Raw genomic sequence first — 57,671 nt, 5'->3', positions numbered from 1 at the left:
GCAGCCACGCTTGCACTCGAAATTCTGCATCGTTCCGGCAGGCTCTGCGAGTTTCCTCAGCAGGGGTTGGCCATCCTGGTGAACGGTTTCAGCAAGTGGCCGGAAGAGCTGGCGTGTGGTCAAGTCACGATTGCGATCGCAGGCGAAGTTCTTCGTCGGGGCGCCCGGTTTCATGAGTTTAGCGAGCAGGATCTGGCAAATTTGGTGAATGGCTTTAGCAAATGGCCGGATGAGGCAGTCTCTCGTCAAGCCACAATCGCGATCGCAAGTGAGCTTCTGCACCGTGCTAGCCAGCTTCCTCACTATAGCCAACAAGGACTGGCAAACTTGGTGAACGGGTTTTGCAAATGGCCTGAAGATGCGACCTGTCGTAAGGCTGCAATTGCGATCGCTGGTGAGGTACTTTGGCGTGCTGCCCAGCTCCCCGATCTCACCCAACAGGGCTTGGCGAACCTGGTGAATGGCTTTAGCAAGTGGCCGGAAGAGCCGGCGTTTCGCCGAGCAGCGGTCGCACTCGCTCGTGAGGTTCTGCGGCGTGCCACTCAGCTCTACGATTTTTCACAGCAGGGACTCGCGAACTTAGTGAACGGCTTCAGCAATTGGCCGGAGGAGGTGCCGTGTGGTCAAGTGACCGTTGTGCTCGCGGACGAGGTCCTTCGCCGTGCCGGCCGCAGGACGGGACTCTCAGACTTCACTGCCCAGGATCTCAGGGGCCTGGTGATCGGTTTCAACAGATGGCCGCAGGAGAGCGCCGCTCGCCAAGCCACGATCGCGATCGTCAATGAGGTCCTAGGCCGCGGTGTCCGGTTCTTTGACTTTACCAAACCGGAATCGGAGAGTCTGATGAATGGCTTCAATAGATGGCCGCAAGGCGAAGCAGGGCATGAGGCGATAGCGAAGATCATCGGGGAACTGCAACTCATACAAAGTGGAGCCACTCAGCTCCGATCAGGAGAGAAGTGGTCCCACCAAACATGGCAATCGGCCAAAGAAATCTCTTCCTAGCGGTGTTCATGCGTATGATGCGGCGAGGTCACAATACGAAAATCCCACGCAGCGACCCTCTTAGGATGCGGTCTGAGGCGTGCACAGGCACAGAATTGAGTAAACAATCGGAAGGACGTAGTTATTGATCCAGGCTGAGAAGGATGTCGTCGAGCAGATGCTCTCATCATTGGCGATCAGCTTGTTGCAGAATCGTGTTGCTCCCTCCTACGAACAGGTGATGCATCATTTCGGATTAGCCTGCGAGAGAGCGGGGCTGATCGCGACGGAAGAGGTGGCAGTTCGGATATTGAAGCGCGTTTCAAGCGAAATCAACGAGGCGCAGTCGGTGCTCGAGTTTATCGGTCGCGGGGCGGATCTACTGCATTGATCTCGAAGTTAAGAAATTTCCATCGAAGCAGTGTCAGATGCAGCTGGGCGCGCGTTGTTCGACTGAGAAAGCGCCCCCGCAAGGGCCGAGTCGTCCGCTTTTGCTGGCCGAAACCTGCGGCAGTTTGAACCGATCTGGCAGGATTGATCCTTGGCGCCGATGTCAGAATAGATGGGAACTCGCTATCCAGGAGGATATCAGCCAGCCTTTGCCGATTGCGCCGGGGCGTACCGCCTCGCGGTGAAGCGGGAGCGGTGCTACATAGGATTGCGGGCTTTCAAGCTAGGGTCCCAACGTGGCCATCTGAATGAGCAGGGGGCGGTTTGTTGCTTCGGGAGTAAAGAGCCGCAACTCGCCGGCTATCAGCGCCGCGCCGCGGTAAACAGCGAGCATTTTGCCAAGCTAAAAACTCGGTTGATCCTCGTCTGCTTTTTCGTCGGTCCGCTATCTACACCTAAGCTTCGAGAGAGGCTGATAGCCAGCCGTCCGCCCATTGTTCGTCGCTCCGAACCCGTCAGCTTATCGACAGCTACGTCTCGTAGCATAAACGTCTTTACTGGCTGGCTGGTCCGGCTTGATGTGCTCAGATCTGGCAAGAGAATTGGATGGTATCCATCAAGCGATCTAGCACCGAGGCTTTGGCTGTGCTGCGGTGAGCTGCAATTGCTCGCCTGCAGGCCGGCAGGTGTTCGCGCCAGCCGTGGGCGGTGATTGCGCGGTATGACCGCCAGCTTTGTCATCAGCCGATCAGCGCGCCAACCCTGGTGAGGTCTGACGGCTTAAAGGTGCGGCTGCGGACGCGCTTGGTTTGGATACGGAGAGACGGCGATGAATACAGAGCAGCTTGGATCAGGCACTCCTTCCGGAACTTCCGATTCGGAAGCCTCCGAGCCGGCATCTCCGGCTGCAACGCAGTGGGGCGAAGCCCTGACGGATGCGCTGGCGTCCGCGGGCGAGGCGTCCAGCTCGCAGCTCGAAATCTTGACCAACTGGGCTGCCGAAGACGGGCAGGGGCAACACGAGGACCGTCGAGAAGCGGTAAGTCGTGCGAGGGCTTGGCAGGACACAGGCGATGTCAATGAGGCCCTAGATCTGTCGTCCCTGTCCCTGACCGGCTTGCCTGTGCCGACCCTGGCCGGGCTGCGTCGCCTGAATGTCGACGACAATCAGCTGAACAGCCTTCCTGGGGACCTTCCGGCCAGTCTCCAGCGCCTCTATGCCAGTAATAACCGGCTGACCGGCCTGCCCGAGCTTCCAAATGGCCTGCGGCGGCTCTATGTCGTCAGTAACGGGCTCACCAACCTGCCCGCACAGCTACCGACCGGCTTGCGGCGCCTGAGGGTCGATAGCAATCAGCTAACCAGTCTGCCTGATCGCCTTCCGGCGACGCTTGAGGAGCTGGACGCCAGCGGCAACCGCTTGACCAATCTGCCCGACCTTCCAGCCCGGCTCCAGCGCTTGAACGTCGACTACAATCAGCTGACGGCCTTGCCCGAGCCTCTTCCGGGCGGGCTCGAATGGCTCAGCGCTAGCCATAACGAACTAACCAGTCTGCCCGAAACGGTACCCGACCTGCTATGGCTCGACGCCAGCAACAACCAGCTGACCAGCGTACCCGAGACCCTGCTGACACATCTAGGTCGTGATTCTAGCGTTAATCTGGAGAATAATCCGCTCCCCGATTTGGCGCAGGCCGGCCTGGCGGCAGCGATACAAGCAGCAGACTATGCAGGCCCGCAGGTCTTCTTCTCGACCGCCGAAGGCGCGCCGGAAGTCCAGCCGCGGTCCCTGCAAGAGGTTGTGGCGGACTGGCTCGAGGCCGAGCCCTCGATAACGGCCACCTGGCAGGGCTTCGCCCAAGAACCGGGTGCGCGGGACTACGCACGCTTCCTCGACAGGCTCCGGGGTACCGTGAACTATGGCAACGACGGGTTCCGGCAGGCGGTCGTCGAGGATCTGCGGCAGGCAGCCGTCAGGCCGCGTTTGCGTGACCAGTTTTTCCAGCTGGCCTCGGGAGCGAGCGAGCGCTGCGAAGATCGGCTTACCTTGACCTGGAACGGCATGCAGAGCGCACGGCTGACCGCTGACGTTGAAGACGGCGTCTATGACGGGCGGTTGGCCGAGCTGCTCCAGCAGGGCCGTGTCCTGTTTCGGCTGGAGGCGCTGGACGGGATCGCACGCGAGACGGTCAACTCGCTTCGTCGTGCCGATCCTGACGCCTACGTCGACGAGATCGAGGTCTACCTTGCCTACCAGACCCAGCTGCGCGACCCGCTGCAGCTGTTGCACATCGCTCCGGACATGCGCTTCTTGAATGTCTCTAACGTAACCGAGGACGATATTGCCAGGGCCGAGGCGTCGGTGCGCAATCAGGAGGCAGCGGAATTTCCGGACTATCTAGCAACGCGCTGGCACCCATGGGAGAGCGTGTTGAGGCGCATCGCACCCGAAGACTATGCTGCAATGGAGAGGCGGCTCGTCGACGCGATGGGCGATGAATTCCAAACCCGCTTGGATCGGCGGCTGGCCGAGAATGCTCTGACGGGCGATGCCGATGCAGAGCGAGTGCTTGGCGCCCAGATTCGCAAAGAGATCGCCCTCGAGATCAAAGGCCCTGTTATGCACCAGGTCCTCGAAAGATTCGGCCTTGAGCTATGAAGCGCCTCGAGCGGGAGCCGTCGATCCGTCCAGCCGCGCGCAATCTCAGCGGCAATCGTCCTAACGAGGACGAGCGAGTGTGGAAGAGCCATTGGGCAAATGAGTTCCCTTAAGTCTTGGTCACTTTGTGAGTGAAAAAACTACTCTCGATTGCCCGAGCAGCTGAGCATTCTATATCGCACACGACTCATTCAACTTTGATGGCGGAACGGATAGTGAGCCGGTCCTTTAGTCGCCCTTGTGCCACGTAGGCTCTCGATATTCGTTGCGCGAGATCGATAGGGCCCTCGCTGTATCACGCTCGCCTCCAAATCACGAAACATGGTGTAGTTTTGTCGGATCCACTGATGCAGTTCGGTGGTCCAGTCCTTTTCGTTGCGCAGATAGCCGGTGAAGGAGAAACTCAGTCGATCGACATATCTCTTTAGAAACAACGGCAGCGCAGAAATCCGGAGCACTCGCTCACAATCCATCGCTTCAGGTAGTCCTCCGCGCAGCACGAATTCATTGTGGACGGTGACCAGCGCCGCCGGTGGAATCTGTCGCCGCAGCATTTCATAACCACGGAAGGAATGGCGATCAGCGCCCGCGACGAATAGGATGACAGGCGCGACATAGCAGCGTGCGGTTTCCTTCATGAAGCCGATCTCCTCGCACATCTTGAAGAACTCGTCGAAAGCATGGAAGCCGAGGTCGATCACCTTGGCTACCCGATCGTGGATGATCAGCGGGTCCATCAGTTGCATCTTACCGTAAGTGTCAATTACATCTGCGGTCTCCGTGATGTTGGGAAGATAATCGAGCAATGAGGGTTCCTTCAGATTTACATCGAAGGAGAGCGCCGTGCCATTTTTCAGCAGCAAGTACTCGCTCACGAGGCGAGCGACGAGAGTTTTGCCGACCTGCGGGCTAGGGGAGCAGATGATGTAGATGGGGGTCGCTAACATAGCCAGCAGATCAATCTCGCTTCGTCCCTGGGCTCAACCTGTCGCTCGCCGATAATGCGACTACTTCTCGCCGCTCCGAGTCGCTGACTTGGCGCCGGCTAATTCCGTCAAGCTGATGCGATCAAACTCGCTCCAGACATTTGCCAGCCAGTGCCGTACATAGCCGCGCAGAACAAAGGAATTATTCGCCGGTTCATCGTTCCGCCCCTTGTTTGCGACGAAATCCACGAATGGGACAGAAGCGACCTCGACCTGCTCATAGGCCATCTCGTTGAGCTTCGGGATGGTCAACTCGGTCGCATGCTTGATGCGGTGAAAATATGAACTATAGGTCGACTGGTCCCACTGGAAGAATTGAGTGTCGTTGATGAAGTTCTTGACCAGATAATACTTTGCGCCGGCCATGAAGGTCGCGGTCTCGGCGATTTCGTCCAGCGAAGCGATGGACGATCCCAGAATATGGAATACGGCAAAAGTTATCTGGCCAGACCGCGCCGAATCCAAAAAGCCGATGTCGCGCAAGGAGGCCAGTGCTGTGGATAGTAAGCCCGCGCGAGCATCGATGACGGTGACGGATAGTCCTGAGTTCAGGGTATCGAAAATCTTCATCTGGTCCGCCGTCGTCGTCATATCGACGATCTCGGTGATCGCGGGATAGAAGCGCTTCAGCGTTCCCCGCGGCGACTCCGTGTCGAATGCACGTGTTTGCACGTTATTGACGTTGAAGTAGTCCAAAAGCGTTCGTGACACGGTCGTCTTGCCGACGCCTCCTTTGTCTGCGCCCACCACAATTACAACCGGCTTCACCATGGAATTCTCCTGAGACACTCGCTGTTGCCGAGCGCGAAGTGCGCAATCGGCGAGTCTCTGCTTTGGGTGCGAACATGGCGGAAAGAAGGGGCAATAGTATCTTCGATACAGGAGCGGCACAATCAATGAGGTTTTCCACGTCGCGTCATCAAAGCTCTTTGATTGTAACGACGACGGAAGTCGGTAGCAGGTAGCTAATCACTCGTAATTGCAGTTCACGTCAGGTTTATGCGGTGATGAAGGACAAATTCGTCGAGCAGTCGGCCGTACGCGGTGATGATCATTCGCGATCACTATCATTCATATTTTCTGCTGATCTTTGATCAGCGTGAAATAACTCGAATCTCACGTAGCGTCAGGAAAGTTGGGCTTGGTACGAGCATGACCGAGGTGGTGCCGCGCCGGTGCTCAAGGCGCGTTTCGCGCGTTGGGTCACGGCCGTGGCGACCCAGTCGATCGTCAACGTCTAGCTCGACAATCACGACGGCCGCCTTGTCCAGCAGGCGAAGTGGCGAGCGAGCACAACAAGAAAAGTATCGAGCATCGGCCTGCTTAAAGCCTTGCTGCACATTCGAATGTCAGAGTGCCAAGTGAGAGCTCGGCCCGGAACCTCGACTCTGTTGACTTGTTCGACGGCGGGAATCGGTGTCCGAGGGCCTTCTGCAGTTGCTTGATCGGCGAGCCTAATGACCATCTCAATTAGGGATCCTCACTTTGCGCACGGGCGTCACCGACTACCCGGCGTGCCTGCGTCTAGCGAGATGGAGGTTGGTCGCTTGGAGAGTAACCCGTTCGCCCCGCGACACGTCGAAAGTGATAATTCGCTTGTGCATACAATCGATCGAGATGGGCCCGCCACAATGCGGCCGATCAGGTGGCCATCCCAGGCAGCCTTTTATTGTGGTCTGCCAATGCCACGATGGGCCGCTGCTGATCATCGCCACAGGTATTCAGGATCGGGCCGCGTGACACCACAGAACATAACGTCAGTTCGCCACGGTAACGCGCAAGGCAGCTAAAAGGAGATATTCGCTAGCGAATGGGGTAACGAGCGGAACAAGAACCATCGACTTCATAGCTCCTGCTTCTCTGCCTCGGAGTCCGCCGACAGGAGCAAACTCAAGCTCTGCGAAGACCCCAGGGCCAAGAATCGCCGCTCGGGCCAGCAGTCAGAGATTAGCAACGATCGGCAAGCGGTTAATGTGTGATTACGCCGCTAGCGCGAGAATTTGAGCGCAATTGTTCTGCTCGGCCGCAACCAACTGTCGGTTCTCTACGGGAGGAAATGGAGAGCGAGCCTCGTGCCTGCGGCGGCTGGGGTTGCCTGAGAGTTAATTGGGTTTCCTCGGTAAAGCGGGTGATGGTGTGGTGCCTAGTTACTCGGCGTGTGACGGGGCTTCGTGGCCGATGGGACAGGTGCCGACTCGGCCGCGACCGGTGGAGAGCGGCCGACGATAACGGTGAGCAGACCCTGGCCCCACAGCCGCTGCGCGACCCTCCTGGCGTCTTCCAACGTCACCGCATCGACGATGGCATTGTAGTTTTCGATATAGTCGATAGGTCGCTTGTCAAGCTGATGCTGCAGCAGCGTTCGCGCTAGCTTTGATGAAGAATTGAGAGCCAGCATTTTCGAGCCCTTCAGGTAAGATTTTGCATCGTCGAGTTCTTGCCGGGTCGGCCCCTCGTCGGCGATATGGCGGACCTGCTTCTCAATCTCTTCGAGCGTCTCGCCGGCACGATTGGCACGGGTGCCGCTATTGCCCACGAACACGGCGGAATGATTCATCCAGACCAGCTGCTGATGGACGGAATAGGCCAGCCCGCGCTTCTCGCGAAGTTCGCGAAACAGCCGTGACGACAGACCGCCGCCGCCGAGAATGTGGTTGACGATATTGGCGGCCATGAAATCGGGCTTACTGCGGCGGACGCCGGGACCACCGAAAGTCACAGCCGTCTGGGCCACATCGAGCGGAATGAAGACGCGCTGCGGCGGCTTTGCTGCGACGACGTCGCGAATCGGCACCGAGTCCGCCTTGGCCGGCAGGCCGCCAAAGGCCTTGTCGAGCAGTCCGCAGAGGACGTCTGGCTGAATGTCACCGACCACAGCGATCTTGAGGGTGTCTTTTGCGATCACGCGCCGGACATAGCCCTTGAGATCGGTGACGCCAATCTTCGGGACGCTCTCGAGCGTGCCTCCGGCCGGCCGAGCATAGGGATGATCGCTAAAGGCGACTTCGAGGAACTTGCGATTGGCGAGCGATGAAGGATTGTTTGAATCATTCCTAAGATTCGCAAGCAGGCTGGCACGGATCCGTTCGACATCCGCCGCGTCGAAACGGGGTAAGGTTAGTGCCATCCGTAAAAGGTCGAAGGCCTCATCCGCGTTTTCCTCGAGCGTGCGTAAGGCACCGCGGAAGTGATCGCGGGTCGATCCAAAACGCAGTTCAATGGTGCGACGGTCGAGCCGCTCGTGAAAGCTCTTGGAGTCGAGATCGCCGGAGCCTTCATCGAGCAAGTCAGCGACCATGTAGCCGACGCCGGCTTTGTCGGCAGGGTCCTGTGTCGCGCCGCCGTCGAAAGCGAATTCCATCGCAATAAACGGGACAGTTGCGTCCCTGACGAACCAGGCTTCTACGCCACAGGGCGAGACCAAGCGCTGGATCTTGGTCGCGGCAACGGTCGTGGCGGCGGCGAGCGAATCTGGCGGAACAAGCATCCCAACTGACAATGAAGCTCCGCGGAAGAGGAAGGCACGCCGTGTAAAGGAACAGGTCATGATGGTTTCTCCGTGTGCTTTGGCGTCGCTTTGATGAGATAGCCGGTCACCGAGCGCTTCTTGTCGAGCCATTTGCGCGAGGCCTCGAGTACCTGCTCCGCCCGTACGGCGCGGATGCGGTCCGACCAGCCTCGGACGTCGTCGATGCTTAATCCGGTTGTCAGCCCGCCGCCATACCAGGTCGCGAGCTCTTCCAGGTTGTCGTGGGCATAGATTGCTTGCGCGATCAGCTGTGTCTTGACCCGCTCGAGATCCTCTGCCTGCGGAGAATTGTGCGCAATACTGGCAACTATCTCGTCAATGGCGCAGTCGAGCTGCCCGAGCTTAACGCCCGGCCTCGGCATGGCAGAAATCTCGAACTGCGAGGGATCGAGCGCGGTGGCGCGGTAGTGCGTCCGGGCGCTGATCGCGAGCCGCTTGTCGATTACGAGCGCGCGATAGAGATATGAGTTGATGCCACTACCCATCAATTTGTCGAGCACCTCCAGCGCTGGACTCTCCCCGGCAGCCCCGGTGCGAGCCGAGGGTACGAGATAGCGGCGGCGCAAGGCTGGCTGCTCGACGCGGGGATCTGCCAACGTCACGGTGCGCGCCGCTGCCGGCGTTGGCTCCTGCGGTCGCAGGCGTTCCGCAGGAATCGATGGTTGCGGGGGGATGCCGCCAAAATTCCTCTCCACCATCGGTCGGACCTCGCTGACCTTGACGTCACCCGCGATGATCAGGATGGCGTTGTTCGGCGCGTAGAAACGCTTGTAGAAAGCGAGCGCGTCCTCGCGGTCGAGATTTTCGATCTCCTGCTGCCAGCCGAGCACAGGGTGGCCGTAGGGATGGTTGAGGTAGAGCGTCGCCATCATCTGCTCGACAAGCCGCGCATCCGGCCTATTGGCGATGCGCATACTAAATTCCTCCAGCACCACGTCGCGCTCCGACAATAGGTCCCGGTCCTTGAAAATAAGACCGGTCATGCGGTCGGCCTCAAATTCCATCATTTTGCCGAGCTGTTCGCGCGGCACGTGCTGGAAATAACTGGTATAGTCCCTCCCCGTGAAGGCGTTCTCTTTGCCGCCGACACGCAGCACGGTCTGGGAGAATTCGCTCGCCGGATGTTTGGTTGTGCCCTTGAACATCAGGTGTTCAAGGAAATGCGCTAGCCCCGATTTGCCTGCCGGCTCATCGGCGGAGCCGACCTTGTACCAGATCATCTGAGTCACAACGGGTGCGCGATGATTCGGAATCATTACCGCTTGCAGGCCGTTTGGAAGCGTGAGGGTAGCCGGTCGATCCGATCTGGTCTTATCCTCAGCAAAGATGCTCTCCTCCTCAGAAGAGTATAGGTTACGATCGGTGCTATCAGCCATCCTGTGCTCGACCGTCGGGGAGGTGTGTGTCACTAAATCGATAGCGCCGGTAGCGATGCCCGCCCCCATGGCGCTGACGGAACTCTGGTCCTTCATGGCCTTGCCCTCGCTCCATAGGGATCCATGGTTTGTGGTCAGATAGACCGACAAAACAGGAAGCTGTACACGGTTTGGCAAGGAGCAAAGGTCGGGCCAATTGCCCGATGCGCGGCACAGCCGCACGGCGTGCCAACCGGACGCAAAATCGATCCGGCGCGCGTGTTCTGGTCAAAGGTCAACGGCCGGCAGGTCGTGAGCACGACATTGCGCAAGAAGGCGCACGACAATCTGGCGCAAACCGTAGAATGACAACAGGGAAAGGCGAATTGAGCCGCGATATAACGCCGGATCAAATCCCTCTCGCTTGTTACTGTCTCGTTCTACGCCGGGAGTGGCTTGGCGATGTTTCTCATGGTCGCGAGGCGAGAGTTGGCGAGAAGCTCCTTGGAATACGCTGTGCCGAAGTAGTCGAGGACGAAGGTGCCAGAATAGCGTAGATTATCGCACGCGCGGATTAGGCTATCGAGCATTGCGCCGACTTGCCCAATGCGGTCGCGATAGCGCGCGCGAATGACATTAACAGCGTTCATCGAATGAACCGCCTCGTCGGCAATTACCTCTCGCAACCAATGATGAAACGTGTTGTTCCCAAGAGCGTCGTAAAACGGCTTTTCTTCCGCGTAGGCGCGGCAAGTGCACATTTCGTCAAACGCAATCATAACCAACAAGGAGAATTCGTCCTTCAGGTATTCGGTGATCGGACCAAAGTCATGCGATCGAGCGCCCAATCTCTCGCGAAGATCCTTTTCGGATCCATTGGCGACAAGTTCAATGATGCGGATGAAGCCATTGGTGTGGCGCTCTTCATCAATTGCCCAGGCGCTGAGAAATGCCGCAGCTTCATCGGTCGCGATGAGATGTCTGGCGGCAAGTTCTTGTTTCAAATACCGGGCGTCATATTCCGTGTATAGGTCAGGCCACAATTTATCCCAACGTGCGCGTATGGCTGACGGTTCGGCGCAGAACATCGCAGGTGTAAGAGCGCTGAACAATTCGTTTGGATTCCAGTCCCGTCGAACCGGCGTGATCATCCCTGTCCCCTAGCCGCGAGCGCTCGGGCGAACGTTTTTGTCTTCCCGAACCCCGGCAAATATTAGCTGCATACGAAACGCCCGTCGCCTCTTAGTTTTGGTGGGGCAATTCCGGGTCGTACTGTTCTCGGCCCAATCCAAGGTCCCGGTCAATGGCCAGCGAAAGTTTATCGCGGTGAGAAGCAAGCCAAGAATAAGCGGAATACGCGCGATTACCGCTCCTTGGGTCGAACGTCGCCTTCGTGAAGCCGACTGGTTCCGTCGCGCTGATCGACACGCATAGCATCGTCAGTCTATCATCGATCGGTTGCTCGGACTGCACGACACCTTTGCCGCTACTATCTGCTGCCGAGCTTCGAGCGATGGGACATACGCCAAGCAACGTGCTGTGCGAGAATGCGAGTTGAGCAGACCCAGAGCATTGGAGCGGTTGGCAATGCTCCCCGATCCACGCCATTACCTTTATTCATGTCGCGCTCTGCCCTGTCCGGTGTGATACTTACATGTCCAGAGTCCGACGCCGCGGATCGGAGCTGCGGGAGCGCTGTATCAAACACATGATTTTCCTGTTCGTGGACGGCAACCCTTCACGATCGTTTGTGGCACGTCGCTTGCTCGGTCGAGAAGCGACAATATTGGCCTCACAATCGTAAGCTGGTGTGCAGACGCGCCAATTAGTGATCATGGCAGACATGCGGGAGCTCTGCTCAGGCGTCGTCTCGTCCATATACAACCACACAGGAGATGGTGATGACGAAAGAAACTGGGATCAACGATGACATCGGCATTGCAGCCGGCGCATTTCAAGACTTCACGAAGCGAGCCATCGGAGCTCAAAACGAGTTTGTGAAAAAGTACTCAGAGGCCTATTGGCACTGGCAGGAGCGCATTCAAATCGAATCGACACAGTTGACGGAGTTCTTCAAGGATGTCTCCTCGACGTCTTCAGCGCCCGACCAGATCGGCATTCTTCAGGGGTGGATGAAAGGCGCCAAGCAGCGGTTCACGGAGGATGTTGTCTATTCTATCGAAACCGCGAAAGCCCTCACGAATGTCGGACTGCAGGCTTGATTTGCTCTCTGCCGGTGCAAGGTGGCGGTGTCGTAAGCATATGCAAGGTAAGTGACGGATAAATTGCAATGTTACTACACGTGGCGATTCGTAAAATTATCGACCACATCTCTTATCACTCTTGAGGTTTGGCGGCGGCGTATAGTGCGGCCGCTCAAGCGGAACCTAGTTATCGGCAAGCCGGCCACTCAGGAGTCAAGCTCTGCACGCTATTGTTCGCTGCGCCGTCTTGCTCGGGCCAAGGCGCCATCCATCTGCGGTTGTGGCCCGGCATCCTCGGTCTCCGTCTTACTTTCTAGCGCAAGCGACAGTTTGAGATTGTTGCGCAACATCGCATTTGAGGGTTCTCTTTCGAGAGCGTTGCGGTATAGCCCTTGCGCCTCTTGATGGCGGCCCTTCTGATCGAGGACAACGCCCTTGGCGTTCAGCGTGCGCAGATCGCCGGGAGCCGTCAAGAGGACATTATCGAGAACCTCAAGCGCTTGATCGGGCGATTTGCGGGCCAGCAGGACCCGCGCAAGAGAGATCGCCGCATCGACATTGTTTGGTTGTTGCTTCAACGTATCGCGCAGAGTTTGCTCATCCGCATCCCGACCGAGGCTGTATGGAATTCGTTCGCGCACGCCAGGATCGATCGCTTTGGCGTCAGCTAGGTCTGACGAGGGCGTTTGCCGCGATGAAAGGGCCGACCTATCGGGGTTAGCGCAGCCTGCGAGCAGAACGATAGCGAGCGAGCCTGAACACAAGGCTGGGCGAAAGAAGCATGTGTGTCGCCAGCGGCTTATCTCATAGGAATTCATAGGCTATCTCACGACGAGCTGCTGTGCTCTGTTAACTTGCGGCGGGAAGCAGCCCGCCACGCTCCGAGGAAGGAGCCCTTTCCTTGGTAGCCGGAAGTTTCACGGACCCAATCGGCTGGACTGTGAAATCCGAGGCGAGATCCTGATAAGACAGAACGGGCAGATCGATTCCGTTGCGGGTGAGAAAGCCGCGTACGAAGCGCCGGATATCCATCGAGCCGAGAATGACGGGCTGGCTTTGGCTTTGTGCGATGGTCGAATGGATTTGACGGAATTGTGAAAGCAGCTTCTCGCTCTGCCAATCGTCCAGAACGAGATATGGTCCGACAGCGGTTTCGCGTACCGAACCGCGCACTATCTCTTCAGTCTCACGCTCGATGATAAAGGCGGCCACTACGCGGTGGGCATTGGCATAGCGAAAGCAGATCTGCCGCTTCAGCGCGGCACGAACATATTCAGTGAGCAGGACGGCGTTCTGCTCGCGTTCACTCCATTCTGCAAGGGCCTCCAGGAGGAGCCGAGTGTTGCGAATGGGTATCCCCTCATCGAGCAGGCGGCGCAGGACCTCTGCGATCCGCGGAATGGTCGCCGTACGAAGCACTTCCTTCACCAGATCGGCGTACTCCTGCTCCATTCGGGCAAGCAGTTGACGGGTCTCTTGAATGCCTACCAGGCGCTGCGCGTAGCGTGTCAATGTGGAATGGAGACGTAAAGCAAGAATTTCGACCGGACGGTGGTGTCCGATCCCGGCGGCTTTGAGCGCAGCTGCATGGCGTTCTTCGATCCATACGCGAGCCGTCTCCGGATCTTGCCGAAATGGGATGCCGCTTAGTTCAATGTTCGCAATATCATCGTTGAGTGCGAGTTGCGTCGGATCGATCAAATCCCGTTCAACCGGCACGCTATCGACATCTATCCTGAACTGCGACTTGGATAGGTTCTGGTCAATCTGGGCCGGGATACGCGGAACCGTGATTCCAAGGTCTGCCGATACCGACGTTGAAACGCGCGCGATGCTTCGTTCCAACTCGTCTTTGTCGATTGAATGTGTCAGGTTCGGCGCAAGGAATAACGCAATCGGAAGTGCTTCCGCATAAGTAGCTTGCTTCTGTGCCTGTGCTGGAGCCGGTGCCGAAGCAGTGACATTTGCGCCTGTCTTCGCGGCAGGCTTGTCGCCTTTCGCGCCGACCTTGACATAGCTTGCGGCAGCGAAGAGCACGGCCAAGATGACGAACGGGGACAAAGGGAAGCCAGGAACGAGTCCCATTAACAACAAGACGCAGGCCGCCAGCCGAAGCGCTTGTGTGCTCGCCGTAAGTTGGCTGACAATATCGGCTCCAAGCTTGAGCTTGGAAGGCCCGTTGACCCGTGTGACGATGGTCGCGGCCGTAATCGACAACAACAGTGCCGGAATCTGTGAAATGAGCGCATCACCTATTGTCAGCAGCGTATAGTGATGCATCGCGGCATCGAGCGACATGCCCTTGGAGAGCAGGCCGATGCTGATTCCGCCCAGCATATTGATGCAGATGACGATCAGCCCGGCGATCGCGTCGCCTTTCACGAATTTCATGGCGCCATCCATTGCACCATGAAGTTGGCTTTCTTGCTCAAGTGCCGCGCGCCGGCGACGTGCTTCATGTTGATCGATATGGTTGTTGCGCAGCTCCGCATCTATCGCCATCTGCTTGCCGGGAAGTGCATCGAGCGTGAAGCGCGCTGACACCTCTGCGACGCGCTCGGCGCCTTTGGCAAGGACCATGAACTGCACCATGGTCACGATCAGGAATATGACGATTCCGACAGCGATATTCCCCGAAATGACGAAGTCGCCAAAGGTGTGGATGATGCTGCCGGCGTCGCCCTCCGCAAGAATCAGGCGCGTTGTTGCGATGGTCAGCGCCAGACGAAAAACCGTCGAAATCAGAATGACGCCTGGCAGCGACGAAAAATCAAGCGGCGTGCTGAGATAGAGGGCAACCATCAGCAGCAATATGGCAAAGCCAAGGTTGAAGCCGATAAGCATGTCAATCACGATGATCGGGACCGGCATGATCATCATGCCGATCGCCAGAAGCAGCATCAGTGCGACCATGATATCCGGATGGGCCGGTGCGCGGGCGACGAGATTTCGTAGGTGCCTGGCCATGCAAAGCCTTATTGTTTGACCGGAGCCGGGCTGCCCCGCAAGGAAACATAGCGCTTGAAGGTGGCCTGCGCCTCGGCCATGCGGCCAGCCTGACGCAGAGCATGGCTGCGCAGCAGCAGCAATGGCAGGCGCGACGATGGCTGATCATCAAGCATGTCCAGCCTGTCCAATACCGATAGCGCTTCCTCGCCGAGGCGCTCTAAGATGAGCGCATAGGCGAGGATGCGAAGCAGCTCGACGTCTTGAGAATGTTCGTGAACGACGAGCCGCAAGAGAGTCAGACTGTGTGCGCTCTGCCCACACGCAAGGTGGACATAGGAAAGCGCGCAGAGCAAATTGCGCTCGGCCCCAGAGATCGGAACGACCCGATCGGTTTTGGAAACATTCGACGACTGGGTGGGTGTGAAATGCTGCACTTCGAGCGGATCTGGCATTGCTAGCCTTGGATCAAGCTGTTGTGATTCTGCCGGAGCAGGATTAACCGCCGCAGCTCCAGCCGCAGAAGCGCGGCCCCGTCGCCTGCCGCCGAGCCCTCTGGCGCGGCTGACAGCGCATCGGCCAGACGCTCGAGGAGAAGGCCGTGTTGCTCTGGACGTACAACATGCGAATGCCGCAGGCGGGGCGTGACGAAGGAGAGCAGGCTATTCGCGAGATTGGGGCCCTTCAGCCAGGTAAGTTCCGAGCCTGTTTCGATCTCACCTGCGTGCTCGTTGGCATCGGTGGGATTGATCCGCGAGATTGGATCGATTGACTTGAGTTCGAGCGCGTTATCGATCGTGCTGGCAGCCAACCGCTCCTGCGCTTCGCGCTGTTGGACAACTGACGTGTGACCCTTGCCGTTTCCATGGACCTTGTCGATGCCGATGCTGCTGGCCTGAGGTGTGGCCGGGGCGATGACAGGTGCATGATGCTCGTTGTTAATTCCCTGAAAGGCGGTGCCAGGCTCTACGGACCGCTGCGGCAGCCTAGTCATGAAACGTTCCTTCGTTGGCCGCGGGCTAAAACTCTAATAAGACAAAGCAGCAAGCTGGCCATTGCGTGTCAGCAGCACACGTCCGTCCTCGATCTCCTTTACGGTCCATCCATTGCTCAGGAGTGCACCCGCGAAGTACTTTTGACCAGCAATGACCAGATAAGGGGCGTTTCCGCGCCAAACTGCCTGGACGGCAATTGCGGGGGGCGCCATCTCCTCCTTGATGGCGACCGCGCTGACGAGCGTATAAGCACCATTGCTTTGGACATCGAACCGCTGCTGGACTTCCCGCCATTTAGCGAGCGAGGCAGGCGTAATAGTGCCATCGGCGCTCACAACGCCCGGCCCAGAACCGACTTTGATACCGAGTAGGCCCGCTGCGTCAACTTCCCTTTGCAGCCGTTGAGCCGCTGCGTCGGTGGCCGGAACATCAGGGGTCGCGAGCGCGATTTTGGGGTCAATGTCCGTGGCGGGGGACGAGGTGCTCAGCGCTGCGGCGCTGTCGAACTGGACAAGTCTCGTTGAAAGGGTGCCAACTGCGGCAGAGCTGATGAGGACCAAGGCTAGCGGGATAATCGGTACATGCCAGCGCCCGGTAGAGCCGGCTTGCTGAGTGCCTTCGGTCGAGCAGCGAATGGACATCGCGCCCATATGGATGACGGCAGCAAGAGGGACAACAACGGTCTCATTTGGCGAAAGAGGGCCGCGGCCCTCGATCGCGACGTCCGCGGCAAGGGCCTCGATCTCGATCGAGCTGACATGCCAGCTGACGCGAAGATGGTGCGGTTCGAGGCCTTGCTCGATGAAGACCAAATCAGCATCGAGGCTGCTGCCAATCAAGCAGGAGCCGCTCCCCGCTTTGCCGGTCAGCCCGGAATAACACCCCGACAACACTTCGAATAGCGGGGAAGCTGGTTCATTCACGATCGTCTCCTGAATGAAGAACGAGACCGTACGGCAAAGCCGTACGGTCTGTTGCGACTTCACAGATCATGCGGCCGGCAAAAGCGGGAGGATGTAATTTCGTCCCGCTTCATCCGTTACTGCACCCGCTCGTCGGCCACTTTCTTGACGGTCGAGAGCTCTGTCGAGACGACGCGAAGTTCTACATCCCTTTCAGCAGCCTTCGTGCTGCTGGCAGTCAGGGCGGCGAGCTGCCTGTTGAATGCCGCTTCTCCCGCAGCTTCAGCAGCGGCGGAACCCGCGGCTGCAGTAACAGTACCAGCTGCGCCACCCGCCGTCGAGGTATGAGAAGCACCAACCTTACCAGTCATCTTGTTTCTCCTGTTCATTTGAAGATTGCCGCGCCTTGCGGCTCCGATTTTCCTGACGCCGTAACATGCGAGGTCAGGAATCCTCCTCTGTCTCGGCCATGGTATCGTCGAAACGACCCATTGCACTACTTACAAACTGGATAGCGACGGCGCCGAGAGCGGCGTTGAACGCTTGCTGCAAAGCAGCGGCTTGCGAGCCGGCGTCTGGACCAGACGCGCCGCCGCCGCCATTTAAGGGAGCTCCTGCACCATGCGATTGGCCATGATCATCGTGCTCGCCAGGCGCCCGAGATCCCTTTTTGCCGCCGCCAGTCGCGTGGAGGTCAGAATCAAGGTGCCCAGCGGCGCTGGAGCTGGAAATGCGCATCGGGTTCTCCTACTTCAAAACTTCGTCGTGCGGAGGAAGCAGTCTCCGTCACGTCTACTATGGAAGCATTAGCTTTCGACAAGCTGACGAGCCGCAGAAATACAGTGAGCCAATCTCTTCGGTGTTGCCTCTGGACAGGCCGCCTCATATTTCGGCAGTGTGTCGGCGAAAGCTGCAGATCAGAGAGTTGGTACAAGATCTCGCCTATGTGGCACTTGATCAGGCAAGCCGCTGTTCATCAGAGCGCAGCTTTGATGAGGGGAATGAAAGCGCCAGGATGGATAAAATGGGGCTTAGGCTTTGACGTGGCCCAATGTCGGGGCCCGCCCGGCCGGGACCCCTCGCAGCTTGTTCGGCAACTTAGTTGCCTCGAACCAGGGAGCGATTTGTCTTGATCCTGCCCGGGCGGGGCGGCAGGTTGAAGTTGCTCATGCGAGTCAGCGACGAAGAGCGATCCTCCAGTCCCGCTCGTAGCAGACCCATATAAATGGACCACTTTCGTGGACAGCGATCAGGAGGCGCTGGAGACAAGGACCTTGAGCGTCACGTCCACTAATGTGCTCTCGATCCAACGACCTAAACTGGTTAGGTTTGCCGCTCCGTCGGAGGTGAAGGCATCGACAAGTTCACCGTCCGCGACGGGTGGCGCAATCGGCCCGGCGAAATCTTCGCGGTGGCGCACGCGATGTGAGAACGCCCGTCGTGCGCTCGAGTGCAGCCGACAAATGCGCTGGTTTAGCTAGCGACCACGTTCGTCGGTGTAAGCATCGAACATGCTTGCGCGACCTGCGCGGCGGGGACGACCCTACCGCGTGGTGGCCTCGCAAGCTGGTCTTTCGTTCCAGCATTATCCTGCGTCGATAGCGCCGCTACGACTAGGCGTAGGCACCTGCAGCTTGCGTGCGCTCGGATTCAATCCGTGCCTTGAGGTTATTCAGATAGTCCTCCACGTAGGACTGGGCCATCGACACCGGCAGGTTGATGCCGGCCGTCGCCGCTTCTTGAATTGCATGCTTCACCAAGCCTTCTCGAATCGCTATCTTGACCTCGGGGCCGGCGATGCAGCCCACGGCCTGCGCCGCAAGACTGAGCCCGGCTTCCTCCAGCGCCTTCTTTATGTTGCCGCCGCTGATCGCGGTGTGCAGAAGATTTGCAGCTTGCGCTTCGGCCTCGATCACCATTGAAGCAAGATCGGCCAGTTCGCCCAGCCCTGGAATGAAGCCGAGTACACCAACGGCCGTCGCTGTCCAGTCGAGTACCTTCGAGCCTACCTTGAGCACGTCATTAAGTGCGTGCATGAGGGCGCCACCGTTCTTCTTGGGAGACTTGATGTCGGGCTGGTCTGCCACGCCAATCATCATGTCCGCGGTGGCCTCCTGTTCGGCCGGCGTTTGAGCGGCATGCGTTTTCAATTGCGGAGCGGCGCGGTTCGCACCAGACATGTTGTTGAAGAACTGGTTGAAATCGTTTCTGCTGATGTTTCCGGAATCAACCGTATGGCCGCCGCCGAAGTCAAAAAACTTGTGGTGGGTTTTGTAGCCAGTAATCGCGTTGTTCATCAACCCGAACAGCACAGGATCCGAGAGCAGCTGGGAAGCCGCGCTTCGTACCTCGGGGGAAAGGCTCTTGTCGTCCACCATACTCACGAGCTTTTCCCGGGTCAGATCGCCATTTCCAAAGAAAACGTCCTGGTTCTTGTTGATCGTGTTTAGTGTGCCCAGTTCGTCTCGAGTGAGACTCATCGATGACGAAGCGACCTGCAGGAAGTCCTCTTTGTGGACCTGATCTATCGAGCCGCCGTACAACTGCTTCCATTGATTCGGGTGGTCGAGAAAATATTGAGCCGCCGCGAGGACCTGTGGGGGGCATTTGCCAATGTCGGCGTTGCCGTCCACGATGTGCCTGAAATCCGCAAGGCTCAAGTTCTTGGGCAGGTTATCGGAATATCGGTAGAGTTCGCGCAAGGCATCGGTCAGGTTCATGACCGATGGCTCACCGTTCCCGGTACCGTCGGATGGGATGTAGTTCTGCTCGTAGGTCCGCGCCCGCTGCTCCTGGAACGCGGCAACTTGAGGGTGATGGTCGGAAAAGTCGCAGAGATCGCCCGCTTTGATCCTGCCGCCACAGCGGCCGTCGCCTTGCGAACCGATCGCATAGAAGAGCTCCGGGTCCTGTTGCAGTGCCTCGATCGCCGCCTTTAGATCCGGCGGTGTCGAGGGATCGTCGGCCAAATCTCCCAGAGACTTCCAATCAAGCGGGCATTTGTCCTTGTGGCGGTTCAGCACAGAGACAATCTGCAGTTCCGCATTAGTCAGCGTGCCACCGTTCCAGGTGATCCTTGAGCTTTGTACGGGCGCTTCCGCAATGATCGGGCTGCCGGCAGCACAGGACGGCTGTGGGTCATCCTGATATGCATCCAAGGCTGCCCTTATCTCTGGTGGCAGGATATTCCGCGCCTCCTGCGTGAGTTCCTCCGTCAGTTGCTTGGTTGATTCTGTGGGGGCCGGCTCCTGCGGTGCTGAATGATCGCTGGTCGTGTCTTTCGACGAGAGGCTGGCCAGCATCGCCTGAAAGCTGGAAAAGTCCTGCGCCGAAGAGGGCGGGGCGGGCATTCCGGAGAAAGCCACAGTTGAGTTGGCGGTTGGCGATAGGTCGACTGACATTACACGTCCTCCGATATAAGAGTGCACCACAAGACGGTCACCAGCGCGGCCCGAGATCGCGACGAACAAGGAGTGTTGATCGGCAGAGTTCAACAGGTCCTACCACTTGCGTCCTGTTGCTCAGTGCGCCTTCAGCGCTCAGTTCCGCGACTATCCATGGGAACACCGCCGTCTAGATATTCACGCCGTATGATAAAACGGACAACCTTTCGAGAAGCTGACGGCGCTCAGATGATTTCAAGGCGATTGATGAAATAGCCTTGCAAGCAAGGAGCCTGGACGTATTTCAATGCCGGTGCCAGCTTCGTTTGGTTGCGTTCACCTGGCCTGGTGCCATGTCAGCGAGTTAAGCTCCTGATCCAGAACCGTGTAACTGTAAGGCATCGATGGCAGCGTCAGCGGCGCGTCGAGCGTCCTGACGACGTCAGGCAGGTGAAAACAGTAACACATAGCACTTTCTTCAAGATGACAGTCTCCGAGATCGGATGAGTATGCCTGCTATTTTTCACAACAGGATCGACACCAAAATTCGTCCCAAATTTAGAGGCCGATGCTTCTTCCTAAATGGAAGCCAGCCGCGATCATCAGGTAACGAACGCTCGTCAGCTTTCGGTCAGCTCGCTTCTCTAAAGAGTTGGCCCATTCGCGCTCACGAACGCTGCCAATCTTATCACGCGACAGAAACGGTTCTTCTCATGTTGCCTGCCGTTATGCGCAAACTTAACGGAAACTAGAAAGGCAGCCCAACGGCTTCTCCAATCATCTGCAGCGGAAGTGACAGGGCGATAGAGTGGTCCGGGCGGTCGGTATGTTTTTGCCTTCTCAATCTAGATCTCTCCAGTTGACGAATCCCGGCGAGTAGTGCCTATCTCTAGCTAGTCACGGTCTTCCGCTCCCCACACCTTGTAGGTCGGAAGCTAAGAGGGAACCCGGTGCGCCAACACGGCAACTCCGGGGCTGCCCCCGCAACTGTAAGCGGCGAGCGGTTGTCATCATGGTCACTGGCGCGACACAGCGCCGGGAAGGCCGACGGCCGCAGTGACCCGCGAGCCAGGAGACCTGCCGCGACCGAACGAAAGTCCTCGGGCGGGGTGCCCCGGTGGGTCGCTTGCAGCCGGGGACATTTGCCCGGATTCCTCGCAAGTCGTCCGCGCGGCCCACGCCTAACATCGCGGGGTTGCCGATGTCGCCGTCTTACAATTTCGATCAGCAGGGTCATCTCATTGAGCCGTCGCATGTGCGGCCGCGCCCAGCGCAGGCAAGGCCTAACCCGCCTGAGTTGTGTCGTGTGTTGCCGTCGCCGGCTCCGCTGCCGCGCCCCCTTGCGCCATCGCCAAGGCCGGCCGATCTCAAGCTCGATCGGACGCGCGACGACCTGTTGACGCCGTTCGGCAAGCTGACGGTGACCGACCGTTATCTGCTCGCCGGCGAATTGCTCCAGGACATGTTCGCGCGGGTGTCTTGCGCCTTCGCGGATGATGTTGCGCATGCCCAACGTCTCTATGATGCGATGTCTCGGCTGTGGTTCATGCCGGCCACACCGGTGCTGTCCAACGGCGGCACCACGCGCGGTCTGCCGATCTCATGCTTCCTTAACTCGGTGTCGGACTCGCTCGAAGGCATCGTCGGCACCTGGAACGAGAATGTCTGGCTTGCCTCTAACGGCGGCGGCATCGGCACTTACTGGGGCAACGTTCGCTCGATCGGCGAGAAGGTGAAGGGCGGCGTTACCTCAGGTATCATCCCGTTCATCCACGTCATGGACGGCCTGGCATTGGCGATCAGCCAGGGCTCGTTGCGGCGCGGCTCTGCGGCGGTCTATCTCGATATCCACCATCCCGAGATCGAGGAGTTTCTCGAGATCCGCAAGGCGTCCGGCGACTTCAACCGCAAGAGTCTCAACCTGCACCACGGGATCAACGTTACCGACGCGTTCATGCGTGCCGTGGGCGCCGGCACCGCGTTCGCTCTGCGCAGCCCGAAGACCAACGATGTCATCCGCGAGATCGACGCCCGCCAGCTGTGGCAACGCATCCTGGAGAACCGGCTGCAGACCGGCGAGCCTTATCTGTTGTTTATCGACACCGTGAACCGATCGCTCCCCAAGCACCAGCGCGAGCTCGGCCTCAAGGTCTCTACCTCCAACCTGTGCAGCGAAATTACCCTGCCGACCGGCATCGATCATCGCGACGAGGACCGCACCGCGGTGTGCTGCCTGTCGTCGCTCAACCTCGAGACCTGGGACCAGTGGAATGAGAAGCCAGGCTTCATCGAGGACGTCATGCGCTTCCTCGACAACGTGCTGACCCACTTCATCACGGTGGCGCCGGACGGCATGAAGCGTGCCCGCTACGCCGCCTTGCGTGAGCGCTCCGTCGGCCTCGGCGTCATGGGCTTCCATTCGTTCCTGCAGGCCAAGGGCATTCCGATGGAAAGTGTCGTGGCCAAGTCGTTCAATCTGAACATGTTCCGGAAAATCCGTCGCGATGCCGACGCGGCATCCGTGACGCTCGCGCGCGAGCGTGGGCCGTGCCCGGATGCACTGGAACGCGGTGTGATGGCGCGCTTCAGCCATAAGATCGCGATCGCGCCAACCGCCTCGATCAGCATCATCTGCGGCGGGACCAGCGCTTGCGTCGAGCCGATCCCGGCCAACATCTACACCCATAAGACCTTGTCCGGTGCCATCTCGGTGCGTAATCCGCATCTCGCCAAGCTGCTGGCCGCCAAGGGCGTAGATACTTCGGCGACCTGGCAGTCGATCATCGCGCACGAGGGTTCGGTCGCCCATCTCGACATCCTGTCGGAGCACGAGAAAGCGGTCTTTCGTACCGCCTTCGAAATCGACCAGCGCTGGATCGTCGAGCTTGCCGCCGACCGCGCCGCGTTCATTTGCCAGAGCCAGTCGATTAACCTCTATCTACCGGCTGACGTCGATAAGTGGGACCTTCACATGCTGCATTGGACGGCATGGAAGCGCGGGGTGAAGAGCCTCTACTACTGCCGTTCAAAATCGATCTCGCGGGCGGCGTTCGCCGGCGACATCGCTGACGGCGACAAAGCGGCGCCGCCGCAGCCGCGCGCTGACTATGAGGAGTGCCTCGCATGTCAGTGATCGATCTCTCATCCGTCGATCCACGCACACTGATCGGCAAACGGTGCGTCGGCCTCCTCGATTCGACCGGCAGCTATGACGTCGATCGCTATGCCTGGGCTTACGAGTTCTGGAAGCGCCAGCAGCAGACCCATTGGATGGGCGAGGAGGTGCCGCTTGGTGCCGACCTCAAAGATTGGGCGTCGGACCGCGTTACCGACAGCGAGCGCGCGCTGCTCACTCAGATCTTCCGTTTCTTCACTCAATCGGACATCGAAGTCGGCGATAACTATCTTAAGCGCTACATCCCGATCTTCCAGCCGCTCACCGTCCAGATGATGATGGCGGCCTTCACCAATATGGAGACGGTCCACATCGACGCCTATGCGCTGCTGCTCAAAACGCTCGGCATGCCCAAGACCGAGTTCGAGGCATTTCGCGGCTATTCCGAGATGCGTGCCAAGGCGGACTACATGCACGAGTTCGGCGTTGACACAGTTGCCGATGTCGCCAGGACCTTGGCGATGTTCGGCGCCTTCACCGAAGGCATGGCGTTGTTCGCGAGCTTCGCGATGCTGCTCAATTTCCCCCGCCACAACAAGATGAACGGCATGGGACAGATCGTAAGCTGGTCGGTTCGCGACGAGAGCCTGCATTGTGAGGGCATTATCAAGCTGTTTCACGAATGGAACCGCGAAACCGGCGCGGTGACGCGCTCCGTCCGTGACGATATCGTCGACGTCGCCAAAACCATGGTGAAGCTGGAGGAGAATTTCGTCGACCTCGCCTTCGGCCTCGGCAAGATCGAGGGCATGAGACCTGAGCAGATCCACACTTACGTCCGCTATGTCGCCGACTGGCGACTGACCCAGTTGCGGATTGCCCCGGTCTTCGGCTTCTTCGAAGCCAAGGAGGGCGGGTTTACCCAGCTCAAGGCGCATCCGCTGCCTTGGCTCGTCGAGATTCTCAATGGCGTCGAGCACGCCAATTTCTTCGAGCAGCGCGCCACGGAGTACTCCAAGGCGGCGAGCCGCGGCAGCTGGGACGGCGAAGACGGGGTGTGGGCGGCTTTCGGCCGGACGTAGCCAGACGGAACAGCGCTTTGGAGCTGTCCGCCCGCGCATTTTCGGCTGTTTGCGAAAGGTCGGCTCTGCCGCTGCTTGCGGGGCCGCAGCGGACGTCAAGTGGCATGATCTATGCCGCTCGAAATCATGGTCGCGGCCATCGGGACGGACGTGCCAAAGTGGAGGTGTTGAGCACACCTAAGGGGCCGCCAGTATCGGAGTTTATCAAAAACGCTCCGGGTGAGATGAGCAGAGGCGGCGCGGTATAGGGTAACCGATCGAAGAAAACTGCGCCGTTGATGTGCCGACGCGCAAATGAACGCAATCCCGTTTCACGAGGCGCGCGAGGTAATCGATGTCCACGCGGTTTGCGTTAAGGCCGCCTGCAATGCGGCTTGAGAAGAATTGGTTGCACGCTCGCCGTCCTTTCGGGAAGGGCGGACGGAAACTGTTTTGCGCACCTTGGCCAAAGCACCGTGGTAAAACCTGACTTGAATGCTGCGGGCCGGCGGCTGTGGACGTGACAATCGCGCGTGATGGTCAAGGCGGCCGAAAGCGCAAGGCGGAGAAGATAAAAGAAGAAGGGGACTGGTGATCGTTCATCTCGAGCCGGGGAGCTATCTTGACGTCACCAGGTTACTGCAATGAACGATTGGGCCTTAGAGTAGGAGCTAGGCAATTTTTTTGCCGGCTAGGACCGTCACCAGTTGCTGTTGCCGTCCGCAATTTCAATCTATCGGCGCCACGGACATGGCCCTGCCGAGGCACGGGCCATGGTCGCTAGCGGGCAGGTGGATCTTCCTCAGAGTCTGCAGGTCGATCTTCAGCCGGCTCGTCAGGCCAAAGGGTCGGATCCAGCGACGGTGTGAGACGAATGAAGCCCTCGTCTCTCCATTCGGCTGTGTGAGGCACCCCGAGAAGGGTGAAAACCTTTGTGGGCTGCTCCCTGCTCGGCTTCACTCCGCTGCGCTCAAGCATATCGATCTCAGCGTCTGTGGCTGTTTGGCCGGTGAAAACCCAGTAATCCTTAGCGAGACGTCCGTTCACCATGCGGAACCCGGAAAGTTCTGGTGGTGTGGCTTCGGAAGGACCTGCCTCGGACGGCCCGGCTTGCAATGGTCGAGCGTGGGAGGGGCCGGCGTGGGACGGCCCGGCCTGCACAAGTCCGGCGTACGATGGCCCTCCATGTGATGGCGATGGCCCCGCGCCCGAAGGGCCAGCATCCACATTCTGCCATATCAGATCCTGATCGACGTCAGGCTGAGCCTCAATCGCCTGAGCGATCGTCTGCTGAGACAGGGGCTGCGGAAAGCTTTCCAGTTCTGGCGCGATGTGGACCGCAGCCGGCGTATGCGAATCATCTTCCCAGCCCAGGTCGGTCGACGGATGCGCTAAATCCAGGTACGACGAATAGGGGGCCAGCATCCAGGTAGGCGAATAGGGATGGCCTGAGCCCAAATATGGCGAATAGGCCTGCCCCTGCAGCACTGGAGGGGCAGCATGTTGTGGCGGAGCACTAGCGTGCGCGCCACTCAGCCGCTGCTCAAAGCCGGGCGCGCCCGTGAACGGTTCTGGTGGTTCGGGCTCTGGGCTCGCATTAGCTGGACCGATTGCATTGAAATCCATCCTGTCACTCCTTTCCCATGATGGGCGGATCAAGCGAGACGAAAGCTCATGTCCTCCGGCTCCGACGCGGCTGGTACGGAAGCTTGCGTTGACCTTTAGGCCCCGAGCTTCCGGCAAAGATGGCGCTCATCCGCTTCCGCTCGCGCCTAGGGGTAGCTGGTTGTCCACGTCCGTTGCGCTCGGTAGAAGGCGCAGCCATCCAGACGTCCGCAAGCTCATGCTGGAAGCATCAGCATTCGAAAAGCTGACGATCAGACGGATTGAGCCAATGCAGATCGGATCGACGTTGGCTGAAGGGGTCTCGCATCGGTTGGTCACCTCTGGCCCGTGCCAGCCTCGCGCACGGCGCCGTCCTGATGCGGCGCGTCGGGCGAATAATGCCCTTCCGGGCGTCCGTCCCGAATAACCACACTCGAGGAGCCGCGAAACAACATCAAAACCGAATCCCGCGGCGGCCTTTCGGCGGCGGCAGGATTGCGCCGCGCCTGCGCCTCCGCCACAAGGCCCTTCAACGTCTGGTCCACCAGCGCGATGAAGCGTGGCGGGCCCGAAGCCAGGACGAGGCCATCGCCCGGGGCCGGTTTCACGATATAGCGTTCATCGGAGATGTTGAGCGCATCGAGCGCGGTCTTGAACGCATCGAAGCTGATCGGGCTCAACACCACCAGTCGGCTTTGCGCCTCGTGGGCCGCGGATATGTAAAGCACGAGGCCGTCGTAATACCATTGAAGATTGTAAAGGTTGGTCAAACGCTCGAGGAATTCGCGCGGTGGCAGGTCCGGCATTCGCCCGCGAATCCGGCCCTTCACTTCAGTGCTGACATTGACCCTGATATTGAGATTGTTGCCAAACTCCTGCAGCGCGGCAGAAAGGTCCTGGTCCAGAACCGTGTAGCTATAAGGGGCCGACGGCAGCGAGAGGGGGGCGCCAAGCGCGCTGACCATTCCAAGACAGATGAAACCTCCGGCGTAAAGAATTCTCTTCAATACCATCGTGGATCGGACAAACATTCCTGAAGGCCTTCTGAGAATTAAACTTGGAATTTCGGTCCAGGCTGGACGCCAAACGTGATCTTTAAATGACGCAAGGCGGCGCATCCTCGTCAGGTTTTCGTCAGCTCACCGTTCTACGATCTTGATCCGTTCAGTGTCGACAACGCGTGGTTTCATCAACGAGCGCAATGACTCCTTATATGATGTTAGGCGCAACGCCGATCTCACCCAATTCAGCCGACTGTCTTGCCAATGCCTGCTCGCCGGCAGCTGTCGGCGAGCAGGCGCACTTTGAGCAGTCTCTTGCGCAAGCGGCCTCCAACCAGAGTGTCACCTCATCGGTCGCAGATAGAGCCGCAGTCGTTCCGCCGGTATCGGAAGTGCAACGCGCGAACACGCTGGCGAATCCGCCGGGCGATCGCATCCTTCAAGCGCTTTCTACCGTGTACAACAGCCATGTCGGTGCTCCGGCGGTCGGTAGTGTGTCGTCTGCGCCGAGCGTCATCCAGGCTGGACCTGCCGCGCAGCCGCTATTGCAGCCGCTCGACATCGGCGCGCATGCGACGGTTAAACCGGTAGCGGCAGATTTCGATTCGATGGTGGTGAATCTGCGGGATGTATACCGGGACGTCGTTCAGGTGTCCCTTGTCTCTAAGAGCACCAGCGCCGTGAGTTCGTCGCTGAACAAGCTGCTATCGGCGGGCTGAATGAAGCTGATGCCTGGTGTGATGTGCAGTGCGGGCAGCGGCAGCCGTCAACCGTGGCGACGGCTTCGCGTTTGCCTTGCTCTGCCCCTTTTTGTTCTGTTGCTCGGCTGCAAAGCTGATCTCTACAGTAAGATTCAGGAGCGCGAAGCCAATGAGATACTTGCGCTTCTCCTTGGCAAGGGTGTCGATGCAGCTCGTGTTGTCGCCAAGGATGGGACCAGCACGATCCAGGTCGAGGAAAGGCAGCTCGCCTATTCGATTGACTTGCTGAATGTTGAGGGGCTGCCGCGCCAATCTTTCAAGAATCTTGGCGAGGTATTCAAGGGATCGGGCCTCGTTGCCTCGCCGATCGAGGAGCGGGCCCGTTACGTTTATGCCCTCAGCGAAGAATTGTCGCGCACCATTAGCGATATCGATGGCGTCCTGTCCGCCCGGGTTCACGTGGTCCTTCCTAAAAACGATCTGTTGCGGCAAGATGCGACCCCGTCCTCAGCGTCGGTTTTCATCCGACATGGCTCCAACGCAAAGCTCTCGGCGCTGTTGCCTCAGATCAAGATGCTCGTAGCCAACAGCATCGAAGGACTGTCCTACGACAAGGTGGCTGTGGTCTTCGTGCCGGTTGAGCGAACTCCGCTTGAGCAGCCGGCGTCGCCGGCAGCCGCTTCAGCTCAATCCGCAAAATCTGCTTCAACGCCGTGGCTTGCGCTTGGGGTTGGAGGCGCCGGCGCCGTATTCGTCATTGCATCGTATGTGTTGCTCGGTGCGCGTCTTCGTCGGTTGTGGCAATCATCGCGCAAACTGATCATGTTCAGCAGGCGTTCGAATGTGCCCGCCGTTCAGGCTGCCGGTAAAAAGATCATGTCTGATGCGACATAGCCAGGACGCTCATGTCGGTAACAATGTCTCCCACCGAATCCAATCGTTCGTTCACGCTGGCTTCCGATCGATTGCGCGAGCTTACTGCCTCGATCCATCCGAGCCGTTTTGCTGCCTGTCTTGATCCGCTGCTGTCGCCGGCCACGTTGCTGCGACTACAGCAGAGTTTTAGGCTGCAGCCAAGACTGGCCGCACTGCTGGTCGGCCACGAAGTCGATGTGAGCGGAGCTGGCTGGAACGAGGATCCCTTGCTCGGGCATGGTCCGCGGCGGGCTGCCCTGCTCGCCGGCAGTATCTGGCATGCACGCTCCGTCCTGAAGCTGGTTTCAAAGCACGATCTATCAATTTTGGTCGAAATGATCGGTGCTGAAGCGCATGCTTTCGCCATCCGGCATTTATCCAGTGCGGTCGCAACAACGCCTATTGCCGATCCGGAACGCCTGTCGCGACAGATTGAAGATGATGGATATGCCTGTCTTGGCGCCTGGCTCGACAAGGCTCCAGCGCTCGACCGTATCCGCGTGCTTCTACGCCTGCCCGTTGGGACCGCCGCGGACAATCCGGCAGCTGAGCACCGTTGTGCCGCAGGCCCGCTGCTCTCCGTGGTTATGGCCCATTTGAGGGCGGAGGCTGCCACGGTATGACAGTCGATGTCCCAGCATTGCCTGTGACCCCGCAGATCCGCCCGCTTGGACCCCTGATCCCGGCAGCCGAGCTCAAGATCTGGCATGACGCCGTAGACGCGCGGGCCGCTGCCGAACGGCACCTGCAGCGTGTTCGCAACTGGGGACGCAAAGCTTATAAGCGGGAACGGGGGCGCGGCCATGCCGAGGGCGTCAAGGCGGGCGCAGAGGAAATGACGCGACTGATTGCGCAGGCTGCGTGTGAACTCGCGCAGCGAAAGGCCGTTCTGGAGCAGCAATTGCCCGAACTGGTCATTGAGATTGTGCGCGATTTGCTTGGCGCCTTTGATCCGGGCGAGATGCTGGTGCGCAGTGTTCGTCACGCGATCGAGCAAAAGTACAAGAACACGGAAGTTTGCCTTCACGTATCGCCCTTAAAGGCCGATCTGCTTGCCAGTGAATTCGTAGCCTACAATGGACAGGATGGCCAGCCCAAGGTCAGGATCGAGCCGGATCCGGCGCTCGCGGCGGACCAATGCGTTTTGTGGAGCGAGTTTGGCAATGTCGACCTCGGACTTGCCGCGCAACTGCGCGCGCTTCGTTTGGGGTTTGGCTTGCCTTCGCACGAAGGTGAGCCATGACCACGCAACGACCGACCCATACTGCTGCGGCTGACGAAGGGGCCGTCCACGCCGCACTCTCATCCTTGAGATATTCCGCTAAGCATATCGACACGCGTGTCGTCCGCGGTCGGATCACGCGGGCGATCGGTACACTGCTCCATGCCGTCCTGCCGGAGGCCCGGGTTGGGGAACTATGCCTCTTGCAGGATCCCCGCAGCGGATGGTCGCTCGAGGCCGAGGTGATCGGTTTGTTGCCGGACGGGGTGTTACTCACGCCGATCGGTGACATGGTCGGCTTGTCCAACCGTGCGGAAGTCGTCACGACCGGGCGAATGCAGGAAGTGCCGGTCGGCCCCGATTTGCTCGGCCGCGTGATCGACAGTTTCGGTCGTCCGCTCGATGGTAAGGGCCCCATAAAGGCCGGCGAAGTGCGTCCGCTGCGTGGTAAGGCGCCTAACCCCATGAAACGGCGCGGTATCGAACATTCTTTTCCGCTCGGCGTTCGTGTCCTGGATGGGCTCCTGACATGTGGAGAAGGCCAGCGGATCGGCATCTATGGAGACGCCGGTTGCGGCAAGTCGACACTGATGTCGCAGATCGTCAAGGGGGCAGCCGCCGACGTCACGATTGTCGCGTTGATCGGCGAACGCGGCCGAGAGGTGCGTGAATTCATCGAGCGCCATCTTGGCGAAGCGCTCCGCCGCTCGGTCGTCGTTGTTGAGACCTCCGACCGTTCGGCCATGGAGCGGGCGCAGTGCGCCCATATGGCGACGGCGCTGGCCGAATATTTTCGTGATCAGGGGCTGCGCGTCGTTCTGATGATGGATTCCTTGACGCGCTTTAGCCGCGCGATGCGCGAAATCGGCCTTGCCGCAGGAGAGCCTCCGACCCGTCGCGGATTTCCGCCCTCCGTCTTTGCGCTGCTGCCGGGCCTGTTGGAGCGGGCCGGCATGGGCGAGCATGGTTCCATCACGGCCTTCTATACCGTGCTTATCGAAGGTGACGGCACGGGCGACCCAATCGCCGAAGAAACACGCGGCATTCTCGACGGGCACATCATTCTCTCGCGCGCGCTAGCCTCGCGAGAACATTTTCCGGCAATCGATGTGCTGTCGAGCCGAAGCCGCGTCATGGACGCCATCGTGTCTGTTCAGCATCGCAAGGCCGCTTCCTTCTTCCGTGATCTGCTCTCGCGCTACGCCGAGGCCGAGTTCTTGATCAAGGTCGGCGAATACAAGCAAGGCTCCGATCCCCTGACCGACCGGGCGATCGCCTCGATCGAGGAGTTGCGCACGTTCCTGCGCCAGGGCCAGGACGAAGCATGCAATTTTGAGGAGACGGTGGCATGGATGTCGCGTCTGACCGCATGAACTGTGCTCATGCGTCGAAATTGCGGCTGGTGAAGGACATGAGGGAGCGGAGTGCCCTTCGTGAGCTGTCCAACATGGAAGCCAAGCGCCGCATCGCAGACGATGCTGTCGCACAGGCTTGCGAGCAGCTTGCAAATGCCGAAAAACACCGCGCAAGGGTCGAAGCCGAGCTCTATCGGCAGATGTTATCGGACGATGCGATATCTGTCAGCGAACTCGAGCGCCGCCATCATCTCATCATCGGCCGACTCACAGAGGACATCGCGGTAGCCCAGCGGGTTTTTGACGAGGCGCGCTCCGCTCAAGATCTGGCCGAGACTGCAGTCTTTGAGGCGCGGACGCTTTGGGCCAAACGTTCGGCAGCATGCCACAAATGGCAAGAGATCGAGCGTGACGTTGAGCGAAGCACCAATGCTCATGTTGAAGCCGCCGCGGAGATTGAAGCCGATGATGAGGTGTTGCTTCGCCACCGCAGAGGCGCGTCCGCCCAAAGGGGAGACGAGCCGAGCTGATGGCCGATACTTCTACCTTGGCGCCAGCATGCCGTGAGGGGCAGGCGTCGCCTGCGACCCAGAGGCCGGATAGATCGGTGCCATTCAGAGCGCAGCCGATCCTCTCGCATGCTGTGGTTTCGTGGCTCAATGAGATCGCGGTTTTCCGCGGACCTCTGCAAAGCCGTCTCGGCGACAAGCCGCTATCGCTGCGTATAAATCGCCTTGTCTGGCAGGTCGAGCCGACTGAGACGTCGATGCTTGATTGCGTCTTTGACGCCGGCGGCGAAATGCTCGTCCTGTCCTTGCCCATCCCGCTTGCTGAAGCGCTGGTTGCGACCGTACAGAACGGCCTGAGCTTACCTTCCGAGCCGACGCGTTCGCTGGTCCTTGAACTGGCGCTAGAGCCGTTGCTCGCTCCACTGGAGCGACTGATGCAGCGGAATTTGCAGCTTCTCCGCACCGATGAAGCGGCGAAATCAGGTCCATACCTGGAATTCGACGTCGACTATGGTCAGCTCGCGAGTAAGGCTCGCCTGCGTTTATTCTCGTCTCTTGACGCTCTGGTTCCACCAGCGTTCAGCGTCCTGGGCGAACTGCTTGGCCGATTGCCGCGACAGACGCCCAAGCTTCGTTCTGAACTGCCTGTCATTGTCGCAGGCCAGGTTGGCTCGCTCCGCATCTCGATCGGCCTTGTTCGTCAGGCACAGCAAGGCGATGCGCTGCTGCCGGACGCTATTCCGCTTGCTCGAGGCCAGGTCATCCTCACTGCGAGCGCATTGTGGGCTCCTGCCGAGATCGCTGGCGAAAGGCTGGTCCTGCGGGGGCCATTCCGCTCGCAATCCCACCCCCTGAAGAGTGGACACATGACGACACAACTCCAAGCACAACAGCTCCCCTCCGAGGCCGATATCGACAATCTCGAGATCACGCTCGTATTCGAATGTGGCCGCTGGCCGATGTCGATTGGAACCTTGCGGAGCATCAACGAAGGCCATGTGTTCGAACTCGGCCGGTCGCTTGACGGCCCCGTCGATATTCTTGCCAACGGGCAGCATATCGGCCGCGGAGATATCGTGCGGATTGGCGAGGAACTTGCCGTCAGGTTACGCGGCAGGTTGGCGGTCAATGACTGAGATTCAACCCAGCATCCTGGCGCTTCTTGCGATCACGGTCGGCCTCGGCCTGCTCGCCTTCGCAGTCGTTACAACGACCGCTTTCATAAAGGTCTCCGTTGTGCTTTTCCTGGTGCGCAACGCGCTCGGAACCCAATCGATACCGCCCAACATTGTCCTGTATGGGGCGGCACTGATCCTGACGGTCTTCATCAGCGCGCCGGTGTTTGAGCAGACCTACAACCGCCTGACGGATCCGCAACTCCGCTACCAAACGTTCGATGACTGGGTGACGGCCGCCAAGGAGGGGCAGGAGCCGCTGCGCGCCCATCTGAAGAAGTTCACCAATGAAGAGCAGCGCCGGTTCTTCCTATCGTCGACCGAACATGTCTGGTCGGAGGAGATGCGCGGCAGTGCCACGGCTGATGATTTTGTGATTCTTGTGCCGTCGTTCCTGATCTCGGAGCTCAAGCGCGGCTTCGAAATCGGCTTTCTTCTCTATCTTCCCTTTATCACCATCGATCTGATCGTCACGACGATTTTGATGGCCATGGGGATGTCGATGGTATCGCCGACAGTAATATCTGTTCCATTCAAGCTCTTTCTATTCGTCACCATCGACGGCTGGTCACGTCTCATGCACGGGCTGGTACTAAGCTACACGACGCCCGGAGGTTGACAATGAACGAAGCCAGCATCCTTATGCACCTGAGCCAATCGCTCGTGCTTTTCATGATCTGGGTTCTGCCGCCGCTCCTCGCAGCTCTGATTTCGGGATTGATCATTGGCCTCATCCAGGCGGCAACCCAGCTCCAGGATCAAACCTTGCCCCTGACGGTGAAGCTTCTGGTCGTCGTCGCCGTGCTCGCCGGCTTCTCTCCTGTGCTCAGTGCTCCGCTCATCGAACAGGCCGAGCGCATTTTCAGCGAGTTTCCTGCACTCACCGCAAGATACTAGCGGGACTTGGATGGCTGGCCTGTCACCCACCGATGCGCACGCTCTCGTCCAGGGCGGCATCGAACTTGTCGCGGCAACCGGCCTAAGCGCGGCCCGCGCCTTAGGCATCATGCTTGTACTTCCCGTTTTTACGCGGCCGCGTATCAGCGGCCTGATTCGGAGCAGTCTGACGATTGCGATCGGACTACCGTGCCTCGCGCAGGTCAAGCTGGGCCTGGAGACGCTCGACCCGAACACGCGCCTGGTCAGCGTCACCATGCTCGGTTTGAAGGAGGTCTTCGTCGGCCTTCTGCTCGGCATCCTGCTCAGCATTCCCCTATGGAGCATCCAGGCCGTCGGCGACATCATCGATACCCAGAGAGGAATCTCAAGCCAGGTCGCGGCGGAAGATCCTGCGACGCACAGCCAGGCGTCGGGAACCGGGCTTTTTCTCGGTGTCACTGCGGTCACGATCTTCGTTCTGGTTGGCGGCCTTCAGACCATGGTGAGCAGCCTTTATGGCAGCTATCTGATCTGGCCCGTGTATCGGTTCCTGCCTGCGGTCACGGCACAAGGGGCAATGGAATGCCTCACCCTCCTCGATCATATCATGCTGACGACGCTATTGGTCGCCGGGCCCATGCTGGCCCTGCTGCTGCTGATCGACGTGTCGGTCATGATGCTCGGCCGCTTTGCATCGCAGCTCAAGCTCAACGATCTTTCGCCTACGATCAAGAATGTCGCCTTCGGCGTCATCATGGTCAGCTACACCGTCTATCTCCTCGAATATGCGGGAGCTGAAATCCTGACGTCGAACAACGTGCTCGAGCATTTCAAGAAGCTCTTGAAATGAGCGGCACGAGCGAGGAGAAAAAGCTTCCTCCGACACCCAAGAAGCTGCGCGATGCACGCAAGAAGGGGCAGAGCGCGCGCAGTTCGGATTTGGTGAGCGGGGTCAGCGCCTGCGCCGGTTTTTCCTGCCTGTGGTGGAGAGCGGGAGCGATCGAAGACAAGTGGCATGAAACGGTCCGGCTGATCGACAAACTGCAGGAGCAGCCTTTCACGAGCGCCGTTCCGCAGGCGCTCAGCGGCTTACTGGAACTTTCGATCGCAACGGTCGGGCCTTTACTCGCGGCTGCCGTGGCAGCTGCCCTTCTGGCTAATGTTCTGACCAATGGCGGCTTCATGTTTGCTTCGGAGCCACTCAAACCGAAACTTGAGAAACTGGATCCCATCAAGGGCTTGACGCGGATCGCATCGAAAAGATCGGCCATCGAGCTTGGCAAGACTCTGGTTAAGGTAGTGCTCCTCGGGACGTGCTTTTTCTTCACCGTGACCGCTAGCTGGAAAGCGCTGGTGTACTTGCCGTTCTGTGGCATGGGCTGTCTCGGATTAGTCTTCACCGAGGTCAAGCTGCTGGCCGGGATTGCCGGCGGGGCGTTTCTCGTCGGTGGATTGACTGATCTTCTAATCCAGCGCTGGTTGTTCCTGCAGGAGATGCGCATGACCGAAACCGAGGCCAAGCGCGAGAACAAGGAACAGCAAGGCAATCCGCAGGTGAAACGCGAACACCGGCGTCTGCGCCAGGAGTCCGCGAACGAGGCTCCGCTTGGCGTTCATCGCGCCAACCTGATGCTAAGGGGGTCCACAACCCTGGTTGGGTTGAGGTATGTCCGCGGCGAAACCGGCGTGCCTGTCCTGGTCTGCCGTGGTGAGGGCGAAACTGCTTCCAAACTGTTTGGCGAGGCGCGGGCGCTGGGCCTCAAGATTGTGGATGACGACGTCCTGGCGCGACAGCTGCTCGGCACGGCAAAGCTCGGCAACCCGGTTCCTTCGCAGTATTTCGAGGCGGTCGCAAAAGCGCTTTACGCTGGCGGGCTGGTCTAGAGTGCTTCCGGACGAAGCGGGTCCCGGTTCGCGTGAAGAAACGCGCCAGAGCGAAAATCTAGAGACCCGTTCCCAATCACTCGGAACGGAAAAACCCTGGATCATCTTGACGGTGGCGCCAGCCCCTCATCGAGGGGGCTGTACGTCCCTCGTCGTCGCCGCGGGGGCTTCCGGTGTTGCCCTGTTGCTCGCTCCGTCTTCCTCTTTGCTCTTGTTGGGCGGGGCAAAGGTGCCGTAGCTGGCAACAGGAATGGCGGCGCGATCGCCACTACTTGTCATGACAGATCGATTATCCAGCAAGTCGAGCGGATCGTTGACCATGACTGCCAGATTGTTTCTGGTCGAGCAGCCAAGCGTCGGATCGAATGAATTGTCGTTTACTGCAGGCCCGACGATGGAAAGCGATGGACAGACGGGAGGATGGGCCTCAAAGGTGATCGCCTCGATCCGCACCCCGAAGTGGGCGGGCAGATCGATCGGGGAGGCGGCCAGGCGGATGTTGTAGGGGGCGATGCCCATGGCACGGGCCTCGTGGGCCACTTGTGCAATGAGGCGGGGTGAGCCGGTGACATCAATATGGAGTGCATCCCGCCGACCGCCACTGGCACGCGCAATGAAACTCCGCAGCCGATGCCTTTCGGAGCCACGAAGGCTCTGCAGAAACAAGACGCTGCTCTTCTGTTCCACATGGATCGCTTGCTCAGTTGGCTCGGAACGGACCGAAGCACTATTTGCGCATCCACCTAATGTTGCCGCCATAACGATCAAATGGCACAGATGTCGCAAGATCATTTGACGATCCTCATTCGATGATAAAGCCGGCGCTGCCGGTCAATCCAGGTGCGCTGGTGCGGGGCGCATCGCGGTTTTTCGGCGGCCGCGCCAGTGTATTCGTCAAAATGCGGCCCGCGTCCGACGGCGGTGCGATGCGATCGCTCGGCGCACTCATCCGGCTCGGGTTCGATCCGGGCCGCACGATGTAAGGCGTGACAATAATGACAAGCTCGGTTTCGCGCTTTTGAAACGATGAGGAGCGAAACAGCGCGCCGAGGATCGGCACGTCGCCGAGCCAGGGAAATTCGCCGATGTCGTTGTTGAAGTTGCGCCTGATCAGTCCGCCGATTGCAAAGCTCTGACCGCTGGCGAGCTCGACCACGGTGCTGGCCCGCCGCGTCGAGAGGGCAGGGACTTCTATGCCATTGATCTTGACTTGGCCTTCGCTCGACAGTTCGCTGACTTCGGGCTTCACACGGACATTGATCTGATTATTGTTGAGAACCGTCGGAACGAATTCTAGGCTCACGCCGAACTGGCGGAATTGGACCGAAACCTGGCGATTATCCTGCATCACAGGAATGGGGAATTCGCCGCCGGCAAGGAAGCTCGCGGACTCGCCGGACATCGCTGTCAGATTAGGTTCAGCCAGGATCGAGGCGAGGTGTTCGCTGGCGAGCGCGTCGAGAACAGCACTGAGGTTGGTATTGCCGGCGCTAAACCCGATGCCGATCGTGCCGCCACCGCTGGCCGCACTGGACCCGCCATCTTTGCCGCTGATCAAAAAGGCGCCGTTCGGGCTGGATGCGGTGAAATGGATATTGAGATCCTTGACGGCGCTGCGGGAGACTTCTGCGACCCGTACGCTGAGATTCACCTGTAACGAGCCGGCGACCTGGATCTTGTTGACGACCAGTGACCCGGCCCCAAGAAACTGCTCGGTAACCTTCTTGGCGGTCTCGACGACTTCGGCATTGGGCGCCGTGCCACTTAGGATAGCGCCGCGTGGGGTATAGCTGACCTGGATCGGATAGTCGCCGACCTCGGCTCGAAGCGTTGCTCGCAGGTCCTCGATCGGCTGTGTAACGACCACGCGCAACTCGGCGAGAGCCTCGCCGTTTTCGTTCAGGGCAAAGAGGCTGGTCCGTCCGGATTTCTTGCCAAACACAAATATCGTCGTGTTCGACGGCGCCTGATAATCCGCAATCGTCGGATCGGCAATAAAGATGCTCGCCGCCGCAGCGGTCAGATGAACTGTCTTGCCCTGTGAAGTAGTCAAGTTCAACGTGCCGGAGGTGCCGCCGGGCGCCGCGCGTGGCGGTTCTCCTTTGCCATCCCGCTTGATCTCGGCTGCCGCAGCAGATGAAAACAGCAGAGCAAGTCCGCACAGGACGTAGCAGAGGCGAGATAAAACGGCACAGCGCGACGTTCTGGCGACCATCGACGGCCCATCAGTGCCGGCAGCATTGTAAATGACCTTCAAGGGATTGTTGCTTTCAAGTTCGATTTAGTCAGGCAGCCGAGGCTGCCTCAATGAGTTCAAGGGTGTAACCGACGCCGCGCGCGGTCTTGATTCTGAGCGTCGCACCCGACTGGCTCAAATGCGTGCGCAAGCGATAGATTCCGACTTCCAGCGCATTGGTCGAGACCTCATCGTCGAACGCATAAAGACTATCCTCCAGCGATGCGCGGGGCACGGTGCGGCCGGCACGGTTGAGCAAATGTTCAAGAATGCACACTTCGCGGCGGGCAATCTTCAGTATCCGACCACCGACCGCGACTTGCCTTGCAATGGGGTCGAAATGCAGATTGCCGAATGTCACGAGCGGCGCCGTCATTTGCGTCGACCGCCGCAGAATGGCGCGCATGCGTGCGATGAGTTCGTCTGTCGATACGGGTTTGGGGAGGAAATCGTCCGCGCCCGCATTGAAGATCGCAATCCGCCGGCCGAGATCGTTGAGACTGCTCATCATAATGGCCGGCATTGAGCGTCCCTCGCGCCGCAGCTGCTTCAGCCAATCCAAGCCGTCTCCATCGGGCAGAACCAATTCTAGCAAAAGAATGTGGTAGTTGGCGCAATCCAGCGCGGCCGCCGCCTCATCAAGCGTGCGTGTCACGTCAACGGCAAACCCGCAATAGAGGAGCGCTTCCTTCACAGCACGGGCAAAGTCCGCATGATGATCAACCAGGAGAATTCGCATTTCATCGCCTCTCGTCCATCCACGCCAAGACCTTAAGCGCATCATGGTTGATCAAGAGGTTCGAAGAGAACAGACGTCCGCTTTGGCGTGAGCGCAAAAGTGCGGCAGCGACGAAGCGGATCGTGCTGGCGGGCGATCAATCCCGGTGACCTCCTTATCATGAGATTGGAAAATGCAATGGCATGACGGTGACTGCATGCGTCGTCGTCGATGCCGGGCAGGCCCCCTGTGCCGGGAAGACTCGTGAAATCACTCACGAAGCCGCAAGCCGTTGCGGCAGATCGGCGGATCTGAGCATCGGTCGCCGTGATATCTGCACGCACTGAGTAGCCGTCTTCGATCATGATAGCGCTTGAGCGCGTAATCGAAGCCAAAGCCCAGGAGCGAGCCGATGGATTTGTGGCTGAGCAGCCTGGCGAAACCGACATTGTTGGAACTCTCCACCTTGCCCCAGCCCCGCGGTCAACCTTGCTATGCTGTCGTGCCTGTGGCGTCGCCAAGTCACGATAAGGCAAGGTTTTCCGCGTGAATGACAATTTCACGCCACGCATCTGGACAATGCCTCCAGAGCCGCGATGTACGACGAACAGATCGATGCGCCTCCCGGCTACTGAGAAAACCGCTCCCTAGCCGGTGATAGACATGCAGGGCGCCAACGATCCCGATGTTCTGCCGCGTCCGATGCTGCGCCCCATCGACCGTCGTGAATGAGGGGCAGATAGGGGCGCCCCTCGTCGGGACTACGACGGCTCTGATTGAGGTCATTGCGACAGCTGCATCTCATCTTGGCTGAGCGGCAGCGGACTGATCGGAGCTCGAGTTTTTGATTGCGTGTTGCACGGACAGTGCGAGGTAAACAGAGCCCGCTTTCGGCCCGAATGCTAAATCCTGATCCGGCTGCAACAGGGGTCGCACTGATTCCTTCGTGCTGCACATAAGCGGTGTTGAGAACACGCCGTCGACAGGAGTGAGCGATCCGCGTGACGGAGCGAAGCGGGGCGGCGTTGAGTGTGAGAGACGTTCGCAATTCTTGCTACCTGTCGGGAAATGTTCGCGCGATCGCGGTTGTGTGTCGCGAGGTTGTCGGAAATCCTACAATCTGACGTTGGGTGAGATTCAAGTGCCTTTAACAATTGGTTACAACGTACCCTCAAACTTGCGCGCGTCTTGAAGCGATAGCGAGGCAGTCTGGACACGGTCATAGCTTTGAGGACCGCGGTCGGTCTTACTTTCTCCAACGTCGTGAGCATTTCGTCTCTCCAAATTCTATGACGCGGCCTGACCTGCAAGACGGCATGAGGCAGGCATCCTTGCTGCGCGTTAAGGCGGAAGCCGTAGCGCGCGCAAGCGTGCGATTGCCGGATCGCCTGACACGTGGCGATCGGCAGGCAGACTGTGGCTGGCCGCAAGAAGCGTTGATCTGACGCGTGAGGCTTGACGTCCCGGATGCAGAGGCGCGATTGCCGAAGTGGAATTGACCGGCAAGGGATTGAGCAGAGAATCGATTGTCACACCACATTCCTGAATGCTCCTTTCAAAGACCGCTACCGACTATGGGGGCTTCATGCAGGATCGGAAAAATCAATTGTTTTGATGGAACGCATTCAAAAGGCGGATAGGCGTAGGGCGGCTGCGCCGCTCGCCGTGTTTGATGCGGCGTTTACGGCGCTCGGTCATGCGATCCTGTTGACGGTCTTCCGATCAAACGCGCGTCCCGCATCACGCCGAAGGCGTTCTCCGGCTCAGGACACGGGTTCGGTCTCGGGCACGAACGCGGCGACCGGACCGATGTCAGGCAATAGCCGAAGCCCGCCCCAATGAGTGACGTCAAAGATCAATTTGGAAGGGCAGGTCGAAATGGGCAGCACGCGTCGGACCCCGCTCCCGGGACGTCGACGGCGATTGAGCCCCTGATGGCCGCTTGATGTGCATGCTGTACCGGCTATTGTTCGTGGTATTTGCGCGTATCCTCAAAGCCCTTTGTTGGTGTGCTGCCTCGGTGTTTGCACATGGATGCACGTTTTCGCGATAGAGCATGGTCGTTAGGTTATCTGTTCAGTGCCATCACGCCTGTACGTATGCGTCGCGTGCGGTCCGATAGTCGTCGATATTGCTGCCTAGAAACAGGCGGTCGATCTTTGGTTGCCGCTCTGCCCATGAACATATTGGATTCACATCTGCATCGATGAAGATGCGGTCCCGATCGACTCTGTCATCGAAAGCGGCGGTCGTTGGCGACCGACGTGCTGATTGCTGGTCCGCGAGGTCGATCTCGTTTCTGAGCGCAGCAAGCGTGGCACCTGTCGGCGTTGAGGCAAGCTTGGCGCGGGCGCCGACAAATGATGTGGCTGGATGGCGACCGGCTTCCGTGGCGACCTCGCTCGGGACAGACGTGGCCGTCCCGGGATTTGCCGCAAGGGAGACTGAATGGACGCGGGGTAGACCGAATCCAAGTCATCTAGCTGCTGCTCAAAGCGTGCTTGATCCTCGGACCTGTGTGCCGGCGCGTCGGCGTGTGCGCTCAGCTCGTCTGGCCGCCGGTCCACCCGGTGCGGCTGCTTCAGGACGCCGTGAGCCTCAAAGGGAGTATCTGCGGGATTTCGTGGATCAACAGTCATTCTTCTTCCATCTCCCCTCGGGTGCCGGCCGTTGACATGGAGTTTTGCAGGTGCAGCTTTCGAGAAGCTGACGGACCAGGAAGGAAGCCAGTATCCGTTTGAGGGGTGCCAGATGAATTCAGTTCAGTGAGGTGAGCGGTCAGTCAGACGGAAGCCACGCAAAGCGATACATTAGAAGCCGACACTGCTTTGTGCCATCTGGCATCCTGTTCGACGAGGGCGGTTACGGGTGCCTTGACTGAGCTTGTTCGCCAGCCACCCATTGTCGGCCTATCGCCCGCTGGCAGAGAGTCCTTGCTAGGTCTCAACGCGGACAAGCTGGCAGATGCGGTTGGTCGAAGTGCTCTTTCGGAAATCGCCCGCTTAGGCGCATTTGGGGCCGCATTCCCTCAGCCATATCGGCCTCCGTTGGATTGGCGCGACCGGTTGCCGTTTGTAGTTCTAAGCGGCCGGCGCTCGATCGAATCGTTCCAGCGATGTCGCACGAGGTCAGGCCACTTTAGCAAACCTGACCTACGAGGTTGTGACGTCGGAATAGCCGTCACAACGCCTTGCGCCTGGTCGCGACAGGTTGTTTTTGTCGCAGGCGCGGCGTGCTTGATGTCTGGAATCCGCCAAACGGCTTGCGAGGACGACGTCTTGCAACGTGCGATCTGTGGTACTTATCGAAGGAGATGAGCGTATGAAGTTTACTGGCAAAGGGCTAGCGATCCTGTTGTCCTTGCTTTCGGCCGCAGGCATGAGCGCGATGGCGAGAGCAGACGAGCCTTCGCCGAAATACACCGAGGTGCTCAATGCCCTGCAGACCGGAAAGAACGTGAAGCTCATCCTAGACATGAGCCGCTGTGCCAACGCGGAGGGTAGCAAGCCTGCGTCGGCGACGCAGGCCGGTCTGGTCATCAATGCCTTTAGGGTGACGCCCCAGAACGGCATCAGCTTCGCCAATGCGCACCAAACGGTGGACAGCGCCGGACATGCCGTCACCGAGTACATCCGCCATAGCCTCAGCCGCGAAGGTAAGCTCACGGTGCGGGCCTCGAAGCTTGTCGTCGGGACCACCGAACTCGTGAACCAGGGCGAATTCATCTGCGACTTGCCTGATGGCGCGAAGTTCGTCTGGTAAACGAAGAGCACTGCGCAGGGACCGCACTTCGAAGCCGTTTCCTTAACGCGTGGATGCTTCACCGAACATGGCACGATAATCTAGATCGTGAAGACGGCCAGATTGTTTCTGACCGTCTTTCGTTCGGGGTCCGAGTTGCACGAAGTTGCGGCAGTCTGCTCAAAGGCGCCGTATGAGGGCCGACTATCCTCATCGGAACTTTGTGATCGGCAGATCGGTAGTTCCGGCAAATGATCAGGAGCCAAGGGCCTCATTAAACCAAAACGGGTCGCCAAAGTACGTTCGCATCCTTGTCTGCGAGTATTGTGAGACATTCCTTCCAATCCGATTGGTCCACCAACCCGCGATAATTCGCGCTTAATCCTCGGCCAAACCATCGTTTTTTTAGCGCGTGCTTATCCTGTATCCCGAGTGTTCTCGGATTTGGTCGTCTGAAGTGCCGGTGCTGCCGAATGCGATCCTGCTTGAGATCATGCTGTGACTGGTATGGTCGGGTTTGGCTGACAGCTTTGGAACGCAGTTCTAAGATCTCTGGAAGCAAAAGATCGTCGTGGCTTCGGGAGTCCCTTTGGGCAGCTGTCCCAACGTGCCGACGAGCCCCTCGTTCAGCCAAATAGCGGCCGATGAAAGAGAAGAACGCGGCCTCCGGGCAGGCTTTCGGCCGTGTAGGGCTGACCGTGGATCAAAAAACGGGTCATTGGGACATCCTGGCTCGGCAGGAGACCACGGTTTTGCAGCATGTCGATCACGACGGGCGAGGCCTCTCGGGGGCCGTGCCTCCGGTTGTCGCCGAACAATTCCCCGAGTTCAGGCACTTGAGGGGATGGCTGATGGACCGATGCCGGTGCGGTAGACGGCAGGGGATAGTTTGGCGCCGGCGCCGAAGGAGCGTCCTCGCACCATTCGAAAGGTGCCGGTGCATCAAACCCAGGCGCAAGACCGACATAGATACCCGGGGAAGCCCTCCCCACCGCAGGCGTAGCTTCACGCAGCAAAGCGGGCCGAGGGTGGTGAATGAGTTGAACGTCATTGGGTCCTCCCGGTCCCAACATGGCCGTGTAGCGTTCGCCGCCAATCTCGTAGTTCATGACCGGATGCTCCGCAACAGGCAAGAAGTCCCACTTGCCTAACGTGGACAGCATCATGTCGGGAGCCAGCTGGGTGCGATGCGAAAAATCCTTGGGAACGGCAAACGACACATCGAACGTATCGCCCACAGCGGGAGACCGCAGATGGATGAGCTGAACATCATTGGACCCTCCCGGTCCCAACGCGCCCGCATAGCGTTCACCGCGAATGTCGTAGGTCTTTACCCGCTGTGCCGCATCGGGCAACAGACCCCATCGGCCCAGCTTGGAGCGCATCATATCCGGCGCAGGCTGGGTACCGTGAGTGAAGTCCTTGGGAACGACCAAAGAAGCATCAAAGCTTTCGCTGGCTGGGGGGGACGTCTGCTCAAGTGCGCTCTGGGCCGCAGCGCCTTGGTTTATCATCCGTCCAAAATAGTTTTCAGAGGCGGAATTCTGCGGCGGCTGCCAGGTCAAATCGAAAAGCCCTTCCTGAGCGACACCTTTTACCGGCAAGTGGGCGGTTGAACTCATCGTTGGCCAAGGCGACGGTGCATTGAAGATCGTCGCTGGCGGCAGGTCCTCGCGATCCGCGGCATCGAAAAGCTCTTCCTGAGTGAAACTTTGCGCGGGCGATGAAGTCGCTGAACGCATTCGCTGCCAAAGCACTGGTGCATCGAAGCCAGGAGGTGGAAGCTCGCCGCTCTGCTCTGCGGCATCGAAAAGCACATCCTGGGCCACACTTTGTATCGGAGAATGAGCGGCTAAACCCGGCACGTGCCAAGCCTGCAGAGTATTGAAACCATCAGCCGGTCGTGAGGCGTCGCGATCCGCAGCGTTCCCCAAGCGCTGTTCATCGACCGGCCGTATAGGCAAAGGAGCGTTGAATGACCTGGCGCGAGCTGCCTCCTTCTGCACCCAAATTACCCCGCCCGATGATCGCGCGATAGTCGCGGAGAGCGTTCAAGGCGGCGATGAGCGTCTTGTCATTTCGAAACAAACGGTCCGCGTGGCCGAGCAGTTTGTCATCACTGAGCTTGGCAATGGACGAGGGACGGAGCGCTACCGCCAACTTCCGCAGCGCGCTCGCATAGGTCCCGCCCGTTCCTTCGGCGATCTGTCGACCAAAACGTGCCTCGGCAGCCTCCCTGATGAGACGCTGATCTTCTTGGGAAGGACGATAATGTGTCGTGAGGGGGAGAGCGTCTGCGTCAGGCCTGCGATACCGGCTGATCATTAACAGTGCTGGGGCGATGATCTTGTCGTTTTGCAGCAGCTTGCTGGCGTAACCGAGTAACTTATCGTCATCCAGGCTAGCCATCGATTTGCCCGACTGCTTCAGCTCCTCAGCCAATTTGCGAAGCCGACGATCATAAATACTGATGGTGGTAGAGTTCGGCGGTGGACCTCGCTTGAGAGCAGCGGCGGATGCTGCCTGGATGAGGCGATCGTCCTCCTGAGTGACATCATAGAGTTCTCGATGGGGATATGTCGAGCCGCCCCGGGAGCATCCAGCAGGTGCTGCTCGAACTCTGCTTGCGGCTGTTGCTGTTGTTCCTCGGCTGCGTTGGTTGCAGCCTGATCATGAGCGGCTTGGTTGATCGTGTTCAATCGGTCCATGATCCCGTCCGCCAGCATAGCTCTCTGGTTCCTCGCTAACGATGTTAGCTTTCCAAAACCTGACGTGGCCTTCCGTCAGGTAAAATCAACGAGGTCCCGCACGTGGCTGTTCGGAGGCGCTGCAGCTGGGGGCGGGCCCATAAAAAGTTTGTAACAAAAGAGGGGAGGGTTCAGGATTTGAGCGGCAAGAGCGGTGTGCTGCCGCTCCATTGATGATCGTGATCCGTCAGCTCTCGATTGAGGCAATCCGGGCTATGATCGCGACGACGGGTATGCCATCCGGCGAGTTTCGATTGATCCGGGGCCAGCGCAAGGCGAAGTAGCGCTCTTTTAGATCAGCTAGATAGTCATCTGGGCGGCATCAAACCGTGAATTGAGCGGAGTCTTGTTCGTTCCTGGCGCGCTTTCATCGAAACGTGAGTTTTAAATGACGGTCGAAATTCGACTTTCCTGAAACTCACCGGGATACGAAGCCATTCGTACACCAACTCAGTCATATGTGTTCGGTGTCCGACACCGCCGCCGACACGCTCGCCGGGGCGGCAGAACGCCCCAGAGCCGCCGGTGGCCATTCTCCAAGGAAAATCAGAAGCCGAGCGCTTTTAATTCTGATGGCACGGCGGTTGCTTATTGAGAGGCAACGATATTCGGCGAAGGCGCAAAGCGCATTCAGACACGTTGGGAAAAACCTGCTCGAAACTCTTTGAACCGGTAGGCCCTGTACAGTGCACCGAACGTGCAACTGCTGCCGCACTTGCTCAATAGGGCGTTCCATCGATTGGATGGCAGGACGATGAGGCAACGCGCGCGCTAGCGAACTGGAGAGTTGAATGACTGCCCCCCAAGCCATATCGGCGCGGCGCCAAACGACCGATGTAGACGCTATGATCGCGGATCTGCGGTCATGCGAACACCCGCACGACGTGGAAGTGTGCGGTATGCTTTTGCACATTCTCCCCGGCGTTCTGTCGCCACGCCTAAGTCACGCTCCCGACGCCTTGATATCGAAGTGGCACATCCAATCTGGAGCAACAGTATTGGATCTGGGATGCGGATCGGGCGTCCTGGGGCTGGCGGCACTTCGCGCTGGGGCAAAACACCTAGTGGCTCTCGATATCAATCCGCAAGCCGTTCTCACCACAAAGTTAAACATCGAGCGGTTAGGTCATTCCAAGCAGGCAGAAGCGCGCCTCAGTGACATCTATTCTGCGCTGCAGCCTGAAGAAAAGTTCGACCTTATTCTGTTTGCCGCCCCGTACTGGAACCGAAAAGCAAGGGACGATTTGGAGCGCTCTTGCTTTGATGAAGATCACAGCGCCATGGCCTCAGCTCTCGGGGGAGCGCATAATTGGCTCGACGCCAACGGCCTAATGTATGTCGTCTTTTCTGATCAAGGCGATATTGGGCGCGTCCTGAACTTGATCGATAACAGTAACCTGCGTGTTAGAAATATGCATATTTTTCGACCGTCGATTCATGGCGGGCATATCCGGATCATTTGGGAGCTAACGGTTCGGTGAAGTCTCTTCTACCCCTGGATCCCGCCAAGCGCGGCTAGTCAAGACCAGTCGTGTTCGGATCGCAAGTTCGATAACGAGGACTGCCGGCCGAGATTGATGCGTTGCAGAACGAGTTCGTCGGATGCAGGGCAATCGCAAGTCGCACGGCTTATGGGAGCTGACGGCGCCAGCGCCGCCGTATACCGGCCCTCTCGTGGGTGATTTGCAAGCTGATGTCGTTGTGATCGGCGGTGGATATACGGGACTCTCTGCGGCTATTCACCTCGCTGAGGACGGCGTGCGCGTCATCCTGCTGGATAGGCATCCGAAATTGGATTCGGCGGTTCCGGGCGCAACGTCGGGCTCGTCAATGCAGGCATGTCGGTCATGCCCGACACGCTCTCAGACACTCTCGGCCCTCCGTTTGGAGAGCGGCTCATCGAATTACTGGGTGAAGGACCACAAGAGGTTTTTGAACTGATCGAGAGACATGGGATCGACTGTGAAGTTGAGCGCGCGGGGACCCTGCATTGCGCGGTCGGCCGCAGGGGCTTGGAAGAAATCCAGATTCGTGCCGAACAGTGGCAGAAACGCGGCGCTCCGGTCGCGGTGCTCGATGCGAAGGAGACGCGCAGAAAGATTGGCGGTGGCAACTATACCGGCGCGCTGCTCGACACGCGCGCCGGTACAATACAGCCACTGGCTGATGCGCGCGGCTTCCCTTTTGAGAGCAAATCAGATTCAAGGCTTCTTTTTGGGAGGCGGCCTTGGGTGTGATGGATCGTTTGGTGTGAGCGACGCGGCCTGGAAGCGAATGGCGCCGCTGATCATCGGCCGGCCCGACCAGAAGGGCTCGACCGGGCGAGACAACCGGATGTTCGTGGAAGGTGTGCTTTGGATCGTGCGTACGGGCTCTCCTTGGCGGGATCTTCCGGAGGTGTTCGGGGAATGGAACAGCGTGTTCCGGCGCTTCAGCCGATGGAGCAACAAGGGTGTTTGGTGGCGGATCTTCGAGGCGATGTCCGATGATCCAGACTTCGAACACCTGATCGTCGATTCCACCATCGTCCGGGCGCATCAACACGCCGCCGGGGAGAAAAAAGGGGGTCTGAAGATCAGGCGCTTGGCCGCTCGCGCGGCGGCCTGAGCACGAAGATACATATGGCCGTTCGCGGTCTGGGATGTCCTGTCCGGTTCACGCTCACCGCAGGCCAGAAGGGCGATGCACCGCAAGCCGTCGCATTAATCGAGGGACTGCCCGCCGAGGTCGTCATCGCCGACACAGCCTATGACGCCGATCATTTGCGCAAAGACATCGCCGCCAAAAGGGCGCTCGCCGTCATCCCCAACAACCCGTCACGCGCGCTCAAATATCCGCTCGACAAGCACCTCTATGCCCAGCGCCATCTCGTGGAATGCTGCTTCTCCAAACTCAAGCAGTTCCGTCGCTTCGCCACCCGCTTCGAAAAACCCGCTCGAAATTACCGAGCCGTCGTCGTCACTCTCGCTGCCATCGTCCTATGGATGCGATAAGTGTCCACACTGCCTAGGTGGTATCGGCACCTTGGTTCACCGAGCCTGGGCGGTCAGGTCGCTACGTAGGCTGTTTCCGCAACCCGACGACGTTGAGTTCGAAGCCGGCTGGTTCGGAATGATCGGGATGACTTCCGACCACCTGCCGCGCTTTCACAAGCTCGACCGTAACCTCGTGTCCTTCGGTGGTTACAACGGGCGCGGGATTGCACCTGGGACCGTCTTCGGCCGCGTGTTGGCGTCCTACGTCCTCGGCCGCCTTGCGGAAGAGGATCTACCACTTCCAGCCGCGCCGGCTGAATATCGGCGGTTTCGTGCCGCCCGTGAGGCCCTCTACAGAGCAGGCTCTCAACTGGTTCACCTCACTGAAGCGCGGCTCTGATCCGCCTTGTGTCAATCGCATATCCGATCCGGCGGGTTTCCATCGGTTTGGCCATTCCCGGCACGCGGCGAGCGAATTGGCTTCGGTCGTGTTCTTCAGAGAGAGTCTCGACATCCTCACTCGCGCTGTCCGGCCGTCACGTCTGTAGATCGGCATCCATATAACATCCCGACGTCTGCGGGGTGGCAAACTCGCACGTCCTGCAGAGCAGAAAGCCATCCATTCCGTTCATTCGATCGACGATTTCGTGAAAGATCGGTCCATCAAAGAGATATGCGTATTCGTCGCGCAAAAGATTGCCCAGGACATGACGCCGCTCAAAATCCATCCCGCACAGAGTAACGTCGCCGTTTGGGAGAAGGACATTCCGATGTTGTTGTTTGCCAATACACGTCAAAGGTCCGACGACCGGCTGTCGCGGTTTGATGATACTCGACTCTAGACGTCCTCGCCTGCTACTCAGCGGACGCAAGCGCTCCAGCGCTTTTGCGGGAATGATGTCGGCGAGGTCGGGATGGACTTTGCCCAGGACAACGAATCGAATCGAGGGAATGTTCGCCTCGACGAGTCGGCGCATGACATTGAGATAGAACTTTCCGACGAGCCGGCTGTTCATATAAGTGCCGTCATCGGGAACATGGACGACGAAAGCCCTGAACTGCAGCATTTGCAAGCGCCGAACGTCACTCCCGTTCATTCCGACGAGGGTCGTGAAAATTCGGACGTGATGCCCACGTGCGTAAGCATGCTCAACCATCCTGGTGCACTTCGGATGGAGCCAAGGCTCCGAGTAGCCGGCAAAACTGATGTCGGTAGCCGTCGGCACGCGTGCAAGACACCGCTCGAAGTCCTGAAGACCTAGGTATTTCGCTTGAGACACAGGTCTTTGCCGATCGGCGAACTTGTCTTGAGGGCAATAAGAACACCGGACGATGCATCCTGCGGTCGTGGTTATCTCCAATACCCTGCGACCAGGATTGGCGGCGCGTAAGTTTTGTAACACGATGGGATATGCCGTCATTCTGTCTGGTCCTTTCAGGCGTCGGAGCAAGAAACTGCGTAAAGGAGCGCAGCGTTAGATGAGTAGCCTCTTGCTTTGCTCCTCACGGATTGCAAATTCAGGATATGCACGTTGACGAAATGACTTACACCAAACCCCTATCTCATCGCTAGCGACGCGCCGAGCTCGACCATGCGCTACCGAAGGTGGGATAGGCCTGGCGTGCCAACCCGGCTCTCCACGCGTAGGCCGCTGCGTAGCACCATTGGCTATCACTAACATCTTCGTTCCGAGTCGGCGCATGCCAGATGCTGGCTCGGTGTCCTCGCTAGAAGGATCTTCGGAGATGCGACCGCAGCTGTAGCGATGCGGAACCAGCGCCGGATCTGCCCAAACGGGACATCCTAAGGCCTCCGGATGGCAGCGCAGGTTCTGGACCATCCTTCTATTTGTCGCGCAAGCGATTGCGCTTGCGAACTGTTCGGGCGTCATGAATGCGATGGACAAGCGGTCGAGCATCGCAAGCTCTTGGCGGCGATCGTCCGCGAAAGTTTCCTGTTCCGGTTAGATGGCAAGTTGCTGGTCAGGATAATGGATGAAGCACGCTTATTGCCATGTTGAGGACCAAATTGGCCTTTCTCGGCGGAGCGGTGCTAACTGATTTCGCCCGACGACCAGCGCGGCTCGCGGTCACCGCACGATCCTGCGGCCGAGGTGCGGCCGTGAGGAGCCGAAGACGTCGCATCTGGCATCTTAAAGAAGTGGGAGGCTACCCTCATATCGGACAGTTTGGTGGCTCGAGCAGCGATCTAGCCGGCATTGGGCGATGCCTGTGGAGGATCGTTCTCATCGATCCAGTGGGGCAGATCGAGTTGGAAAGTCAATGCGATCTTTACCTGCCGGAACTGGTAGGGGGCACTGCCCGCGCTTTGGGATATTCTGTTGGAGGCGACGATCCGCTCGCAACAAGACGATCCGCTCGCAACAAAACGTCACGGCAGCTCGAAACGATGGATCGCGACCTGTGGATTCGCAAGCTCTCAAGAGAGCAAAATCTGCGGAGGCGATCATGAAAACACAATCGATAGACTACAGAACCGACGGCGCGGGTAAGATCCCGCTGAGCAATCTAGATGTAAGCGTAGGCAAGCGCTTCCAAGATGATAGCATATGGGGTTACTTCGAGCGCCTGCGAAGGGAAGATCCCATTCACTACTGCCAAGATAGTCCCTATGGTCCATATTGGTCCGTAACGAAATACCGCGATATCGTAGAGGTAGATACTAATCACAAGACATTCTCGTCGGAGCAAGGCGTCACTATTGTCGACGTGCCTGACAAGCACTGGACGCAGAGTTTCATCAAGATGGGGCCGCCTAAGCATCGCGAGCAGCGTGATACTGTAAGTCCGATAGTCGCGCCGGAAAACCTGACGAAGCTCGAAAGCTTGATCCGTCGTCGCGTCAGGACGATTCTGGACGGCTTGCCGCGCAACGATGACTTCAATTGGGTGGATAGGGTCTCCATCGAGTTGACGACGCAGATGCTTGCCACGCTATTCGACTTTCCATTTGAAGATCGGCGGCTCTTGACCTATTGGTCGGACGTAGCTGTCGCAATGCCGAGAGCTGGCCAGCCCATTGACAGCTGGGACAAGCGAAGTGCGATCTTGTCCGAATGCTTGGCGTGTTTTGCGCGGCTTTGGAACGAGCGCATCAATGCCAAACCGCGTCTCGACCTTATTTCCATGATGGCACACTCGCCTGCAACTCGACACATGGAGCCGAGTGAGTTTCTTGGCAATCTGATTCTGCTGATCGTCGGTGGGAATGACACCACGCGCAATTCGATTACCGGCGGCCTCCTATTCATGAACCAGCATCCCTCCGAGCTGCGAAAGCTACGCGATAATCCGCAGCTGGTGTCGAGCGCGGTGTCCGAGATTATTCGATATCAAACCCCCATCGCACATATGCGCCGCAACGCCGCAACCGATACCATCGTTGGTGGGAAACAAATCAGGAAGGGCGACAAGGTCGTCATGTGGTACATCTCAGGAAACCGCGACGATGAGGTCATCGAGAACGCCGATAGCTTCGTCATCGATCGCAAGAACGTGCGGCAGCATCTTTCGTTCGGATTCGGGATCCATCGCTGCGTTGGTCGACATCTTGCGGAGCTGCAGCTGAAAATACTCTGGGAGGAAATCTTAAAGGCGCGGCTGGAAGTCAAGGTTGTCGGCGAACCCGAGCGAATTGCGTCGAACTTTGTGCACGGTTATTCCGCTCTTCCTGTGCGGATTGCAGTTTAGGTCGTGATGCTCCGGCTTGGCAGCCGCCAGCTGCGCGGTTTCGTCTCCCTCTTTGACCTCTCTCTCGTCGCTGCACAGGCCGCGAAAGCGGTTGATCGGCGTGAAGGAATTTCCATCTCGGGAACTGGGCAGCCTTCAGCAGGCGTTGAGTGCCTGCGAGAAGGAGGGATGATCGGGGTACAACGGCGTACCCGGCCGAGGCTCTTAGCGTTTCCAGCTGTCAAAGGCAGCCCAGATGGATTCCAATATTGGAAGGGACCTTTGACCTAACATTTTCGATAGTCAGGCGATGAGCTTAACATTGAAGATTATAGCGGTGGGGGCGATTTTCTTTGGAGAAGCGCTTTCGATCATCGCAGAGTTGATTGCCTCAAAGCAGTTTGGAAAGGCCGGCGGGAATCTGACAACGCTCCTGCCGACGTGTCTGCTGATATCCTTCGGTGGCATCTTGCTGGTCTTCGGATATGCACTGGGCTACATGCATCTTGAGAACATCTGGATCATTATCGCGATATCGGTGGGAGCAATTTTAGTGGTGGAACCGGTTCTAGCCCTGCTGCTGTTTCGAGACGTGCCGACGGCAGGATCGCTGATCGGGTTGGCGCTCGGTGCGCTGGGCTCGCTCGCTGCGATACTTCTATGAGCGTATTTTAAGCACGCTTAGATGGGTGGCGTCTTCAGCGAGGTCCTATTTTGGAGTTGCGCAACGTCGGTTCTGCTCAATCTGAATGCAAGAAGAAGAAGCTTTGACCAATTTGCTACATCAATCCGGGATTTGCGCATCGTTGGATCCGTGAACTTTTCGATCGAAGACCAGCATCTCCTGCCCGGAAACAGGACGCTTGCGGCTGCCTAAGGTGTGCAAATCGACATCCGGCGGTACTTTCCTTCATCATTCTCCAGTCCGTTCCACGATGCGGGCATGCTTGTGACGGCTCTTCAGTATTCGGGACGGCCCTTGGCAAGGCTGTTCCATAAACAAAGCCGCCGACATCGCCCGAGTTCTTAAGGATCGCCGTCACTGCCGATACTGCGCGACTGGCAGCGCACATTTCCATGGCGCTCACGGCGAGGCAACGCCAGGCTGCGGCTCTGCATGGCGCAAACTATCCTGCGGCGTGGCGTTCTTCGCTGCATCGTAGTCTCCGGCGCCACAGCAACTTCCATGGAATCGGAACTCGGGCGGCTCGGATTTTCTTGTGCATCCGAAGAGCGCCCTTCGTCAGCCAGTCGTCAGCCAGGCGGTCTATCCAGTCAGGCTGCGCATTGTTGATTGTATCGGAGATGGAATATGACGGGCATTGGCCGACCTGGCGAACCGCACATTGGGGCTGCAGGAGCCGACAGCACGTCGGGATCGAGCAGTTCGCGCTCGCGGTCCGGTCTCATTTCTGCGGAAGGCAGCCAATCTTTCGATTCCGTCATGGAGCGGATGCGCTCTGCCCCCGAAGATAGAACCGCGCTGCTGTCCTCGAGCCAGCCGTCCGGCTCGGGGGTGGCAGTCCCCATTTCCTCAGCAGGTGAGGCCATCAATACAGCCAAGCGAGAAATGGACAGCCTGCTTGGGGAATTTGATAGACGCCGCAATGCGGCCATGCACGGCCAGAGCTCGTCGGAGGCGCAAGAGCTGATCGATCAGCTCGTCAAGGCGGGCTCAGCAGTTCTGGATTACTATGCGAACTTGCCGCCGGATGTGGCGCGCAACATTCTGGCCGACGATCAGGCTCGTCGACTTCGTGACGAGATACTCGATGCAGCGGACCAATGCAACGCGCTGGGTACCTCGACTGTCTACGCCCTGGAGCAGAGCAGGAAGAATGCGGGAAAGGTGCTCGAACGGATGCGTCAATCCAATACTCCCTCCGACCAACTGAGCCGAGCGGCCTCCAGTGTGGCGAAACACTATTCGGCCTGCGTGGAGTGGTGGGGAAAGAAGGCGTTGCGCTTGGAACGGATGCTGTCCGTCTGCGCGGCCACTGCCAACTTGCCAAGCGCAACGGCCGAGATGCAGCAGGCTGAACAGGCTGCACTACGGCTGCACACCGGCTGGGCGCTGTTTACCAAGAACACGCATCTGCAATCGCAGGTCGCTCTCGCGCGGGTTACGATTGAATCGCAGGCGAGCACGTTCGAGCCAGCCGTCAGGCAAATCCTCTTGGGCGAGAACGGTCGGGCGCGTCTACTCGGAACCTTCGTCGACGACGTTGTTCCGGCATTTCTCTCGACGCGCGATGCTGTTCTATACAGCAAAGGACAGGCTCTCGACGCACAGAACTGCGCCGTTCTGGAAGGGGTCATAGAGCGGCTATCGGAATTTGCGTCGGCTTTGCACGACATGGTTGCCGAGCTAAGGAATGTCGGAGCAGGTGGGAAACTCCCGCTGGAACTGTTGGATCAGATCGAGGAAGCCGCGTGGGTCACTGCCCATGAGATCATGCGCCTCCTGGAAGTACAGCCGAAGATGCCCGCCATCATTGCAGCTCCAGCCGAGGCTGGAGCTGCGTTCCCTGTCAACACAACCGGCACTACTGCGGTGGCCGAAGGCACTGCGACGCGCAAGAAGGGGAAAGGCAAGCGCAGACCGGCCGCTGGCGCGGGGAGTTCGGCCGTCGGGCGCCCGGAGCTGCAGCTCTCTGGGCCCGACGCCGACACGGCGCCAGCAGCCAAGGTTATCGTGCTTTCGGATCTGGGCACCAAGAAACTCGCGACTGTAGAGGAGGCACATGCGAGGGCGTCATCGTCGGCGACGGAACATTTGGCGATGTGGCAGGCCCCGCCATCGAAAGAGGCACTGACACGACTGCTCCAGCGATTGGACGAACTTTTGCAATTCGATCTGGCCGGTCAGCAAAGGGCCATCTCGCAAGTGCGCCACATGAAACCCGAAGATGCCGATCACGTCGTGGACACTGTCGTCGAGCGCCTGCAGAGCCAGGCCGCGGAGATTGAGGCCTGTGTAGCCGCGCTGCAGGAGCCTCGTCGACGCGGCCTACTCGCGCCGGTGCAAGTGCCCGAAGTGCACGACAAAATCGTCCGCCTCAAGGCGATGTTGTCCGAGGTGCAGGGGCAGGCAAACGCTTTGAAGGCGCGAAAGGCCATGATCAAGATGGATTGCATGAAGACCTATGCCTTCCCCTCTCAGCAGTACCTTGAAGGCTTGCAGGCGGCCAAGGAATTGGCTCCCCTGGAGCCACCGCGCGCGTTGAAGGGCGAGCCAGGGACGCTGTTCGAGATGAAGTTGCAGCCCAAGGCACTGGGCAATGGTGCAATGCCAAGTCCGATGTGGGTGCATATCCATACGAAGCGGCCGGTCTATGCGTGGCAGCTGGCGACATTGGACGACGCCGAATCTGCCGCTTGCCACGTGAAATCCAATGAACAACGCGGCTACAATCGCCTCTGGCAGAATGCTCGAGCTGCAATGGGCCACGAAGACGTCGTGATCCACCGCGGCAAGCTTACGCCGGCGTTCTGCAAGTCCTTGTTGAGCACAGTTGACGGCCAGTCATGGTATCCCCGTCTCGAGGCGGAGTTCGGCTCGATGCAGCTCGCTCGACACGGGATGTAGTGCGCGTATCTCGCGATAGAGTGCCGCTTGCGCTGACACCATCAATAATGCCTCCGACTCCGGATTCCATGCGGGCCGCTGATCCGCTCCAGGACGTCCGAGACTTCAACTTGGGCGAGGACGGAGCCCTGATGAGGAGACCATGCTTCGTCCACTGCAGAAGGCGAGCACGTCTTCCGCGATGAGGAAATTCGGTCGATTGCGGCGAGGTCGGCCGCTGGGCGAGAAACTGTGCACCACTGAAGGCAGCAGGCGGAGCGCGAGGTGTCGCTCGCTCCTGGACCAAAGCAGGCGCACCTCGTCCTGCTTAAGCTCGATCAGGAATTCGCGCCAACATTGGTGCGAGTATGCGAGTATGTCCATTCGGCTCGCATAGGCGGACCACTGCACTGAGTGGTGGTTCGACTGGCCGAAGCTGGCGAATCTCGAGCGATTTCCGAGTGATCGGCATCCCGCGAGAATACGCACCTTGGGCCGATTTGACGAATCGAATTGACGATGCTCAATAAGGCGGCCTGTCCGTTTGCTACCCTCGGATATGGCCACGACGGTCCCAGCATCGGCCTCCATGGCCCCCAGAAGGTGCTGGGACCTGTTCGTTTCACACCCTCAATCGGGTGAACAGTTCGCTTATCGCTTGCCGGATTCTCTCGTAGGCCGCGCCCTCGTTTGTTCTTTGTCGCGCTGGCCGGGCTATCCCGCTCATACTGGTTGGCAACCCGAGCGTAGGCTCGAAGTGTAAGGCAGAACGACTGCTCGCGGGCTGAGATCGAGATGCACATATGCGTTGTAAGACTGTGCCCGGCGTCTGCCCGCGTCGCCTAGACCTCCGAACCAGCCCCCAACCAGGTGGAACGCGATGTACCACTCAGACGCGCGCGCGACGAAGTCGGCCGCGCTCGCAGCAACCATATCGCCCTCGGTGGCAAGTTCAGGAATGGACTCTCGCTTCATTGGCAGCATGCCGCCGTACTTGAACGCGTCGAAGCCCTGCGGTGTAGCCTGTAGCGTAGCCGAACAAACGAATGGAATTTCAGCGGCCGCCGCAGTCGTCGCATCCGTCGTAATGAGTTCGCTTGTGACGGGCCCCTCGGGCAGCACACGTCCAGACTCCAAGCAGTGCTAGTCATGGGGCCGAGACGATGCAGTTACCGCGTTGTCCGATTGCTCAGATCTATGCGGACCGCTTCGAGGCCGGCGAGAAGCCGACCATAAACGGCTTCTCCGAGCGACTCATAACCGAGCCTGCGCAGATGTCCGAACTCATCCATCCCGTAGATAGGCCTGATCAAGAAAATCAATTTTACCACTTGTGGCAACGTCATATATCCATGAGGACGGCTTGGGGCCGATCTAAGGGAGCGACTCTGGAATGAAAAAATTGCTGTTTGTAACTGCGAGCGCCATCGCGCTTGCAACGGCGGCAGTGCCGGCCTTTGTTGCTGAAGCCGGCGCTCAACCCGTCGCTGCCAAGGTGCAGGTAGCCGACACGTCATATCCTCAGTGCGCGGACGACCCCTTGAATGGTATCTGCGATCTGTTTTTTTGTTTGACCGATCCGGCGTGCGTACAGCACTAACCACCGGATACCAACCAAGCAGAAAATGAGGATCCAGGCCTCGCAGAGCGGCCGCTCGTGGGAACAGCGGCCGCGTCCTCTAGCGTAAATAATTTGCGGACAGCCGCTGAAGCCGTTCCAGTTTCGCCGCTGGAGCATGATCGCGCGTGGAGGATCTTCCAGCACAGAGTGGCCATCAAGGATCATGCAAAGCACACCGCGGAGCCGCACGTTATCACCCGCGTGCGGGACAAGAATATGAAGCGATTGCAATCTGTTAATTCGAGCGAGGCCTCGACTCTCGATTGGCAAGGCGCAGTAACCGCGCTCGGGGCATCGCAGGTCCGTCAGCCGCCAGTAGTTGTGGGCCGACCAAGGCGATTCAAATGCATTCCCCTATAGAGTCTGTTAGTGGCGCAGCGTTAGGTTAAAACCAAAGAGTCCTATCCTTATGACTTGCCGAGATCGGGGAGAGAGTGCGCGCGCGGATAGCGCCTCTCGTCGCGGGCGACCAGCCTTAAAAGGACGAATCTATCGTGAGCGTCATCCGGTGACCACGCCCTGAGGGCTGATCTGGTCGGCTAGGAAGATCTCGTGGATTGGTTTTTCACGAGGTCACCATGTCAAAGGATAGTTGTAAGGATGGCGATAAGGATAGGCAT

Annotated in this window: 48 protein-coding genes, 1 pseudogene and 1 riboswitch (1 of these 50 running past the window's edge); of the genes and pseudogenes, 27 read left to right on the top strand and 22 right to left on the bottom strand. The window is 58.8% G+C overall.

The window, feature by feature from the left end; all coding sequences use genetic code 11:
- From AC1VNY_RS17265 to AC1VNY_RS17255, 3 genes are all read left to right on the top strand, one after another.
- On the top strand, positions 1-1,005 hold the 3' portion of the coding sequence (locus tag AC1VNY_RS17265) for a hypothetical protein (RefSeq protein WP_482406065.1). 657 nt of this gene lie to the left of the window's left edge; 1,005 of the gene's 1,662 nt are visible here — the last part of the coding sequence; its start codon lies off the left edge, out of view; the stop codon is at positions 1,003-1,005.
- 124 nt (positions 1,006-1,129) lie between these two features.
- Positions 1,130-1,375, top strand: a complete 246-nt coding sequence (locus tag AC1VNY_RS17260) for a hypothetical protein (RefSeq protein WP_233475201.1) — start codon at positions 1,130-1,132, stop codon at positions 1,373-1,375.
- A gap of 828 nt (positions 1,376-2,203) precedes the next feature.
- Positions 2,204-4,033: an NEL-type E3 ubiquitin ligase domain-containing protein gene (locus AC1VNY_RS17255; protein ID WP_482406064.1), complete on the top strand. Its 1,830-nt coding sequence runs from the start codon at positions 2,204-2,206 to the stop codon at positions 4,031-4,033.
- Between the two features lie 191 nt (positions 4,034-4,224).
- Here the strand turns inward: AC1VNY_RS17255 and AC1VNY_RS17250 are convergent, their stop codons facing one another.
- From AC1VNY_RS17250 to AC1VNY_RS17230, 5 genes are all read right to left on the bottom strand, one after another.
- Positions 4,225-4,980 (bottom strand): hypothetical protein, encoded by a 756-nt coding sequence (locus AC1VNY_RS17250; protein WP_482406063.1) that lies wholly within the window; start codon positions 4,978-4,980, stop codon positions 4,225-4,227.
- 60 nt (positions 4,981-5,040) lie between these two features.
- The gene (locus AC1VNY_RS17245) at positions 5,041-5,790 is read right to left on the bottom strand and encodes a P-loop NTPase family protein (protein WP_482406062.1); all 750 of its coding nucleotides are present in this window, start codon (positions 5,788-5,790) and stop codon (positions 5,041-5,043) included.
- 1,372 nt (positions 5,791-7,162) lie between these two features.
- Positions 7,163-8,566, bottom strand: a complete 1,404-nt coding sequence (locus AC1VNY_RS17240; protein ID WP_482406061.1) for a M16 family metallopeptidase — start codon at positions 8,564-8,566, stop codon at positions 7,163-7,165.
- Entirely contained in the window at positions 8,563-9,924 is a 1,362-nt protein-coding gene (locus tag AC1VNY_RS17235) for a M16 family metallopeptidase (RefSeq protein ID WP_482406103.1), read from the bottom strand. Before AC1VNY_RS17235 ends, AC1VNY_RS17240 begins: the two co-directional genes overlap by 4 nt.
- Positions 9,925-10,343: 419 nt before the next feature.
- The gene (locus AC1VNY_RS17230; RefSeq protein WP_482406060.1) at positions 10,344-11,054 is read right to left on the bottom strand and encodes a hypothetical protein; all 711 of its coding nucleotides are present in this window, start codon (positions 11,052-11,054) and stop codon (positions 10,344-10,346) included.
- 750 nt (positions 11,055-11,804) lie between these two features.
- On the opposite strand from AC1VNY_RS17230, the gene AC1VNY_RS17225 reads away from it, so the two are divergent.
- Complete coding sequence (locus AC1VNY_RS17225) at positions 11,805-12,125, top strand: hypothetical protein (protein ID WP_482406059.1); 321 nt, start codon at positions 11,805-11,807, stop codon at positions 12,123-12,125.
- Between the two features lie 209 nt (positions 12,126-12,334).
- On the opposite strand, the gene AC1VNY_RS17220 is transcribed toward AC1VNY_RS17225, so the two are convergent.
- The 8 genes from AC1VNY_RS17220 to AC1VNY_RS17185 form a co-directional block, all read right to left on the bottom strand.
- Entirely contained in the window at positions 12,335-12,748 is a 414-nt protein-coding gene (locus tag AC1VNY_RS17220) for a tetratricopeptide repeat protein (protein ID WP_482406058.1), read from the bottom strand.
- Between the two features lie 208 nt (positions 12,749-12,956).
- Positions 12,957-15,074: a type III secretion system export apparatus subunit SctV gene (gene sctV, locus AC1VNY_RS17215; protein ID WP_482406057.1), complete on the bottom strand. Its 2,118-nt coding sequence runs from the start codon at positions 15,072-15,074 to the stop codon at positions 12,957-12,959.
- Positions 15,075-15,082: 8 nt separating this feature from the next.
- Positions 15,083-15,508 (bottom strand): histidine kinase, encoded by a 426-nt coding sequence (locus AC1VNY_RS17210; protein WP_482406056.1) that lies wholly within the window; start codon positions 15,506-15,508, stop codon positions 15,083-15,085.
- A gap of 2 nt (positions 15,509-15,510) precedes the next feature.
- A complete protein-coding gene (locus AC1VNY_RS17205; RefSeq protein ID WP_482406055.1) occupies positions 15,511-16,047 on the bottom strand; it encodes a hypothetical protein in 537 nt (178 codons plus the stop codon).
- 33 nt (positions 16,048-16,080) lie between these two features.
- Positions 16,081-16,971, bottom strand: a complete 891-nt coding sequence (locus AC1VNY_RS17200; protein ID WP_482406054.1) for a SctD/MshK family protein — start codon at positions 16,969-16,971, stop codon at positions 16,081-16,083.
- A gap of 116 nt (positions 16,972-17,087) precedes the next feature.
- Positions 17,088-17,321: a nodulation protein NopA gene (locus tag AC1VNY_RS17195; RefSeq protein ID WP_482406053.1), complete on the bottom strand. Its 234-nt coding sequence runs from the start codon at positions 17,319-17,321 to the stop codon at positions 17,088-17,090.
- 73 nt (positions 17,322-17,394) lie between these two features.
- Complete coding sequence (locus tag AC1VNY_RS17190) at positions 17,395-17,688, bottom strand: hypothetical protein (protein ID WP_482406052.1); 294 nt, start codon at positions 17,686-17,688, stop codon at positions 17,395-17,397.
- Positions 17,689-18,563: 875 nt separating this feature from the next.
- On the bottom strand, positions 18,564-20,351 hold the full coding sequence (locus tag AC1VNY_RS17185) for an HrpF/NolX family T3SS translocon protein (RefSeq protein WP_482406051.1): 1,788 nt from the start codon (positions 20,349-20,351) through the stop codon (positions 18,564-18,566).
- Between the two features lie 865 nt (positions 20,352-21,216).
- Positions 21,217-21,432: riboswitch (cobalamin riboswitch) on the top strand.
- Positions 21,433-21,639: 207 nt separating this feature from the next.
- Between AC1VNY_RS17185 and AC1VNY_RS17180 the strand changes: the two genes are divergently transcribed.
- Complete coding sequence (locus AC1VNY_RS17180) at positions 21,640-23,466, top strand: ribonucleoside-diphosphate reductase subunit alpha (protein WP_482406050.1); 1,827 nt, start codon at positions 21,640-21,642, stop codon at positions 23,464-23,466.
- Positions 23,457-24,530, top strand: a complete 1,074-nt coding sequence (locus AC1VNY_RS17175) for a ribonucleotide-diphosphate reductase subunit beta (protein ID WP_162136766.1) — start codon at positions 23,457-23,459, stop codon at positions 24,528-24,530. Before AC1VNY_RS17180 ends, AC1VNY_RS17175 begins: the two co-directional genes overlap by 10 nt.
- Positions 24,531-26,449: 1,919 nt before the next feature.
- Here AC1VNY_RS17175 and AC1VNY_RS17170 read toward each other — a convergent pair.
- Positions 26,450-27,145, bottom strand: a complete 696-nt coding sequence (locus tag AC1VNY_RS17170) for a secretin N-terminal domain-containing protein (RefSeq protein ID WP_212058981.1) — start codon at positions 27,143-27,145, stop codon at positions 26,450-26,452.
- 170 nt (positions 27,146-27,315) lie between these two features.
- Between AC1VNY_RS17170 and AC1VNY_RS17165 the strand changes: the two genes are divergently transcribed.
- From AC1VNY_RS17165 to AC1VNY_RS17115, 11 genes are all read left to right on the top strand, one after another.
- A complete protein-coding gene (locus AC1VNY_RS17165; RefSeq protein WP_482406049.1) occupies positions 27,316-27,834 on the top strand; it encodes a nodulation protein NolB in 519 nt (172 codons plus the stop codon).
- Positions 27,835-28,710 carry a type III secretion system inner membrane ring lipoprotein SctJ gene (sctJ, locus tag AC1VNY_RS17160; RefSeq protein ID WP_482406048.1) on the top strand — a complete coding sequence of 292 codons (876 nt, stop codon included), beginning with the start codon at positions 27,835-27,837 and terminating at the stop codon, positions 28,708-28,710.
- Positions 28,711-28,721: 11 nt separating this feature from the next.
- Complete coding sequence (locus tag AC1VNY_RS17155) at positions 28,722-29,354, top strand: nodulation protein NolU (RefSeq protein WP_482406047.1); 633 nt, start codon at positions 28,722-28,724, stop codon at positions 29,352-29,354.
- Complete coding sequence (gene sctL / locus AC1VNY_RS17150) at positions 29,351-29,974, top strand: type III secretion system stator protein SctL (RefSeq protein ID WP_482406046.1); 624 nt, start codon at positions 29,351-29,353, stop codon at positions 29,972-29,974. Before AC1VNY_RS17155 ends, sctL begins: the two co-directional genes overlap by 4 nt.
- A complete protein-coding gene (gene sctN / locus AC1VNY_RS17145) occupies positions 29,971-31,326 on the top strand; it encodes a type III secretion system ATPase SctN (RefSeq protein WP_482406045.1) in 1,356 nt (451 codons plus the stop codon). Before sctL ends, sctN begins: the two co-directional genes overlap by 4 nt.
- A complete protein-coding gene (locus AC1VNY_RS17140; protein ID WP_482406044.1) occupies positions 31,302-31,838 on the top strand; it encodes a hypothetical protein in 537 nt (178 codons plus the stop codon). The genes sctN and AC1VNY_RS17140 overlap by 25 nt, the downstream gene beginning before the upstream one ends.
- A 113-nt stretch (positions 31,839-31,951) precedes the next feature.
- Positions 31,952-32,953 carry a type III secretion system cytoplasmic ring protein SctQ gene (gene sctQ / locus AC1VNY_RS17135; RefSeq protein WP_482406102.1) on the top strand — a complete coding sequence of 334 codons (1,002 nt, stop codon included), beginning with the start codon at positions 31,952-31,954 and terminating at the stop codon, positions 32,951-32,953.
- The gene (sctR, locus tag AC1VNY_RS17130) at positions 32,946-33,611 is read left to right on the top strand and encodes a type III secretion system export apparatus subunit SctR (protein WP_028343882.1); all 666 of its coding nucleotides are present in this window, start codon (positions 32,946-32,948) and stop codon (positions 33,609-33,611) included. The genes sctQ and sctR overlap by 8 nt, the downstream gene beginning before the upstream one ends.
- 2 nt (positions 33,612-33,613) lie before the next feature.
- Positions 33,614-33,889: an EscS/YscS/HrcS family type III secretion system export apparatus protein gene (locus AC1VNY_RS17125; RefSeq protein ID WP_016844749.1), complete on the top strand. Its 276-nt coding sequence runs from the start codon at positions 33,614-33,616 to the stop codon at positions 33,887-33,889.
- Positions 33,890-33,899: 10 nt separating this feature from the next.
- On the top strand, positions 33,900-34,721 hold the full coding sequence (sctT, locus tag AC1VNY_RS17120; RefSeq protein ID WP_482406043.1) for a type III secretion system export apparatus subunit SctT: 822 nt from the start codon (positions 33,900-33,902) through the stop codon (positions 34,719-34,721).
- A complete protein-coding gene (locus AC1VNY_RS17115; protein ID WP_482406042.1) occupies positions 34,718-35,755 on the top strand; it encodes an EscU/YscU/HrcU family type III secretion system export apparatus switch protein in 1,038 nt (345 codons plus the stop codon). The genes sctT and AC1VNY_RS17115 overlap by 4 nt, the downstream gene beginning before the upstream one ends.
- Before the next feature lie 126 nt (positions 35,756-35,881).
- On the opposite strand, the gene AC1VNY_RS17110 is transcribed toward AC1VNY_RS17115, so the two are convergent.
- The 4 genes from AC1VNY_RS17110 to AC1VNY_RS17095 are packed head-to-tail and all read right to left on the bottom strand — an operon-like array spanning position 35,882 to position 39,074.
- Positions 35,882-36,547, bottom strand: a complete 666-nt coding sequence (locus AC1VNY_RS17110) for a CpaD family pilus assembly lipoprotein (protein ID WP_482406041.1) — start codon at positions 36,545-36,547, stop codon at positions 35,882-35,884.
- A gap of 10 nt (positions 36,548-36,557) precedes the next feature.
- Positions 36,558-38,012, bottom strand: coding sequence for a type II and III secretion system protein family protein (locus AC1VNY_RS17105; RefSeq protein WP_482406040.1), 1,455 nt, complete (start codon positions 38,010-38,012; stop codon positions 36,558-36,560).
- Positions 38,013-38,040: 28 nt separating this feature from the next.
- Entirely contained in the window at positions 38,041-38,730 is a 690-nt protein-coding gene (locus AC1VNY_RS17100; RefSeq protein WP_212058988.1) for a response regulator, read from the bottom strand.
- Positions 38,731-38,771: 41 nt separating this feature from the next.
- Positions 38,772-39,074 carry a hypothetical protein gene (locus tag AC1VNY_RS17095; RefSeq protein ID WP_482406039.1) on the bottom strand — a complete coding sequence of 101 codons (303 nt, stop codon included), beginning with the start codon at positions 39,072-39,074 and terminating at the stop codon, positions 38,772-38,774.
- 2,956 nt (positions 39,075-42,030) lie between these two features.
- On the opposite strand from AC1VNY_RS17095, the gene AC1VNY_RS17090 reads away from it, so the two are divergent.
- Positions 42,031-42,471 (top strand): VirK family protein, encoded by a 441-nt coding sequence (locus AC1VNY_RS17090; protein ID WP_482406038.1) that lies wholly within the window; start codon positions 42,031-42,033, stop codon positions 42,469-42,471.
- 605 nt (positions 42,472-43,076) lie between these two features.
- Here AC1VNY_RS17090 and AC1VNY_RS17085 read toward each other — a convergent pair.
- The 3 genes from AC1VNY_RS17085 to AC1VNY_RS17075 all read right to left on the bottom strand — a co-directional run bounded on the left by AC1VNY_RS17085 (position 43,077) and on the right by AC1VNY_RS17075 (position 45,158).
- The gene (locus AC1VNY_RS17085; RefSeq protein WP_482406037.1) at positions 43,077-44,279 is read right to left on the bottom strand and encodes a hypothetical protein; all 1,203 of its coding nucleotides are present in this window, start codon (positions 44,277-44,279) and stop codon (positions 43,077-43,079) included.
- Between the two features lie 112 nt (positions 44,280-44,391).
- The gene (locus tag AC1VNY_RS17080; protein ID WP_482406036.1) at positions 44,392-44,892 is read right to left on the bottom strand and encodes a hypothetical protein; all 501 of its coding nucleotides are present in this window, start codon (positions 44,890-44,892) and stop codon (positions 44,392-44,394) included.
- Positions 44,877-45,158 (bottom strand): hypothetical protein, encoded by a 282-nt coding sequence (locus AC1VNY_RS17075; RefSeq protein ID WP_482406035.1) that lies wholly within the window; start codon positions 45,156-45,158, stop codon positions 44,877-44,879. The genes AC1VNY_RS17080 and AC1VNY_RS17075 overlap by 16 nt, the downstream gene beginning before the upstream one ends.
- 830 nt (positions 45,159-45,988) lie before the next feature.
- On the opposite strand from AC1VNY_RS17075, the gene AC1VNY_RS17070 reads away from it, so the two are divergent.
- From AC1VNY_RS17070 to AC1VNY_RS17050, 5 genes and pseudogenes are all read left to right on the top strand, one after another.
- The gene (locus tag AC1VNY_RS17070; protein WP_482406034.1) at positions 45,989-46,678 is read left to right on the top strand and encodes a 50S ribosomal protein L11 methyltransferase; all 690 of its coding nucleotides are present in this window, start codon (positions 45,989-45,991) and stop codon (positions 46,676-46,678) included.
- A 121-nt stretch (positions 46,679-46,799) separates the two neighbouring features.
- Positions 46,800-47,138: an FAD-dependent oxidoreductase gene (locus tag AC1VNY_RS17065; protein ID WP_482406033.1), complete on the top strand. Its 339-nt coding sequence runs from the start codon at positions 46,800-46,802 to the stop codon at positions 47,136-47,138.
- Positions 47,045-47,434: an NAD(P)/FAD-dependent oxidoreductase gene (locus AC1VNY_RS17060; protein WP_482406032.1), complete on the top strand. Its 390-nt coding sequence runs from the start codon at positions 47,045-47,047 to the stop codon at positions 47,432-47,434. Before AC1VNY_RS17065 ends, AC1VNY_RS17060 begins: the two co-directional genes overlap by 94 nt.
- Positions 47,425-48,190, top strand: a pseudogene (locus tag AC1VNY_RS17055) (IS5 family transposase). The gene AC1VNY_RS17060 and the pseudogene AC1VNY_RS17055 overlap by 10 nt, the downstream one beginning before the upstream one ends.
- A 31-nt stretch (positions 48,191-48,221) precedes the next feature.
- Complete coding sequence (locus AC1VNY_RS17050) at positions 48,222-48,572, top strand: FAD-dependent oxidoreductase (RefSeq protein WP_482406031.1); 351 nt, start codon at positions 48,222-48,224, stop codon at positions 48,570-48,572.
- 136 nt (positions 48,573-48,708) lie between these two features.
- On the opposite strand, the gene AC1VNY_RS17045 is transcribed toward AC1VNY_RS17050, so the two are convergent.
- Complete coding sequence (locus tag AC1VNY_RS17045) at positions 48,709-49,593, bottom strand: radical SAM/SPASM domain-containing protein (protein ID WP_482406030.1); 885 nt, start codon at positions 49,591-49,593, stop codon at positions 48,709-48,711.
- A 1,048-nt stretch (positions 49,594-50,641) separates the two neighbouring features.
- Between AC1VNY_RS17045 and AC1VNY_RS17040 the strand changes: the two genes are divergently transcribed.
- The 4 genes from AC1VNY_RS17040 (at position 50,642) to AC1VNY_RS17025 (ending at position 57,030) form a co-directional block, all read left to right on the top strand.
- A complete protein-coding gene (locus AC1VNY_RS17040) occupies positions 50,642-51,883 on the top strand; it encodes a cytochrome P450 (protein WP_482406029.1) in 1,242 nt (413 codons plus the stop codon).
- Positions 51,884-52,172: 289 nt separating this feature from the next.
- The gene (locus AC1VNY_RS17035; RefSeq protein ID WP_482406028.1) at positions 52,173-52,526 is read left to right on the top strand and encodes a hypothetical protein; all 354 of its coding nucleotides are present in this window, start codon (positions 52,173-52,175) and stop codon (positions 52,524-52,526) included.
- Positions 52,527-53,174: 648 nt separating this feature from the next.
- On the top strand, positions 53,175-55,451 hold the full coding sequence (locus AC1VNY_RS17030) for a hypothetical protein (protein ID WP_482406027.1): 2,277 nt from the start codon (positions 53,175-53,177) through the stop codon (positions 55,449-55,451).
- Positions 55,452-56,823: 1,372 nt separating this feature from the next.
- Positions 56,824-57,030, top strand: a complete 207-nt coding sequence (locus AC1VNY_RS17025; RefSeq protein ID WP_097671455.1) for a hypothetical protein — start codon at positions 56,824-56,826, stop codon at positions 57,028-57,030.
- The last annotated feature ends 641 nt before the right edge of the window (positions 57,031-57,671 follow it).

It is taken from the genome of Bradyrhizobium ferriligni, assembly GCF_056837965.1.
This window is presented reverse-complemented; position numbering and strand designations above follow the sequence as displayed.

Bases quoted from the DNA above. Each gene is read 5' to 3' on its own strand.
- AC1VNY_RS17140 (WP_482406044.1), top strand. From the start codon at position 31,302: ATGGATGTCGCGTCTGACCGCATGAACTGTGCTCATGCGTCGAAATTG.
- sctL (WP_482406046.1), top strand. From the start codon at position 29,351: ATGACAGTCGATGTCCCAGCATTGCCTGTGACCCCGCAGATCCGCCCG.
- AC1VNY_RS17185 (WP_482406051.1), bottom strand. From the start codon at position 20,351: ATGTCAGTCGACCTATCGCCAACCGCCAACTCAACTGTGGCTTTCTCC.
- AC1VNY_RS17235 (WP_482406103.1), bottom strand. From the start codon at position 9,924: ATGGCTGATAGCACCGATCGTAACCTATACTCTTCTGAGGAGGAGAGC.
- AC1VNY_RS17155 (WP_482406047.1), top strand. From the start codon at position 28,722: ATGTCGGTAACAATGTCTCCCACCGAATCCAATCGTTCGTTCACGCTG.
- AC1VNY_RS17195 (WP_482406053.1), bottom strand. From the start codon at position 17,321: ATGACTGGTAAGGTTGGTGCTTCTCATACCTCGACGGCGGGTGGCGCA.
- sctN (WP_482406045.1), top strand. From the start codon at position 29,971: ATGACCACGCAACGACCGACCCATACTGCTGCGGCTGACGAAGGGGCC.
- AC1VNY_RS17245 (WP_482406062.1), bottom strand. From the start codon at position 5,790: ATGGTGAAGCCGGTTGTAATTGTGGTGGGCGCAGACAAAGGAGGCGTC.
- AC1VNY_RS17175 (WP_162136766.1), top strand. From the start codon at position 23,457: ATGTCAGTGATCGATCTCTCATCCGTCGATCCACGCACACTGATCGGC.
- AC1VNY_RS17065 (WP_482406033.1), top strand. From the start codon at position 46,800: ATGCAGGGCAATCGCAAGTCGCACGGCTTATGGGAGCTGACGGCGCCA.
- sctR (WP_028343882.1), top strand. From the start codon at position 32,946: ATGACTGAGATTCAACCCAGCATCCTGGCGCTTCTTGCGATCACGGTC.
- AC1VNY_RS17035 (WP_482406028.1), top strand. From the start codon at position 52,173: ATGAGCTTAACATTGAAGATTATAGCGGTGGGGGCGATTTTCTTTGGA.
- AC1VNY_RS17115 (WP_482406042.1), top strand. From the start codon at position 34,718: ATGAGCGGCACGAGCGAGGAGAAAAAGCTTCCTCCGACACCCAAGAAG.
- sctT (WP_482406043.1), top strand. From the start codon at position 33,900: ATGGCTGGCCTGTCACCCACCGATGCGCACGCTCTCGTCCAGGGCGGC.
- sctV (WP_482406057.1), bottom strand. From the start codon at position 15,074: ATGGCCAGGCACCTACGAAATCTCGTCGCCCGCGCACCGGCCCATCCG.
- AC1VNY_RS17090 (WP_482406038.1), top strand. From the start codon at position 42,031: ATGAAGTTTACTGGCAAAGGGCTAGCGATCCTGTTGTCCTTGCTTTCG.
- AC1VNY_RS17125 (WP_016844749.1), top strand. From the start codon at position 33,614: ATGAACGAAGCCAGCATCCTTATGCACCTGAGCCAATCGCTCGTGCTT.
- AC1VNY_RS17100 (WP_212058988.1), bottom strand. From the start codon at position 38,730: ATGCGAATTCTCCTGGTTGATCATCATGCGGACTTTGCCCGTGCTGTG.
- AC1VNY_RS17030 (WP_482406027.1), top strand. From the start codon at position 53,175: ATGACGGGCATTGGCCGACCTGGCGAACCGCACATTGGGGCTGCAGGA.
- AC1VNY_RS17165 (WP_482406049.1), top strand. From the start codon at position 27,316: ATGACTCCTTATATGATGTTAGGCGCAACGCCGATCTCACCCAATTCA.
- AC1VNY_RS17060 (WP_482406032.1), top strand. From the start codon at position 47,045: ATGCCCGACACGCTCTCAGACACTCTCGGCCCTCCGTTTGGAGAGCGG.
- AC1VNY_RS17210 (WP_482406056.1), bottom strand. From the start codon at position 15,508: ATGCCAGATCCGCTCGAAGTGCAGCATTTCACACCCACCCAGTCGTCG.
- AC1VNY_RS17040 (WP_482406029.1), top strand. From the start codon at position 50,642: ATGAAAACACAATCGATAGACTACAGAACCGACGGCGCGGGTAAGATC.
- AC1VNY_RS17240 (WP_482406061.1), bottom strand. From the start codon at position 8,566: ATGACCTGTTCCTTTACACGGCGTGCCTTCCTCTTCCGCGGAGCTTCA.
- AC1VNY_RS17075 (WP_482406035.1), bottom strand. From the start codon at position 45,158: ATGGACCGATTGAACACGATCAACCAAGCCGCTCATGATCAGGCTGCA.
- AC1VNY_RS17045 (WP_482406030.1), bottom strand. From the start codon at position 49,593: ATGACGGCATATCCCATCGTGTTACAAAACTTACGCGCCGCCAATCCT.
- AC1VNY_RS17110 (WP_482406041.1), bottom strand. From the start codon at position 36,547: ATGATCTTGCGACATCTGTGCCATTTGATCGTTATGGCGGCAACATTA.
- AC1VNY_RS17070 (WP_482406034.1), top strand. From the start codon at position 45,989: ATGACTGCCCCCCAAGCCATATCGGCGCGGCGCCAAACGACCGATGTA.
- AC1VNY_RS17250 (WP_482406063.1), bottom strand. From the start codon at position 4,980: ATGTTAGCGACCCCCATCTACATCATCTGCTCCCCTAGCCCGCAGGTC.
- sctJ (WP_482406048.1), top strand. From the start codon at position 27,835: ATGAAGCTGATGCCTGGTGTGATGTGCAGTGCGGGCAGCGGCAGCCGT.
- AC1VNY_RS17170 (WP_212058981.1), bottom strand. From the start codon at position 27,145: ATGTTTGTCCGATCCACGATGGTATTGAAGAGAATTCTTTACGCCGGA.
- AC1VNY_RS17230 (WP_482406060.1), bottom strand. From the start codon at position 11,054: ATGATCACGCCGGTTCGACGGGACTGGAATCCAAACGAATTGTTCAGC.
- AC1VNY_RS17095 (WP_482406039.1), bottom strand. From the start codon at position 39,074: ATGATCGAAGACGGCTACTCAGTGCGTGCAGATATCACGGCGACCGAT.
- AC1VNY_RS17205 (WP_482406055.1), bottom strand. From the start codon at position 16,047: ATGACTAGGCTGCCGCAGCGGTCCGTAGAGCCTGGCACCGCCTTTCAG.
- AC1VNY_RS17190 (WP_482406052.1), bottom strand. From the start codon at position 17,688: ATGCGCATTTCCAGCTCCAGCGCCGCTGGGCACCTTGATTCTGACCTC.
- AC1VNY_RS17025 (WP_097671455.1), top strand. From the start codon at position 56,824: ATGAAAAAATTGCTGTTTGTAACTGCGAGCGCCATCGCGCTTGCAACG.
- AC1VNY_RS17255 (WP_482406064.1), top strand. From the start codon at position 2,204: ATGAATACAGAGCAGCTTGGATCAGGCACTCCTTCCGGAACTTCCGAT.
- AC1VNY_RS17225 (WP_482406059.1), top strand. From the start codon at position 11,805: ATGACGAAAGAAACTGGGATCAACGATGACATCGGCATTGCAGCCGGC.